Source organism: Rhodoferax saidenbachensis, from assembly GCF_031457975.1.
Taxonomy (GTDB): Bacteria; Pseudomonadota; Gammaproteobacteria; order Burkholderiales; family Burkholderiaceae_C; genus Allorhodoferax; species Allorhodoferax saidenbachensis_A.
This window is the reverse complement of record NZ_JAVDXO010000013.1, coordinates 57,672-113,863: the sequence shown is the minus strand read 5'-3', so window position 1 is coordinate 113,863 and position 56,192 is coordinate 57,672. Positions and strand designations below refer to the sequence as shown.

At 63.6% G+C, this 56,192-nt stretch carries 53 protein-coding genes and 1 tRNA gene (2 of these 54 cut by a window edge); 30 read left to right on the top strand and 24 right to left on the bottom strand.

Going from position 1 to position 56,192, the window contains the following annotated elements; translation table 11 throughout:
- The 18 genes from J2X15_RS20160 to J2X15_RS20075 all read left to right on the top strand — a co-directional run.
- On the top strand, window positions 1-190 hold the 3' end of the coding sequence (locus J2X15_RS20160; RefSeq protein WP_310346505.1) for a LysR family transcriptional regulator. It extends 758 nt beyond the left edge of the window; 190 of the gene's 948 nt are visible here — the last part of the coding sequence; its start codon lies off the left edge, out of view; it ends in the stop codon at window positions 188-190.
- A gap of 108 nt (window positions 191-298) precedes the next feature.
- The gene (locus J2X15_RS20155) at window positions 299-1,840 is read left to right on the top strand and encodes a methyl-accepting chemotaxis protein (protein WP_310346502.1); all 1,542 of its coding nucleotides are present in this window, start codon (window positions 299-301) and stop codon (window positions 1,838-1,840) included.
- 140 nt (window positions 1,841-1,980) lie between these two features.
- The gene (locus J2X15_RS20150) at window positions 1,981-3,609 is read left to right on the top strand and encodes an OFA family MFS transporter (RefSeq protein WP_310346499.1); all 1,629 of its coding nucleotides are present in this window, start codon (window positions 1,981-1,983) and stop codon (window positions 3,607-3,609) included.
- Window positions 3,610-3,633: 24 nt separating this feature from the next.
- A complete protein-coding gene (locus tag J2X15_RS20145; protein ID WP_310346496.1) occupies window positions 3,634-5,436 on the top strand; it encodes an NAD(P)H-dependent oxidoreductase subunit E in 1,803 nt (600 codons plus the stop codon).
- The gene (gene fdhF, locus J2X15_RS20140) at window positions 5,437-8,316 is read left to right on the top strand and encodes a formate dehydrogenase subunit alpha (protein ID WP_310346493.1); all 2,880 of its coding nucleotides are present in this window, start codon (window positions 5,437-5,439) and stop codon (window positions 8,314-8,316) included. It begins immediately after the preceding gene.
- 8 nt (window positions 8,317-8,324) lie between these two features.
- Window positions 8,325-9,185: a formate dehydrogenase accessory sulfurtransferase FdhD gene (locus J2X15_RS20135; RefSeq protein WP_310346490.1), complete on the top strand. Its 861-nt coding sequence runs from the start codon at window positions 8,325-8,327 to the stop codon at window positions 9,183-9,185.
- Window positions 9,182-9,919, top strand: a complete 738-nt coding sequence (locus J2X15_RS20130; RefSeq protein WP_310346488.1) for an ABC transporter permease — start codon at window positions 9,182-9,184, stop codon at window positions 9,917-9,919. The genes J2X15_RS20135 and J2X15_RS20130 overlap by 4 nt, the downstream gene beginning before the upstream one ends.
- A gap of 1 nt (window position 9,920) precedes the next feature.
- Window positions 9,921-10,628, top strand: coding sequence for an ATP-binding cassette domain-containing protein (locus J2X15_RS20125; protein ID WP_310346486.1), 708 nt, complete (start codon window positions 9,921-9,923; stop codon window positions 10,626-10,628).
- On the top strand, window positions 10,625-11,452 hold the full coding sequence (locus tag J2X15_RS20120) for an ABC transporter substrate-binding protein (RefSeq protein WP_310346482.1): 828 nt from the start codon (window positions 10,625-10,627) through the stop codon (window positions 11,450-11,452). Before J2X15_RS20125 ends, J2X15_RS20120 begins: the two co-directional genes overlap by 4 nt.
- Entirely contained in the window at window positions 11,439-12,128 is a 690-nt protein-coding gene (gene mobA, locus J2X15_RS20115) for a molybdenum cofactor guanylyltransferase MobA (protein ID WP_310346479.1), read from the top strand. Before J2X15_RS20120 ends, mobA begins: the two co-directional genes overlap by 14 nt.
- Complete coding sequence (gene moeA, locus J2X15_RS20110; protein ID WP_310346477.1) at window positions 12,125-13,393, top strand: molybdopterin molybdotransferase MoeA; 1,269 nt, start codon at window positions 12,125-12,127, stop codon at window positions 13,391-13,393. Before mobA ends, moeA begins: the two co-directional genes overlap by 4 nt.
- 77 nt (window positions 13,394-13,470) lie before the next feature.
- On the top strand, window positions 13,471-15,765 hold the full coding sequence (locus J2X15_RS20105) for an FdhF/YdeP family oxidoreductase (protein ID WP_310346475.1): 2,295 nt from the start codon (window positions 13,471-13,473) through the stop codon (window positions 15,763-15,765).
- Window positions 15,759-16,016, top strand: coding sequence for a hypothetical protein (locus J2X15_RS20100; protein WP_310346471.1), 258 nt, complete (start codon window positions 15,759-15,761; stop codon window positions 16,014-16,016). The genes J2X15_RS20105 and J2X15_RS20100 overlap by 7 nt, the downstream gene beginning before the upstream one ends.
- Window positions 16,006-16,815, top strand: a complete 810-nt coding sequence (fdhD, locus tag J2X15_RS20095; protein ID WP_310346469.1) for a formate dehydrogenase accessory sulfurtransferase FdhD — start codon at window positions 16,006-16,008, stop codon at window positions 16,813-16,815. Before J2X15_RS20100 ends, fdhD begins: the two co-directional genes overlap by 11 nt.
- A gap of 72 nt (window positions 16,816-16,887) precedes the next feature.
- Window positions 16,888-19,410 carry an ABC transporter permease gene (locus J2X15_RS20090; RefSeq protein WP_310346466.1) on the top strand — a complete coding sequence of 841 codons (2,523 nt, stop codon included), beginning with the start codon at window positions 16,888-16,890 and terminating at the stop codon, window positions 19,408-19,410.
- Window positions 19,411-19,522: 112 nt separating this feature from the next.
- A complete protein-coding gene (locus J2X15_RS20085) occupies window positions 19,523-19,864 on the top strand; it encodes a helix-turn-helix domain-containing protein (RefSeq protein WP_310346463.1) in 342 nt (113 codons plus the stop codon).
- A complete protein-coding gene (locus J2X15_RS20080) occupies window positions 19,864-21,174 on the top strand; it encodes a type II toxin-antitoxin system HipA family toxin (RefSeq protein WP_310346459.1) in 1,311 nt (436 codons plus the stop codon). The genes J2X15_RS20085 and J2X15_RS20080 overlap by 1 nt, the downstream gene beginning before the upstream one ends.
- Window positions 21,171-21,581: a group II truncated hemoglobin gene (locus J2X15_RS20075; RefSeq protein WP_310346455.1), complete on the top strand. Its 411-nt coding sequence runs from the start codon at window positions 21,171-21,173 to the stop codon at window positions 21,579-21,581. Before J2X15_RS20080 ends, J2X15_RS20075 begins: the two co-directional genes overlap by 4 nt.
- Before the next feature lie 7 nt (window positions 21,582-21,588).
- Here the strand turns inward: J2X15_RS20075 and J2X15_RS20070 are convergent, their stop codons facing one another.
- Genes J2X15_RS20070 through J2X15_RS20060 form a run of 3 tightly spaced genes read right to left on the bottom strand, consistent with a single transcriptional unit; the run spans window position 21,589 to window position 24,717 of the window.
- A complete protein-coding gene (locus J2X15_RS20070; protein ID WP_310346451.1) occupies window positions 21,589-22,233 on the bottom strand; it encodes a Smr/MutS family protein in 645 nt (214 codons plus the stop codon).
- Window positions 22,234-22,241: 8 nt separating this feature from the next.
- On the bottom strand, window positions 22,242-22,961 hold the full coding sequence (gene radC / locus J2X15_RS20065; protein WP_310346448.1) for a RadC family protein: 720 nt from the start codon (window positions 22,959-22,961) through the stop codon (window positions 22,242-22,244).
- Between the two features lie 13 nt (window positions 22,962-22,974).
- On the bottom strand, window positions 22,975-24,717 hold the full coding sequence (locus tag J2X15_RS20060; RefSeq protein ID WP_310346445.1) for an ankyrin repeat domain-containing protein: 1,743 nt from the start codon (window positions 24,715-24,717) through the stop codon (window positions 22,975-22,977).
- Between the two features lie 45 nt (window positions 24,718-24,762).
- Between J2X15_RS20060 and J2X15_RS20055 the strand changes: the two genes are divergently transcribed.
- The 4 genes from J2X15_RS20055 (at window position 24,763) to J2X15_RS20040 (ending at window position 27,707) form a co-directional block, all read left to right on the top strand.
- Window positions 24,763-25,227, top strand: coding sequence for an FKBP-type peptidyl-prolyl cis-trans isomerase (locus tag J2X15_RS20055; protein WP_310346442.1), 465 nt, complete (start codon window positions 24,763-24,765; stop codon window positions 25,225-25,227).
- Complete coding sequence (gene ispH / locus J2X15_RS20050) at window positions 25,224-26,174, top strand: 4-hydroxy-3-methylbut-2-enyl diphosphate reductase (RefSeq protein WP_310346440.1); 951 nt, start codon at window positions 25,224-25,226, stop codon at window positions 26,172-26,174. Before J2X15_RS20055 ends, ispH begins: the two co-directional genes overlap by 4 nt.
- 92 nt (window positions 26,175-26,266) lie before the next feature.
- The gene (gene serS / locus J2X15_RS20045; RefSeq protein WP_310346437.1) at window positions 26,267-27,577 is read left to right on the top strand and encodes a serine--tRNA ligase; all 1,311 of its coding nucleotides are present in this window, start codon (window positions 26,267-26,269) and stop codon (window positions 27,575-27,577) included.
- A 42-nt stretch (window positions 27,578-27,619) separates the two neighbouring features.
- Window positions 27,620-27,707, top strand: a tRNA-Ser gene (locus J2X15_RS20040).
- A gap of 48 nt (window positions 27,708-27,755) precedes the next feature.
- On the opposite strand, the gene J2X15_RS20035 is transcribed toward J2X15_RS20040, so the two are convergent.
- The 3 genes from J2X15_RS20035 to J2X15_RS20025 are packed head-to-tail and all read right to left on the bottom strand — an operon-like array spanning window position 27,756 to window position 30,365.
- Window positions 27,756-28,898, bottom strand: coding sequence for a GGDEF domain-containing protein (locus tag J2X15_RS20035; protein ID WP_310346433.1), 1,143 nt, complete (start codon window positions 28,896-28,898; stop codon window positions 27,756-27,758).
- Between the two features lie 52 nt (window positions 28,899-28,950).
- Window positions 28,951-29,946 carry an aldo/keto reductase gene (locus J2X15_RS20030; RefSeq protein WP_310346430.1) on the bottom strand — a complete coding sequence of 332 codons (996 nt, stop codon included), beginning with the start codon at window positions 29,944-29,946 and terminating at the stop codon, window positions 28,951-28,953.
- Window positions 29,947-29,981: 35 nt separating this feature from the next.
- On the bottom strand, window positions 29,982-30,365 hold the full coding sequence (locus J2X15_RS20025) for a MerR family transcriptional regulator (protein ID WP_310346427.1): 384 nt from the start codon (window positions 30,363-30,365) through the stop codon (window positions 29,982-29,984).
- Between the two features lie 146 nt (window positions 30,366-30,511).
- On the opposite strand from J2X15_RS20025, the gene J2X15_RS20020 reads away from it, so the two are divergent.
- Window positions 30,512-31,060, top strand: coding sequence for a hypothetical protein (locus tag J2X15_RS20020; protein WP_310346426.1), 549 nt, complete (start codon window positions 30,512-30,514; stop codon window positions 31,058-31,060).
- On the opposite strand, the gene J2X15_RS20015 is transcribed toward J2X15_RS20020, so the two are convergent.
- The 14 genes from J2X15_RS20015 to J2X15_RS19950 form a co-directional block, all read right to left on the bottom strand.
- The gene (locus J2X15_RS20015; RefSeq protein ID WP_310346423.1) at window positions 31,057-31,704 is read right to left on the bottom strand and encodes an FABP family protein; all 648 of its coding nucleotides are present in this window, start codon (window positions 31,702-31,704) and stop codon (window positions 31,057-31,059) included. The genes J2X15_RS20020 and J2X15_RS20015 overlap by 4 nt on opposite strands.
- A 19-nt stretch (window positions 31,705-31,723) precedes the next feature.
- The gene (locus J2X15_RS20010; protein WP_310346420.1) at window positions 31,724-33,262 is read right to left on the bottom strand and encodes a methyl-accepting chemotaxis protein; all 1,539 of its coding nucleotides are present in this window, start codon (window positions 33,260-33,262) and stop codon (window positions 31,724-31,726) included.
- 48 nt (window positions 33,263-33,310) lie between these two features.
- Window positions 33,311-33,781: a cache domain-containing protein gene (locus J2X15_RS20005; protein ID WP_310346417.1), complete on the bottom strand. Its 471-nt coding sequence runs from the start codon at window positions 33,779-33,781 to the stop codon at window positions 33,311-33,313.
- Between the two features lie 184 nt (window positions 33,782-33,965).
- Window positions 33,966-35,270, bottom strand: a complete 1,305-nt coding sequence (locus tag J2X15_RS20000) for a tryptophan--tRNA ligase (protein ID WP_310346414.1) — start codon at window positions 35,268-35,270, stop codon at window positions 33,966-33,968.
- A 37-nt stretch (window positions 35,271-35,307) separates the two neighbouring features.
- Window positions 35,308-35,976 (bottom strand): site-2 protease family protein, encoded by a 669-nt coding sequence (locus J2X15_RS19995; RefSeq protein ID WP_310346412.1) that lies wholly within the window; start codon window positions 35,974-35,976, stop codon window positions 35,308-35,310.
- A 41-nt stretch (window positions 35,977-36,017) separates the two neighbouring features.
- Entirely contained in the window at window positions 36,018-36,641 is a 624-nt protein-coding gene (locus J2X15_RS19990) for an L-threonylcarbamoyladenylate synthase (RefSeq protein ID WP_310346409.1), read from the bottom strand.
- 36 nt (window positions 36,642-36,677) lie between these two features.
- Window positions 36,678-37,532, bottom strand: coding sequence for a 3',5'-nucleoside bisphosphate phosphatase (locus tag J2X15_RS19985; RefSeq protein WP_310346407.1), 855 nt, complete (start codon window positions 37,530-37,532; stop codon window positions 36,678-36,680).
- A gap of 22 nt (window positions 37,533-37,554) precedes the next feature.
- Window positions 37,555-38,217 carry an RluA family pseudouridine synthase gene (locus J2X15_RS19980; RefSeq protein WP_310346404.1) on the bottom strand — a complete coding sequence of 221 codons (663 nt, stop codon included), beginning with the start codon at window positions 38,215-38,217 and terminating at the stop codon, window positions 37,555-37,557.
- The gene (locus tag J2X15_RS19975) at window positions 38,204-40,324 is read right to left on the bottom strand and encodes an ATP-binding protein (protein WP_310346525.1); all 2,121 of its coding nucleotides are present in this window, start codon (window positions 40,322-40,324) and stop codon (window positions 38,204-38,206) included. Before J2X15_RS19975 ends, J2X15_RS19980 begins: the two co-directional genes overlap by 14 nt.
- Before the next feature lie 84 nt (window positions 40,325-40,408).
- The gene (gene ushA / locus J2X15_RS19970) at window positions 40,409-42,046 is read right to left on the bottom strand and encodes a bifunctional UDP-sugar hydrolase/5'-nucleotidase UshA (RefSeq protein WP_310346402.1); all 1,638 of its coding nucleotides are present in this window, start codon (window positions 42,044-42,046) and stop codon (window positions 40,409-40,411) included.
- Window positions 42,047-42,056: 10 nt separating this feature from the next.
- Entirely contained in the window at window positions 42,057-43,352 is a 1,296-nt protein-coding gene (locus J2X15_RS19965; protein ID WP_310346397.1) for a c-type cytochrome, read from the bottom strand.
- Between the two features lie 3 nt (window positions 43,353-43,355).
- Entirely contained in the window at window positions 43,356-44,090 is a 735-nt protein-coding gene (locus J2X15_RS19960; protein WP_409034315.1) for a c-type cytochrome, read from the bottom strand.
- 26 nt (window positions 44,091-44,116) lie between these two features.
- Window positions 44,117-45,808 carry an AMP-binding protein gene (locus J2X15_RS19955; protein WP_310346394.1) on the bottom strand — a complete coding sequence of 564 codons (1,692 nt, stop codon included), beginning with the start codon at window positions 45,806-45,808 and terminating at the stop codon, window positions 44,117-44,119.
- Window positions 45,809-45,905: 97 nt separating this feature from the next.
- On the bottom strand, window positions 45,906-46,232 hold the full coding sequence (locus J2X15_RS19950) for a 2Fe-2S iron-sulfur cluster-binding protein (RefSeq protein WP_310346391.1): 327 nt from the start codon (window positions 46,230-46,232) through the stop codon (window positions 45,906-45,908).
- Between the two features lie 84 nt (window positions 46,233-46,316).
- On the opposite strand from J2X15_RS19950, the gene J2X15_RS19945 reads away from it, so the two are divergent.
- A complete protein-coding gene (locus J2X15_RS19945; RefSeq protein ID WP_310346389.1) occupies window positions 46,317-46,844 on the top strand; it encodes a GNAT family N-acetyltransferase in 528 nt (175 codons plus the stop codon).
- Here J2X15_RS19945 and J2X15_RS19940 read toward each other — a convergent pair.
- Window positions 46,825-47,958 (bottom strand): beta-ketoacyl-ACP synthase III, encoded by a 1,134-nt coding sequence (locus J2X15_RS19940; RefSeq protein WP_310346386.1) that lies wholly within the window; start codon window positions 47,956-47,958, stop codon window positions 46,825-46,827. The genes J2X15_RS19945 and J2X15_RS19940 overlap by 20 nt on opposite strands.
- A 158-nt stretch (window positions 47,959-48,116) precedes the next feature.
- On the opposite strand from J2X15_RS19940, the gene ahr reads away from it, so the two are divergent.
- Complete coding sequence (ahr, locus tag J2X15_RS19935; RefSeq protein ID WP_310346382.1) at window positions 48,117-49,133, top strand: NADPH-dependent aldehyde reductase Ahr; 1,017 nt, start codon at window positions 48,117-48,119, stop codon at window positions 49,131-49,133.
- Window positions 49,117-50,067, top strand: coding sequence for a DUF6910 family protein (locus J2X15_RS19930; RefSeq protein ID WP_310346379.1), 951 nt, complete (start codon window positions 49,117-49,119; stop codon window positions 50,065-50,067). Before ahr ends, J2X15_RS19930 begins: the two co-directional genes overlap by 17 nt.
- A 77-nt stretch (window positions 50,068-50,144) precedes the next feature.
- Here J2X15_RS19930 and J2X15_RS19925 read toward each other — a convergent pair whose 3' ends face one another.
- Window positions 50,145-50,615 (bottom strand): SRPBCC family protein, encoded by a 471-nt coding sequence (locus J2X15_RS19925; protein ID WP_310346376.1) that lies wholly within the window; start codon window positions 50,613-50,615, stop codon window positions 50,145-50,147.
- A gap of 93 nt (window positions 50,616-50,708) precedes the next feature.
- Entirely contained in the window at window positions 50,709-51,233 is a 525-nt protein-coding gene (locus J2X15_RS19920) for a 3'-5' exonuclease (RefSeq protein ID WP_310346372.1), read from the bottom strand.
- A 133-nt stretch (window positions 51,234-51,366) separates the two neighbouring features.
- Between J2X15_RS19920 and J2X15_RS19915 the strand changes: the two genes are divergently transcribed.
- The 3 genes from J2X15_RS19915 to J2X15_RS19905 are packed head-to-tail and all read left to right on the top strand — an operon-like array spanning window position 51,367 to window position 53,998.
- On the top strand, window positions 51,367-52,248 hold the full coding sequence (locus J2X15_RS19915) for a DUF808 domain-containing protein (RefSeq protein ID WP_310346369.1): 882 nt from the start codon (window positions 51,367-51,369) through the stop codon (window positions 52,246-52,248).
- Between the two features lie 18 nt (window positions 52,249-52,266).
- Window positions 52,267-53,190, top strand: coding sequence for a DMT family transporter (locus J2X15_RS19910; protein ID WP_310346366.1), 924 nt, complete (start codon window positions 52,267-52,269; stop codon window positions 53,188-53,190).
- Window positions 53,191-53,203: 13 nt separating this feature from the next.
- Window positions 53,204-53,998 carry an SDR family oxidoreductase gene (locus J2X15_RS19905; protein WP_310346364.1) on the top strand — a complete coding sequence of 265 codons (795 nt, stop codon included), beginning with the start codon at window positions 53,204-53,206 and terminating at the stop codon, window positions 53,996-53,998.
- Window positions 53,999-54,368: 370 nt separating this feature from the next.
- On the opposite strand, the gene J2X15_RS19900 is transcribed toward J2X15_RS19905, so the two are convergent.
- On the bottom strand, window positions 54,369-55,313 hold the full coding sequence (locus tag J2X15_RS19900) for a helix-turn-helix domain-containing protein (protein WP_310346361.1): 945 nt from the start codon (window positions 55,311-55,313) through the stop codon (window positions 54,369-54,371).
- A 173-nt stretch (window positions 55,314-55,486) separates the two neighbouring features.
- On the opposite strand from J2X15_RS19900, the gene J2X15_RS19895 reads away from it, so the two are divergent.
- Window positions 55,487-56,192 carry the 5' portion of an MFS transporter gene (locus J2X15_RS19895; protein ID WP_310346358.1) on the top strand. It continues 494 nt past the right edge of the window, so 706 of the gene's 1,200 nt are visible here — the first part of the coding sequence; its start codon is at window positions 55,487-55,489; its stop codon lies off the right edge, out of view.

Genomic DNA, 56,192 nt, shown 5'->3' with positions numbered 1-56,192 from the left:
TGCCGTGCGCGGCTATCGTGAGCTGGAAGCCTTGCCGCTGGTGAGCCCGCAGGTGCGCACACCCATTGGTTTCATGCGCCATGCACAGGTGCGTCTCTCCAGGGCGATGGAGGCTGCGCAGGTGTTGGCGCAAGATGGCGCCTGGTTACGCCATGCCGCGGCGCATAGCGGGCTTTTGGTGTCGTTTTAATTTGATTTGAAGCAATAAAACTGGTGTAAAAACGAGGCTCCGCATGCCGGGGGTTTGCAGGGGTGTTTCGTGTTCGGCGATGGCCCTGCAGTTTTGGATTGGACACCGATGTTTCCTTTTACCGGTCCCGCACGGCGGGTCAAAGTGGCTGCCCGCAAATTTGCCGCGGTGCTGCCCGATGCCTTCTCACTGGACGGCCGCCAGCGCGTGACAGTGCAGGATCGCCAGGTGGCCCTGTTACGCAATGGCCAGCGGCCCCTCAACCTTGACTTCGCATTGCCGGATGGCTTCAGCCAGTCCACCGGCTTGGTGGCCACCGTGTTTGCACGCGATGGCGATGACTTCATTCGCGTTACCACCTCGGTGCGCAAGCAAGACGGTGAGCGTGCCATAGGCACGCCACTGGACCGCTCCCAGCCAGCCTATGACGATGTGCTGCAAGGCCGCGCGCACCTGGGCTACGCCACCATTTTTGGTAAGCAGTACCTGACGCACTACGAGCCCGTCAAAGACGCTTCGGGTCGAATCATCGGCATCCTGTTTGTGGGGCTGGACATCACGGATTCGCCCGGCATGGGGTTGTCTGCTGCCATGGCATGGCGCATCTCAGTGGTGTATGGCCTGGTGCAAACCGTGCTCTTGGGGGTGACGGGACAACTGCGTAACCCCTCTGATTGGGTGATAGGCGGCGTCATGATGGCGCTGCTGTGGGCTTGCACTTACCTGCTGATGAACCACTTTGTTGCCCTGCCACTCCGTGCGGGTCGGGCCGCCTCGCAACGCGTGGCGTCGGGTGACCTGACCCGGCAGGTGCACGTGAGCTCCAGTGACGATGCTGGCCAGATTTTGTTAGCGATTAACAGTATCAACATTGGCCTGACCTTGTTGATGGGCAAGGTCCGTAGCTCTACCACCATCGTGGCTATGGGTACCAGCGAAATCGCTGATGGCAATATGGACTTGGCCAATCGCACGGAAAAGCAAGCGGGCGAAGTGAATGCCGCAGCCTCGGCGGTGCATGAATTAACTTCCACCGTTGCGCACACGGCTGACCAGGCCGCGCAGCTCAACAGCCTGGTCGCGTCTGTTTCCGGTGTCGCCAGCAACGGCGGCGATGTGGTGCAGCAGGTCGTTCGCACCATGGGGCAGATCTCTGCTAGCGCCAACAAAATCAACGACATCATTGGCCTCATCGAAGGCATCGCATTCCAGACCAATATTCTTGCTTTGAATGCTGCCGTGGAAGCAGCCCGTGCCGGTGAACAAGGCCGGGGCTTTGCCGTGGTGGCCTCTGAAGTGCGCAGCCTGGCGCAGCGCTCATCCGGCGCAGCCCGTGAGATCAAGGACCTGATCGGTGCCTCGGTCAATAGTGTGGCGGCGGGCAGCGATCTAGTGGATAAGACGCGTCAGGCTATGGAGCACATTACTGGCGCCATTTCTGAAGTTGTGAGTTATATCGATGGCATCGCCCAGGCCAGTCAGGAGCAGCGTGCTGGCATTGAGAGTGTCAACCGCAGCGTCTCCGCGATCGATCAGATGACGCAACAAAACGTTGCATTGGTAGAGAAAGCGGCCGCGGCGGCCCTGAAGATGCGTGACCAAGCCCACACCCTGGGTGCCGCCGTAGACAGTTTTAAAACCCACCGCTAAATGCCGCGATGCAGCATTTAGTTTTTGAATCAATGCATGTGATGAATCAATTGGATTCATCCGGCTTGACCTGTGACACTCGCGCCCGCCACGTTGGACGATGGTGAGCCAGTGTTTTCATCAATCGCAAAGGAGATTCAATGTCTGGATTACTCGATAAGGAACGGATCATTGCCGGCCCCGGCTTCAACCGTTGGTTGGTACCGCCGGCTGCACTGGCCATTCACCTGTGCATCGGGATGGCCTATGGCTTTTCGGTGTTCTGGCTGCCGCTGTCCAAGGCGCTTGGCATCAAGGAGGCTATCAAGTGCGGCCCTGACGTCGGCTTTTGGGGTCAGTTGTTCACCACCAGCTGTGACTGGCAAATCTCCACCCTGGGCTGGATGTACACCTTGTTTTTTGTGCTGCTGGGCTCCAGCGCTGCCACTTGGGGCGGTTGGCTAGAGCGCGCAGGGCCGCGCAAAGCCGGTGTGGTGTCCGCACTGTGCTGGTGCGGCGGCATGCTGATATCCGCCATCGGCATCAAGACCCACCAGTTTTGGTTGATGATTCTGGGATCCGGCGTTATCGGGGGCATTGGCCTGGGCTTGGGATACATCTCGCCCGTATCGACGCTGATCAAGTGGTTCCCGGACCGACGCGGCATGGCCACCGGCATGGCCATCATGGGCTTTGGTGGTGGTGCCATGATCGGCTCCCCATTGGCAGCCGACCTGATGAAGTACTTTGCCACTCCCACCGATGTGGGTGTGATGCAGACCTTTATGGTGATGGCGCTGGTGTACTTTGTGTTCATGATGGCCGGTGCCTTTGGCTACCGTGTGCCAGAAACCGGTTGGAAGCCCGCAGGCTGGACCCCACCGCCCGCGCAGGTGAACAACGCCATGATCACGCAGAAGCATGTGCACGTGAAAAAGGTCTGGGGCATTCCCCAGTTCTGGCTCATCTGGATGGTGCTGTGCATGAACGTGAGCGCTGGCATCGGCGTGATCGGTATGGCGTCTCCCATGTTGCAGGAAGTTTTTGGTGGCACCCTGATTGGTGTGCAGGCCAAGTTTGGCGAGCTGGACAAAACCCAGCTGGCCGCGATTGCCACGGTGGCCGCGGGCTTTACCGCGCTGCTCTCGCTGTTCAACATTGGTGGTCGCTTCTTCTGGGCCAGCCTGTCAGACAAGCTGGGTCGCAAGATCACCTACATCGTGTTCTTCGTGTTGGGTGGCCTGATGTACTTCAGCGTGCCCGGTAGCGCGGCGGCGGGCAGCATCGTGCTGTTTGTGGGTGCGTTTTGCGTGATCTTGAGCATGTATGGCGGCGGCTTTGCCACGGTGCCCGCCTACTTGGCCGACATCTTTGGCACCCAGATGGTGGGCGCCATCCACGGCCGCTTGCTGACTGCCTGGGCCACGGCCGGTGTGTTGGGCCCTGTGGTGGTGAACTACATGCGCGAGTACCAGCTGGGCTTGGGAATTCCGCGTGAACAGGTCTATAACCAGACCATGTACATCCTGGTGGGCATGCTGGTGGTGGGTCTGATCTGCAACCTGCTGGTGCGTCCGCTGGACAACAAGTGGTTCATGACCGACGCCGAACTGGCAGAAGAGAAAAAGCTGGCGCACGAGCGTGCGGCGGCATCGGAAGTCGGCGCCAGCTCCGGTGGCGCAGACACCATTCCTGCTGGGGTGGTTGTCTTTGCCTGGCTGGCCGTAGGTCTGCCTTTGGCATGGGGCGTGTACCGCACCCTGCAAAGCGTTGCCAAGTTCTTTGCCTAAATTGTTTGATTCCACAGGAACGCCATGACTGCACCCGTATCCGCACCGCATGTTCCCGTCGTGGCGCTTGCCACGGTGGACGATATGCGCGACCGCATCCGCCGCAAGAGCAAGCTCAAAGGCCGGCAGGCCGACGATGACGCGATTGCCGACGTGCGGGCGCTGGTGGGTACGGGGCCGCACCGGCGTGACCTGTTAATCGAACATTTGCACAAGCTCAACGACGCCTACCGCTGCCTGCACGACAGGCACCTGGTGGCCTTGGCCAAGGAGATGAACATCCCCATGGCTGAGGTCTACGAGGTGGCCACCTTCTACCACCACTTCGAGGTGGTGCGGGGCGACGAGACGGTGCCGCAGTTGACCGTGCGGGTCTGCGATGGACTGAGTTGCGAAATGGCTGGCGCCCAGGATTTGCTGGCGCGCCTGCCCACCTTGTTGGGCAACGCAGATGTGCGTGTGATACCTGCACCCTGCCTGGGTCGCTGCGAGCAGGCGCCGGTGGCCGTAGTGCATCAGAACCCGGTGCCCATGGCTACGGCCGAGGCCGTGGTTGCATTGGTCAATTCGGCTGCAGCCCGCCATCCATCTGCGCAAGAAGCTACACAATTTATAGCGTACGAGTTTTCGGAAAAGCCCGTGTCGCCACCTGCGCACGCTGTGCAGGTCGCACCCGACTATGCCGGCTACGACACCTACCGCGCCCATGGCGGCTATGCCTTGGCCGCAGCCTTGGTGAATGGCGAGCACGATGCCGAGAGCGTTATCCATGCCATGGAAAATTCGGGCCTGCGTGGCCTGGGCGGTGCGGGTTTCCCGGCCGGGCGCAAGTGGCGCATCGTGCGCGACCAGCCGGCCCCCAAACTCATGGCCGTGAACATCGACGAGGGCGAACCTGGCACCTTCAAAGACCGCACCTACCTGGAGCGCGACCCGCACCGTTTTTTGGAGGGCCTGCTGATTGCCGCGCAGGTGGTAGGCATTGAGACCTGCTACATCTACCTGCGGGACGAGTACCACGGCTGCCGTGCCATTCTGGAGGCCGAGTTGGCCAAGCTGCACGCCAACCCGCCATGCCCGCTGCCCCACATCGAATTGCGCCGTGGCGCTGGCGCCTACATCTGCGGCGAAGAGTCCGCGATGATCGAGAGCATCGAAGGCAAGCGCGGTGAGCCACGCATGCGTCCGCCCTACATCGCCCAGGTGGGGCTGTTTGGTCGGCCCACGCTGGAGCACAACTTTGAGACCCTCTACTGGGTACGTGACATTGTGGAAAAAGGCGCGGATTGGTTCAGCGGCTTTGGCCGTAATGGCCGTAAGGGCTTGCGCAGTTTCAGCGTCAGCGGTCGCGTCAAGTTCCCCGGCGTCAAGCTGGCGCCCGCCGGCATCACGCTGACCGAATTGATTGACGAGTACTGTGGCGGCATGCAAGACGGCCACACGCTGTATGCCTACTTGCCTGGTGGTGCGTCGGGCGGTATTTTTCCGGCCAGCCATGCCAACGTGCCGCTGGACTTTGACACACTGCAGCCGCACGGCGGCTTCATCGGTTCGGCAGCAGTCATCGTGCTGGGCCAGCATGACAAGGCGCGCGATGCGGCGCTGAACATGATGCGGTTTTTCGCCCATGAGAGCTGCGGCCAGTGCACGCCCTGCCGCGTCGGTACGGCCAAGGCCGCCAAGCTCATGGAAGCCCCGGTGTGGGACAACACGACACTGGAAGATTTGAACGTGGTGATGACCGACGCCTCCATCTGTGGTCTCGGCCAGGCCGCACCCAACCCGGTGCGCTGCGTGCAGAAATACTTTCCGCAGGAGATTGCATAAATGAACGCACCTGCCAAACCCATCGAAGTGATGCCCCAGGTGATTACCTTCCACCTCGACGGAAAGCCCGTCGAAGCTTTTGAGGGTGAGACCATTCTGAAGGCTGCCGAACGCAGCGGCGTCTGCATTCCCCACCTTTGCTACAAGGACGGCCTGCGTGCCGACGGCAATTGCCGCGCCTGCGTGGTCGAGATCAAGGGCGAGCGCACGCTGGCCCCCAGCTGCTGCCGCACCGCAACGGCTGGCATGGAGGTGCAAGCCACCAGCGAGCGCGCCGTCAAGAGCCAGAAGATGGTGCTGGAGATGCTGCTCTCCGACATGCCCGACACTGGCTACAAGTGGAACGAAAAAGACGAATCGCAGCAGCACGGCGAGTTGAGCGACTGGGCTACGCGCATGGAGGTGCAGGTGCGCCCCGAGCTCAAAGCCCTGCGGCGTGAACAGCCCAAGACTGACGTGTCGCACCCGGCCATGGCGGTGAATCTGGATGCCTGTATCCAGTGCAACCGCTGCGTACGCGCCTGCCGCGAAGAGCAGGTGAACGATGTGATTGGCTACGCCATGCGTGGCAGCCACAGCGAGATCGTGTTCGATTTGAACGACCCCATGGGCGATAGCACCTGCGTAGCCTGCGGCGAATGTGTGCAGGCCTGCCCGACCGGTGCGCTGATGCCCAAGACGCAAGTGGGCTCGCAAATCGTCGATAAAAAGGTGGACTCGGTCTGCCCCTTCTGCGGTGTGGGCTGCCTGCTGACCTACAACGTGAAGGACAACGTCATCGTCAGCGTGGATGGGCGTGATGGCCCGGCCAACCACAGCCGCCTGTGTGTGAAAGGGCGCTTTGGTTTCGACTACGCGGCCAATCCGCAGCGCCTGACCGTGCCACTGGTCCGCAAGGCCGGTGTGCCCAAGGACCCCGAGGCGCTGAACCACCTGAACAGGGACACGGCCGACTGGTCCGACGTGTTCCGCGAAGCCACGTGGGAAGAAGCTCTGGCCTTGTCCGCCGGTGGCCTGCAAAACCTGCGCGATACCTATGGCAAGAAAGCATTGGCCGGCTTTGGCTCGGCCAAGGGCAGCAACGAAGAGGCCTACCTGTTTCAGAAGCTGGTGCGCACCGGCTTTGGCAGCAACAACGTCGACCACTGCACCCGCCTGTGCCATGCCTCCAGCGTGGCCGCTTTGCTCGAAGGCGTGGGCTCGGGTGCGGTCAGCAACCAGGTCAACGACGTGGAGCACTCGGACCTGATCTTTGTGATCGGATCCAACCCGACATCCAACCATCCCGTAGCCGCGACGTGGATGAAGAACGCGGCCAAGAAGGGCGCCAAGATCGTGTTGGCCGACCCGCGCATCACCGACATTGGCAAACACGCCTGGCGCACGCTGCAGTTCAAGGCCGACACCGATGTGGCCATGCTCAACGCGCTGATCCATGTGGTGATTGAAGAGGGGCTGGCCGACCAGGACTTCATTGCCAAACGCGCCAGCAACTATGAGGCGTTGAAGGACAACGTCAAGGGCTACAGCCCCGAAGCCATGGAGCCGATCTGCGGCATTCCTGCGCAAACCCTGCGCGAGGTGGCCCGCGAGTTCGCCAAGGCCAAGGGCGCGATGATTTTGTGGGGCATGGGCATCAGCCAGCACGTGCACGGTACGGACAACGCGCGTTGCCTCATCGCCCTGGTCACCGTGACCGGCCAGATCGGCAAGCCCGGCTCCGGCCTGCACCCGCTGCGTGGCCAGAACAATGTGCAGGGCGCCAGTGATGCGGGTTTGATCCCCATGATGTACCCGAACTACCAGCGCGTGACCAACAAGGCCGCGCATGACTGGTTTGAGAACTTCTGGGGCATGCCGCTGGACAACCAGCCCGGCTACACCGTGGTCGAAATCATGCACAAGGCGCTGGTGGACGACAGCGACCCGCACAAGGTGCATGGCATGTACATCATGGGCGAGAACCCGGCCATGAGCGACCCCGACCTGAACCATGCGCGCCATGCGCTGGCGTCGATGAAGCACCTGGTGGTGCAAGACATCTTCATGACCGAGACCGCCTGGCTGGCCGATGTGGTGCTACCCGCCACGGCTTGGCCCGAGAAGGATGGCACGGTCAGTAACACCGACCGCATGGTGCAGCTCGGCAAAAAGGCGATTGATCCACCGGGGCAGGCCAAGCCCGACCTGTGGATCCTCCAGCAAATCGCCAAGCGCATGGGGCTGAACTGGAACTACCAGGGAGAGAGTGACGGCGTCGCCGCAGTCTATGAAGAAATGCGCCAGGCCATGCACGCGGCCATCTCCGGCATCACCTGGGAGCGCCTGCAGCGCGAATCCAGCGTGACCTACCCCTGCCTGAGCGCGGATGACCCCGGCTCGCCCACCGTCTTCATCGACAACTTTGCCACTGACGACGGTCGTGTGCACCTGGTGCCCGCCGACATCATTCCGGCGAACGAGCGGCCCGATGCAGAGTTCCCGTTTGTGCTGATCACCGGCCGCCAGCTGGAGCATTGGCACACCGGCAGCATGACGCGCCGAGCCACCGTGCTCGATGCCATTGAGCCTATGGCGACGGCCTCCATGTGTGGTGACGATCTGCAAGCTCTGGGTCTGCATCCGGGCGACGTGATCACGGTGGAGTCGCGCCGTGGAAAAGTCGCCATCCATGTGCGGCGGGACGACGGCACGCCCAAGGGCGCAGTGTTCATTCCATTCGCCTATTACGAGGCCGCCGCCAACCTGATGACCAATGCCGCGTTGGACCCGTTTGGCAAGATCCCCGAGTTCAAGTACTGCGCCGTGGCCATCCGCCGGGGCGGCGTGCCCGCCGCCGTGAGCGGCTATGGTGTCAACGCGGCACCAGCACCGGCGTAGTAAGCACCATGTCCCACGCCTTGCCCCGCCTTACCCAAGCCCGTGCGCCGCTGACGCACCGCATCGCGGTGACCAACGAGCACGGCGAGCAACAGGCGTTGGACATTCCGGCCGAGCGGCCCTTGACCGTCTATGTGGACAAGCGTGAGCTGGTGACGCTGATGACGCTGGGCGAGCGGCCCGAGTGGTTGGTGCTGGGCTACCTGCTGAACCAGCGCCTGGTGCCAGATGCCAGCGCGGTGGAATCGATCACCGTGGATTGGGAAGTGGGCGCTGCTGCGGTGAAAACCCACGCTGGCATTGTCGACATCGCCCAAAAGACCACCAAACGCGTGGTCACCACGGGCTGCGGCCAGGGCAGCCTGTTTGGTGAGGTGATGGAGCACATCGAAGGCGTGCAACTGCCCGCCACCACGGTGACCCGCTCGCAGGTTTACGCCATCGTCAACACCATCCGCCTGCAGGACAGCACCTACAAGTCGGCCGGTTCGGTGCACGGTTGTGCGCTGTTCCGCGGTGAGGAGCGGCTGCTGTTTGTGGAAGACGTAGGGCGGCACAACGCCATCGACGCCATTGCCGGCTGGATGGCGCTGCAGGCCTTGGGCGCCACACCGCTGGTGACAGAAGGCCTGGTGTTCTATACGACCGGGCGCCTGACCAGTGAGATGGTCATGAAGGCCGCGCAGATGGGCATTGCTGTCGTCATCTCGCGCAGCGGCATGACGCAGATGGGCCACGCGGTGGCGCAGAGCCTGGGCCTGTGTGCCATTGGCCGCGCGCTGAACAAACGCTTTTTATGCTTCAGCGCACCAGAGCGCCTGCAGCTCGACACCGTGGCCCTGCCCGCGACGGAAGAGGCACCCATTTGAGTTCTCTGGGGGACAGCGCGCACGCCGCCTGGCAGTTGGTGGTCTCGGCCGACCCCATGCTGCTGTCCATCGTGCTGCGCTCGCTGACGCTCAGCGCCAGTGCCACGGCCATCGCGTTTGTCCTTGGCACGGTGCTGGGCTCCTGGCTGGCGGTTGGCCGCTTTGCCGGGCGCACGGTGCTGTTGGCCGTGCTCAACACCTTGTTGTCCTTGCCGTCCGTGGTGGTGGGGCTGGTGGTGTACCTGCTGCTGTCGCGCTCCGGGCCGCTCGGTTACCTCGGCTGGTTGTATTCGTTCAAGGCCATGCTGCTGGCGCAGACCGTGCTGGTGCTGCCCATCGTGGTGGCCCTGGTGCGCCAGGTGGTGGAAGACGCGCACACCGCGCATGGCGAGCAACTGCGCTCGCTGGGCGCGGGGCCACGCCTGACCGGCCTGCTGCTGGCCTGGGATGAGCGCAGTGCCTTGCTCACCGTGGCACTGGCCGCCTTTGGCCGCGCCATTGCCGAGGTGGGCGCGGTGATGCTGGTGGGGGGCAACATCGATGGCTTCACCCGCGTCATGACCACCGCCATTGCGCTGGAAACCAGCAAGGGCGATTTGCCGTTGGCCATGGGCCTGGGCCTAGTGTTGCTGGCCGTGGTGCTGGTGTTGCAGATGCTGATTGCGGGCCTGCGCGTGTGGATGGGCGTCGCCCATGCCGTGCCGGTGGCGACCCGTTCGCAAGGGGCGCTCTGACATGGCGGTGCTTTACCAACTGGACGACGTGCAGGTGGTGCTGGCCTCCACGCGCGGCGCCCCCCCGGCGCTGGATGGCGTGACACTGCACATTGCTGCGGGTGAGCGCGTGGCCCTGGTCGGCTCCAACGGCAGCGGCAAGTCCACGCTGCTGCGCGTGTTGCACGGCTTGCTGGCGCCCAGCGCGGGCACGGCACAGCGCCAGGCAGGTTTGAAGCAGGCCATGCTGTTCCAGCGTCCGGTGTTGTTGCGCCTGTCGGTGCAAAACAACCTGGCACTGGCGCTGTGGTTGCACGGCATGGGCTGGCACGCGGCCCGCCATGCGGCGCTGGAGGCACTGGCCCATGCAGGCCTGCAAGGCGTGGCGGCGCGCAGTGGCCGCCAGCTGTCGGTGGGGCAAACCCAGCGTGTGGCGCTGGCACGCGCGCTGGCGTTGGCGCCCGAGGTGCTGTTGCTGGACGAACCCACTGCCAGCCTGGACCCACATTCCAAGCGTCTGGTAGAGGCCACCGTGCAGGCCTATGGCGGCACCACCGTGTTTGCCAGCCACAACCTGGGCCAGGTCAAGCGCCTGGCCACCCGCGTGCTCTACCTGGAGCAGGGTCGGGTGTTGGCCGACCTGCCCGTGACCGAATTTTTTGACCAAAACCGCCTGCAGGCCCACTCGGCGGCGGCGGCCCATTTTGTAAAAGGAGAGGCCATTTCATGAATAAATTTAAGAAAAATACACGTCTAGCCCCCGTGCGCATTGCGCTGGCAGCTATTGTTTTAGTAGCGTCGGGTCTGGCGTCGGCGCAGTCGCTGGTCATGGCGTCCACCACCTCCACCGAGCAGTCGGGCCTGTTTGCGCACCTGCTGCCGGCCTTCAAGGCGGCGACCGGGCTGGACGTGAAGGTGGTAGCCGTGGGTACCGGCCAGGCCATCGACATGGGCCGCCGGGGCGACGCCGACGTGCTGTTTGTGCACGACCAGGCGGCCGAAGAAAAACTGGTGCAGGAAGGTTTTGCCACCAAGCGCCTGCCGGTCATGTACAACGACTTTGTGCTGGTGGGGCCCGCCGCTGACCCGGCCCGCGTGCGCGGCAAGGACATCGTGTCGGCCTTCCAGAAGGCGGCAGCGGGGCCAGCGGCCTTTATCTCGCGCGGTGACCGCAGCGGCACCCACGCCGCCGAGCTGCGCTACTGGAAGCTCGCAGGCATGGACGCACCCAAGTTCGCCAACTACAAAGAGTGCGGCTGTGGCATGGGGCCCGCGCTCAACATGGCAGCCTCCACCGGAGCCTATGTGCTGACCGACCGCGGCACCTGGCTCAACTTCCGCAACCGCGCCGACCTGGCCGTGCTGGTGGAGGGCGACAAGCAGCTGTTCAACCAATATGGCGTGTTGCCGGTCAACCCGACCAAACACCCGCACGTGAACGCAGCCGGTGCCACCAAGTTTGTGGAGTGGGTCACCTCGCCGGCAGGCCAGGGTGTGATCGCCAGCTACAAAATCGGCGGTGAGCAGTTATTCTTCCCCAATGCCAATCCCTGAATCTTCTGCAAGCCCTGCCTTTGTGCTCGGTGACGTAACCGCCCTGGTGCTGGCGGGTGGACGCGGCCTGCGCATGGGCGGTGTGGACAAGGGCTTACAGCCCTTTCGCAGTCAGCCCATGGCCCAGCATGCGCTGCAACGCCTGGCCACCCAACAGGGTGGACCGCTGCACAGCGTACTGATCAATGCCAACCGCAATGCCGAGGACTATCTGGCCTTGGGCGAAGCGGCGTGGGGCGCTGGCCGGGTGCGTGTGTTTGCCGACCGTGTGCAAAACTTCTCCGGTCCACTCGCCGGTTTTCAGGCAGGGTTGGATCTGTGCACCAGTCCGCTGCTGCTGACCGTGCCGTGCGACAGCCCGCTGTTCCCGCTGGACCTGGCGCAGCGCCTGCTGGACGCGCTGAACATGGCCCGAGCCGACATCGCCGTGGTGCAGGCGCCGGAGGCAGGGCGCGACGGCCAGCTCAGCCTGCGCAGCCAGCCGGTGTTCTGCCTGATGAAGACGGGTCTGCTGGAAAGCCTCAACGATTTCCTGAACCAAGGTGGCCGCAAGGTCGACGCCTGGACTGCGCAGCACCGCGTGGTGCAAGTTCCTTTCAATTTGGTGGGAGACGCGCCCCACGCGTTTGCCAATGCCAACACGCTGGACGAACTGCGTCTGCTGGAAAACACATGACGACTTCTCTGGACGACATTGCCCGCTCCTTGCAAGGCTACGACCCGCAGGCCCTGAAGATGGACGACGCCAACGCCTTCATCGCCCGCTTGGTGGCGCCGGTGCAGGGCGTGGAGACACGCACGCTGCGCCAGTGTGCGGGCCGCGTGCTGGCGCAGGATGTGGTGTCGCCCATTTCGGTGCCCGCGCATGACAACTCCGCGATGGATGGTTTTGCCTTCAATGGCGCGCTGCTGCAGCCCGGCCAGCCGCTGGCTCTGCGCAATGTTGGCACCGCGTTGGCCGGCAAGGCTTGGGTGGGCACGGTGGCCGCAGGTGAATGCCTGAAGGTGATGACCGGTGCCATATTGCCGAGCGGGCTGGACACCGTGGTGCCGCAGGAATTCACCCGCCAGGAGGGCGATGTGGTGCACATCCCCGCCGACATCTTGAAAGCCGGTGACAACCGCCGCCTGCGCGGCGAAGACCTGCAGCAGGGTGGCGTAGCGCTATCAAAAGGAGAGCTGCTCACGCCCGCTGCACTGGGGCTAGCGGCCAGTTTGGGTCTGCAGAGTTTGCAGGTGGTACGGCGCTTGCGTGTGGCCTATTTGTCCACTGGTGACGAGGTGCTGTCGGTGGGCGAGCCGCTGCGCGAAGGCGCGGTATTTGATAGCAACCGCTACACCGTCACCAGCCTGTTGGACCGCCTGGGCTGCGAGGTGATCGAGCTGGGTGTGGTGCGTGACGAACCCGCCGCACTGGAGGCTGCGTTTCGCAGCGCCGCGGCGCAGGCCGATGTGATTTTGAGCAGTGGAGGGGTGAGCGTGGGGGAGGCCGATTTCACCAAGGGCATGATGGCCAAGCTGGGCGATGTGGCCTTCTGGCGCATTGCCATGCGCCCGGGGCGTCCGTTTGCCGTGGGGCGCATTGGTAATACGGTGTTGTTTGGCATGCCCGGCAACCCGGTGGCGGTGATGGTCACGTTTTTGACGTTGATACGTCCGGCGCTGTTGCAAATGATGGGTGCGCGGCCTCGGCCCTTGCCGCTCTTACAGGCGCATAGCGAGCAGCCACTGCGCAAGAAAGCCGGCCGCACCGAATACCAGCGCGGCATCGTCAGCAGCGGGCCTGATGGTCGCCTGCAGGTGCGCACCACGGGCAACCAGGGTTCGGGTGTGCTCAGCTCCATGGTGCAGGCCAACGGCCTGATCGTGCTGCACCACGCCCAAGGCCATGTGGCGGCGGGTGATGGGGTGGATGTGATGATGTTTGATGGGGTGATTTAAGCCCTTGGCGGGCGATGTGCAGACCCGGCCCACAAGGCTTGCGGCGCACAGACCGTGTGAATCAGGGAATACAAATAATGAGTGAACAGAAAATTGAGTTGTACGACGGCCCGGCTGGTGGCTGGGGCGCTTTGCGCAGCGTGGGCCAGGCCCTGTTGCGGCAGGATATTGCGATCAAAGGCGCCAAGACGCTGCTGTCGGCTAACCAGCCTGATGGCTTTGACTGCCCGGGCTGTGCCTGGCCGGACCGTAACCACGCCTCTACGTTTGAGTTTTGTGAGAACGGCGCCAAAGCCGTTGCCGCCGAGGCGACCGCCCGGCGGGTGACCCGCGAATTCTTCGCGCAGCACCGTGTGGCCGAGCTGGCCTTGCAGAGCGACTTTGCGCTGGAAGACCACGGCCGCCTCACCGAGCCCATGGTCTATGACGCCAGCACCGACCACTACCGCCCCATCAGCTGGGACGACGCGTTTGGCCTGATTGCCAGGCACCTCAACGCCTTGCCGGACCCGAACCAGGCGGCGTTCTACACCTCCGGGCGGGCCAGCAACGAAGCGGCATTTTTGTACCAGCTGTTTGTGCGCCAGTACGGCACCAACAACTTTCCCGACTGTTCCAACATGTGCCACGAGCCCAGCGGGACCGGCATGCGCGAGAGCATCGGCGTGGGCAAAGGCACGGTCACGCTGGACGACTTCACCCAAGCGGACGCGATCTTCATCTTCGGCCAGAACCCCGGCACCAACCACCCTCGCATGCTGGGCGAGTTGCGCCAGGCGGCCAAGCGTGGCGCGCGGATTGTGAGCATCAACCCCATGCGCGAACGCGGGCTGGAGCGCTTTGCCGACCCGCAGGACAAGCTGGAGATGGCCACCCTGCGCGACACCCCCATCAGCAGCCACTACTTTCAGTTGCGCATTGGCGGCGATTTTGCCTTCGTCAAAGGCATGATGAAAGCCTTGGTGGAGTGGGACGATCAGGGGCGCCCGGTGCTGGATCACGCCTTCATTGCCGAACACACCATGGGTTTTGACGCACTGCTGCAAGATCTGCGCGCCGAGTCTTGGGAGCTGCTAGAGCGGGAGTCCGGTCTGAGCGCGGAGCAGATACGCAGCGCCGCAGATGTCTATGCCAAGGCCGGCAGCACGATTGCTTGCTGGGGCATGGGCATCACCCAGCACCAGAACTCGGTGGCTACCATCCAGATGATCGTCAATCTGCTGCTGATGCGCGGCAACATCGGTCGGCCCGGTGCCGGCCCTTGCCCGGTGCGCGGGCACAGCAATGTGCAAGGCGACCGCACCATGGGCATCTGGGAGCTACCACCCCAGTCGCTGTTGCAAAGCCTGGAGCGGGTCTTCGGCTTCACACCTCCACAGAAGCCCGGACTGGACACGGTGAGCACCATACGCGCCATGTTGGATGGCAAGGTCAAGGTGTTCATTGCCTTGGGTGGCAATTTTGCCGCTGCCACGCCGGACACGGTCCAAACCTGGAAGGCCTTGCGCCAGTGCGACCTGACCGTGCATGTCACCACCAAGCTCAACCGCAGCCACATCGTGCACGGGCGGGATGCCCTGATCCTGCCGTGCCTGGGCCGCACCGAGATGGACATGCAGGTCGGTGGCCTGCAAGGCGTGACGGTGGAAGACTCCATGAGCATGGTGCACATCTCCATGGGCATCAACGCGCCGGCCGCGCCACAGCTGTTGTCCGAGCCCGCCATCGTGGCCCGCATGGCAGCCGCCACTTTGGGTGCACGCAGCAACACACCTTGGCGGTGGCTGGTGGAAGACTACCGCCGCATCCGCGACAAGATTGCCGAGGTGTTTGTCGACTTTGCAGACTTCAATGCCCGCGTGAGCGTGCCCGGTGGCTTCCGCTTGCGCAATACCGCCAGCGAGCGGGTGTGGGCCACGAAACCTGGCAAAGCGGTGTTCAAAACCCATGCGGTACCGGTTGATACCCCCTTGCACCTGGCCCGCCAGCGCAAGGGCGATGCCAAAGTGTTCGCCTTGATGACGACCCGCTCGCACGACCAGTACAACACCACCATTTATGGCAACGACGATCGCTACCGCGGTGTGTTCGGCCAGCGCCGCGTGGTGTTTGCCAATGAGCAGGACATCCGCGAACTCGGCATGAAGGCTGGCGATTGGATCGATTTTGTGACCGTGTGGGAAGACGGCGATGAGCGTCGCGCCGAAGGCTTCAAGCTGGTGGCCTACAACATCCCCCGCGGTTGCGTGGGGGCGTATTACCCCGAGACCAACCCCCTGGTGCCGCTGGAATCGGTGGCTATTGATGCGGGCACACCGACGTCCAAGTGCATCCCGGTGCTGATGCTGCCGCACAAGGCAGCGGCATGCTGACGGAGCTGCAGCAAACCTTGTTGTGGACGCTGTACCGTGCGGCCAAGCCGGTGTCCTTGCCATGGTTGGGCAAACAGCTGGGCTTGAGTGGCAGTGTGGTGATGCGTTCCCTGGCCGGGCTGGGGGAGGCGGCGGTGGCCGGCCAGGCCGGCCCTGGTTGGGTGCACGTGGAGATGGCTGATAGCCGCTGGACCGCCAGCCTGACGGAGGCCGGACGGGTGCTGTGTGCGGAGCAAGACCATGCGCCATGAAGACCGCACGCCAGCGCTGAGCACCTGCGCCGTAGACCGCTGGCCGCAAGACGGGCAAACCACCGACCTGCTTGCCGCGGAAGTGCCGGTGGCGCTGGAATTCAATGGCATTTCGCATGCCGTCATGCTGGCCACTCCACAGGATCTGGAGGCTTTTGCGCTGGGCTTTGCCTTGACCGAGGGCATTCTGGACACACCTGCCCAGTGCTATGGCATTGAGGTGGAGTTGGTGCACACCGATTCGGTGCAGGGGCTGACCGTGAGGTTGGAGATTGCGGCCGCCTGTTTCCAGCGCCTCAAGCTGCAGCGCCGCAGCCTGGCGGGTAACACCGGCTGCGGGTTGTGTGGTGTGGAGAGCTTGGCAGCATTGGGTCCCCCCTTGCTCGCTATGCCGCGCCAGCCTTGGCTGGCCGCGTTGACGGTCGATGCCTTGCTGCGCGCCTCCAACGCCTTGCCCGAGCGCCAGCTTTTGAACCAGGCGTGCGGCTCACTGCATGCTGCTGCTTGGGTCAGCCCGCAGGGTAAGTTGCTGGAGGTCATGGAAGACGTGGGTCGGCACAACGCGCTCGACAAACTGTTGGGCTACCGCGCCCGGCACAACACCTTGCAGGAGCCGGGCTTTGTGCTGATGACCAGCCGCGCCAGCCACGAACTGATCCGCAAATGTGTGCGCATGGGCGTGGGCGCCATGGCCGCCATCTCCGCCCCGACAGATTTTGCGGTGGACATGGCCACCCGCAGCGGCCTGCAGCTGTGGGGGTTGGTACGCGGGCAGCGGGCGGTGCGCTACACCGCATAGGCCTTTGCAAACACAGGGTCAGCAGTGACTCAGGAATAATGCTTCGGTGTTCCCTGGTCCTGGGAGGCCGGTTTGAAATTGTCTTTTTTTGCGCTGGGCTGGCGCACCCTGTGGCGCGATGTGCGCTCAGGCGATCTGCGTCTGGTCATCGTGGCCGTCACGCTGGCCGTGGCCGCACTCACCGCCGTGGGTTTTTTTGCGGACCGCTTGCAGGGCGGCCTGCAGCGCGATGCGCGCCAGCTGCTGGGCGGCGACGCCGTTATCTCCAGCGACAACCCGCCACCTCCTGCGTTTGAAGCACAGGCCCGCACGCTGGGGCTGCAGGTGGTCCATACATTGGGCTTTCCCACCATGGCGCGCGCCAGCGATGCCCAAGGCGGCGCAGCCAAGCTGGTGGCGCTCAAGGTGGTGGAAACCGGCTACCCGCTGCGCGGCGCCCTGCGCCTGAGCAACGCGCCCGATGCGCCCGACGCCCCCACCAAAGACACGCCCGCCAAGGGCCAGGCCTGGGTGGACGCGGCCCTGCTCGAAGCCATTGGCCTCAAGGTGGGCGACCCGCTGCTGCTGGGCGACAGCCAGTTCACCGTAGACAAGATCATCGTGATCGAACCCGACCGCGGTGGCGGCTTTATGAACTTTGCCCCGCGCGTGATGATCACGCGTGCCGACCTGCAGGCCACTGGCCTGGTGCAGCCCGCCAGCCGGCTGAACTACCGCATGGCCGTGGCCGGTGATGAGCCCGCGGTGCGCAAGTTTGTCACATGGGCCGATGCGCAGGTGAAGACCGGTGGCGTGCGCGGTGTGCGCGTGGAGTCGCTGCAGAGCGGCCGCCCCGAGATGAGCCAGACGCTGGACCGTGCCAACAAATTCCTGAGCCTGGTGGCGCTGCTGGCGGCCTTGCTGAGTGCGGTGGCCGTGGCGTTGGCCGCACGTGCCTTTGCGGCCAACCACCTGGATGACTGCGCCATGCTGCGCGTGCTGGGCCTGTCCCAGCGCACCATTGCCAGCGCCTATGCGTTTGAGTTCGCGCTGGTGGGCCTGTTTGCCAGCGCCTTGGGCGTGCTGATCGGGTTTGGCGTGCACTACCTGTTTGTAGCCCTGCTGGCCGGGCTGGTGGATGCGGCGCTGCCCGCGGCATCGCTGTGGCCGGTGGCGTTGGGGCTGGGTATGGGGCTCACGCTGCTGCTGGCCTTTGGCCTGCCGCCCGTGCTGCAGCTGGCCCAGGTACCCGCGCTGCGTGTGATCCGCCGCGATGTGGGCAACCTGCGGCCCGCATCCATTGGCGTGCTGGCCATTGGCGTGGTCGGCTTTGCCGCGCTGCTGCTCACCGTCAGTAGCGACCTGATGCTGGGCCTGATTGCCGTGGGCGGTTTTGCCGCCGCGGTGCTGGTGTTTGCGGGCCTGAGCTGGGTGGCCGTGAAGCTGTTGCGCCGCAGTGTGAACGAGGCCACCGCGCCACGCTGGCTGGTGCTGGCCACGCGCCAGGTGTCGGCCCGGCCGGCATACACCGTGGTGCAGGTGAGCGCGTTGTCCGTAGGTCTGCTGGCGCTGGTGCTGCTGGTCTTGTTGCGCACCGACCTCATCAGCAGCTGGCGCCGCGCCACGCCGCCCGATGCGCCCAACCGCTTTGTCATCAACGTGATGCCTGAGCAGTCTGACGCCTTCCAGAAGGCGCTGACCGACCAAGGCGTCACCAAGTTCGACTGGTACCCCATGATCCGTGGCCGCCTGGTGGCGGTGAATGGCAAAGACATTTCGCCCGATGACTTCACCGAAGACCGCGCCAAGCGCCTGGTGGACCGCGAGTTCAACCTCTCGCACAGCGCCAAGAACCCGCCGCACAACCTGATCGTGGGCGGGCGCTGGACCGAAGACGAAGAGGGCGCCGTGAGCGTGGAAGAGGGCATTGCCAAGACGCTGAACCTCAAGCTGGGCGACAGCCTGCGCTTTGACATTGGTGGCATGCAGAGCGAGTCCAAAATCACCTCGCTGCGCAAGGTGGACTGGGGCTCCATGCGCGCCAACTTCTTTGTGATGTACCCGGTGGCCGTGTTAAAGGACGTGCCCAGCACCTTCATGGGCGCCTTCAAAGCCCCCGACACCAAGGGCTTCGATAACGCGCTGGTGCACCAGTTTCCCAACGTGACCAATGTGGACATGACCAGCACCATCAACCAGGTGCAGCGCGTGCTGGACCAGGTGATACGCGCGGTGGAGTTTCTGTTCGGCTTCACGCTGGCCGCCGGCCTGGTGGTGCTGTTTGCCGCGGTGACCGCCACGCGCGAGGACCGCGCACGCGAGTTCGCCATCATGCGGGCCGTGGGCGCGGGCAGCAGCCTGCTGCGCCAGGTGCAACGCACCGAACTGGCGGGCGTGGGCCTGCTGGCGGGCTTCCTCGCCTCTATCGTGGCCGCTGCCGTGGGCTGGGCGCTGGCGCGTTTTGTGTTCGAGTTTGACTGGACGGTCTCGCTCTGGGTGCCGCTGCTGGGCGCACTGGCGGGCGCTGTACTGGCGCTGGCAGCAGGCTGGTGGGGCCTGCGCGATGTGCTGCGTCGCCCGGTGGTGGAGACGCTGCGCCGGGCCGCCACCAATTGACGTAGCCATTTTTGCTCCAAGCGAAGCAAAAATGGCTACGCTGTAGCTCTTGTATTTCATTGAAATGTGTGTAATATCAGTCACTAATTAGATTGAGACTGAAATTACGGACATGAAGTACGAAGAAAGGCCCCTTCTTGCGCCCCAGCATCTGGCAGAAGCCCAGGCGCTGGGCGCCAAGCTGGCCCGGCTTCGGCAGGCCCGCAAAATCCGCCAGGCCGATGCGGCTGTACGTGCCGGTTTGTCCCGTTCCACCGCGGTGTTGATCGAAAAGGGCGACGCCAGCCGCACGCTGGGCCAGATTTACCGCTACCTGGAGGCCATTGCCCCTGGGCTGTCGCTGCCCGCCTTGCTGCAAGAAAGCGACCCTTCGCTCAGCGCTCTGGCGCAGGCAGAGGCTACCCAGCGCGTGCGCCCCATGTCTGCCACTGAACTGCAGTCGCTGGACTTCTGATGCCGCAGCGCACGCTTTATGTATTCACGCACCTGACCGAAGGCTGGGCGCCCGCCGGGCGCTTGTCGCTCACCCAGGAGCGCGATGTGGTGGCCTCCAGTTTTGCCTACGGCACCCGCTACATCGATCGGCCCGAAGCCTTTGACATCGACCCTGTCAGCCTGAGCTTGGCCAACAAGGCGCGTGTGCGCGGTGCAGAGCTGTTCCCTATCAACCAGCTCACCCAGTTTGGCGGTATTCGCGATGCTGCGCCCGATGCCTGGGGCCGCCGCGTGATCGAAGCCCAGCGTCGCGTCCCCGCCAACAGCCTGACAGAGGCCGACTATTTGCTGGGCGCGGGCAGCGACCGCGTGGGCGCACTGGACGTGCGCGAGTCGCTGGACAGCCCGGTACACGCGGGCGCTGCGCCCATCCGCTCGCTGCCCTACATGCTGGAGGCCGCAGAGCGCATTGAGCAAGGCCTGCCCATACCCGCCGCCTTGGCCGATGTATTTGGTGCTGGCCCCAGCGCGGGTGGTGCGCGGCCCAAGGCCTCGGTGCGCGACGAGGCGGGCGTGCTTTGGCTGGCCAAGTTTGCCGCAGTGGGCGACACCCTGGACATGGCCTGGGCCGAGAGCTGCACCCTGCAACTTGCCGGTCGCTGTGGCTTGGCGGTGCCCGAAGTCAAGGTCGTGGACATCGGCGGCAAGTCCGTGTTGTTGGTGCGCCGGTTTGACCGCACCACGGCAGTCACTGGCATAGAACAACGCCTGCCCTTTGTTAGCGGCCTGACGCTGGTGGCATGTGATGAATTTGAATCGCGCACCAAAGGCTACGGCCATTTGGCCCAGGCTATTCGCGAGCATGTGCACCCCAGTCTGATACGCGCCAACTGCGAAGAGCTGTTTGGCCGGATGGTGTTCAACATCTTTGTCAGCAACGATGACGACCACCTGCGCAACCACGGCTTTTTGCGCAATGCCCAACTACCTGGCTGGTCGATCAGCCCGCTGTACGACGTGGTGCCGCGCCCCAGCGTGGCGTTTGAGCGCCAGTTGCATTTGCAGGTGGGCCAGCAGGGCAAGCTGGCCACGCTGGACAACGCCATGTCCGCTTACAGCGCATTTGTTCCGCAGCGCACCACGGCGGTGGCTATCATCCGCCGCATCTGGGGCGAGCTGCGCCAATGGCGCATCACCTTTGAAGAACTCGGCGCCGCCCATCCTGGCATAGGCCGCCTGCTGGACCAACTGGCTCCCGCCATGCGTGATCTGGACGACATTGCCTCGTCCGCACTACAAGCTGAAATACGAAAGTCGATTGCGCTATGACAGAAGAAACATCCGAAGCCCCCACCGGTATCACCCCCTTTGAATGGATAGGCGGTGAGGCCGTCGTCCGCAGCTTGGTGGACCGCTTTTATGACCTGATGGACCTAGAGCCTGGCTACGCAGCGCTGCGGGCCGCGCATGGCAGCAGCCTGGACAAGGCGCGGGACCACCTGTTCTGGTTTCTGTGTGGCTGGCTCGGTGGCCCCGACTATTTTGTGGAGCGCTTTGGCCACCCGCGGCTGCGGGCGCGGCACATGCCGTTCAAGATCGGCATTCTGGAGCGCGACCAGTGGCTGGCCTGCATGGACCAGGCCATGGGCGATACGGGCGTGCCCACCGAATTGCGCGAGCGGCTCAAGACCTCGTTTTTTCAAACGGCGGATTGGATGCGCAACGTAGGCGCTTGAGGGGCGCTCAGGCGCGGTTCAGTGGCTGCAGCAGTACGACCAGCGCCCCTGCGCCACCTTGGGCAGGCTGAGCCTGCACAAAGGCCACCACCTCGCTCTTTTGCACCAGCCACTTGTGCACCTTGTCCTTGAGCACCGGTGCTTTGCCGGGCGAGCCCAGGCCCTTGCCGTGCACCACGCGCACGCAGCGTATGCCCTGCTTGTGCGATTCGCGGATAAACGCGCCCAGTGCCTCGCGCGCCTCGTCGCTGCGCAGGCCGTGCAGGTCAATCTGCTTCTGGATGCTCCATTTGCCCTTGCGCAGCTTCTGTGTCACGTCGGGGCCCACACCGGGGCGACGAAAACTCAGGTTGTCATCGGTGTCCAGTAGCGTGGTGATGTCCACCTCGTCGCTGAGAGCTTCTTGCAGAGCGGCCGCTTCGTCCAGAAGTTGCTGCTTGGGGATGGGCTTGGGCGGCGCGGGTGCCAGCGCGGCACGCTGGGGCGGCGCCATGGGCTGCACCTTGCCAATGGCGGCCTGGAACAAGTTGCTGGCCGCAGCCTTGCGCTTGACCTCGGCCGCTTTTTGCAGCGCCAAGGCGGCTTCCCGCGCCGCTTGCGCTTCGATAGCTTTCTTGACCAGCTTGAGGTCGGACAGGGCGTTGATCTTCATGGCGGCCCCTAGAGTAAACCGGCCTCGGCCATGGACAGTGCCTGGCCGGGCCCGACGATGATGTGGTCCAGCACGCGCACATCCACCAGTGCCAGCGCGGCCTTCAGCGTTTGCGTGAGCGCCTCGTCCGCCCGGCTGGGCTGCACGGTGCCGCTGGGGTGGTTGTGCGCCAGCACCACGGCGGCGGCGCTGTGGTGCAGCGCGCGGATGACGACTTCGCGTGGGTAGACCGAGGTTTGCGTGAGCGTGCCGCGGAACAGTTCGTCCATGGCCAGCAGCTTGTTCTGTGTATCTAAAAACAATACAGCGAAGACTTCATGGCCTTTGGCTGCCAGGTGCAGTTGCAGGTAGTGCTTGACGGCCTGTGGGTCCGAGAACACCTCGCGCTCCTGCAGGCGCTGGGCCATGGCACGGCGCGCCAGCTCCAGCACCGCCACAATCTCGGCGCGCTTGGCAGGGCCCAGGCCCTTGACGCGTTTGAGATCGTCCGCGGTGGCGTTCAGCAGGCCAGCTATGCCTCCAAACCCGCCCTGGTCCGCGTCCGCATTGCGCGGGGTGCTATGGTTTTTGAGTTGCAGCAACTCGTCGGCCATCTGCAACACGCCCTTGCCTGCGATGCCCGTGCGCAGCAGGATAGCCAATAGCTCCGCATCGCCGAGCGCGCCAGGGCCGCGGGCCAGCAGCTTTTCACGCGGGCGGGCGTCGAGGGGAAGGTCTTTGATGGGCATGGCTTTTGTTCAGTCACTTTTGCAGTTTTACGCTCACAAAGCGCGGCCCGATCAGGCGCAGGCCGTCGATGCCGCCCAGGTTCAGCCCGGCGCTGAGCACCAGGTACAGCGTCTTCCCCTGGAATTGCTCCAGCGGCAGCGCAGTGCCCTTGTCTACCGACACATCGAACACGCGGCGGGACTCGCGCACGTATTCGTTGCTGCCGGCGCGCAGCTCATGGAAATCCTTGCGGCTGGCGCTGTCGGTTTGCAGGGTGAAGAGCACACCGGGGCACAGGTCGTCGGCCTTGGCGGTGGCGGGGCAGGGCTGGCCCACCAGCAGGTCGTACGAATCCTCGGAGGGCGGCTCGGCCAGCGCCCCCGATGAAAACGGATGGAACAGCGGGTTGCGTTTGTCACCCCGGCGCACTTCGTCCGACCATGCCTTCTCGAAGGAGGCACCCACGTTCACGGCGGTGGACTCGCCGGGCTTGAGTTCCAGCACCAGCTTGAACGGCGTTGCCTTGATCGTCAGCGCAGCGCCGTCTTTCAGCGGGAAGCGCTGCTTGCCCTGCTCCAGAAAGGCGTTGTAGCGGTATTCGGGCGAGGACTGGGCCGCGCTCACCATGGTCTGCTCGGCCCAAGCGATGAAGTCTTTGTCCTCGGTGGCCAAGGCGGCGGTGTACAGGTGGGTCGGCACGCCGGGGGTGGCGTTGCCGCGGTCGGCAAAAGGCAGCACGCTGGCGCCGCGCATGATCAGCCAGTTCACCATGTCCTTGCGGTGGTTTACCGCGGCCTGGTAGATCGGGGTGTGCGGCACCTGGGGCACGCCGTCGGGCGAGGCTCCGGCCTTCACCAGCGCTTCGGCACTGCCCAGGCGGCCCTGGCCCACGGCAGTGGCCAGCGGCGTGTCGTTCGCTGCCATGTGGCGGCTGTCCACCGTGTCAGGCTTGGCACCGCGGTCCAGCAGCCACTGGGTCCAGTCCTGTGCTTTTTTCTCGTCTGGCATGCCCTGTGCCAGATGCAGGGCGCAGCCCAGCAGGCTGCATTGGTTGATGTCGGCGCCATGGTCCAGCAGAGCGGCGACCAGCTCGCGCCGCTCGGTGAGGATGGCGCGTGCCAGCGGGGTGAGGAAGTTGCCGTACTCCACATTGGGTGACACATCGGGTGCAATGGCGGCCACGGCCTGCGGCGTCAGGGCCCGCCAGTAGGCCGCACGGGCGCGCTCGGCGGGATCGGAAAGCAGCACGTCAGGCGCGGGGAGCAGGCCCTTGGCCACCCAGTCGCGGGCGTCTTTTTCAAAGTCGGCACCCGTGCGCAGCGGCGCGGCGCGGCTCACGCGCACCAGTTCCACCACCAGCCAGCCCGGCGTGCCGCGGTTGGTGAAAGGGATGAGCTGGCTTTTCTCGCCCGGCACATACAGGTTGACCAGGGCCAGGCGAATCACCTTGGGCACGGCGATGAGGTTGTTGGCGGTGACGGTAGGGCTGCGCACGCCGCTGACCCTGGCCATGCGGGCGCGGGTGATGTCGGTGTAGAACACCCACTTGAATTCGTAGGCATTGAGCCCCGCCGTGTGCTGGGCGGTGTCCCACAGGGCCTGCCACTGGGTTTCGTTCCAGACCGGGGCGGGCAACGCTGTAGCAGGGGCAGGAGGAAGGGTGGCTGGGGGATTTGCTGCGGGGCCGGTTTGGGCATGGGCCAGGCCTGCATTCAGCCCCCCACACAAGGCCGATACGAGCGCCAGCGTCCCCACCAGGGGGCGGACAAAGGTCATGGTGGTCAAGCTTTCTACAATAGAGGGCAGTTTATCGGGACTTTTATGACCACCACGACCCCCCGCGTCCAAGCGGGCTCTTTCCTCACCTTGCACTACCGCCTGGGCGGCCCGGCTGGGGACATCATCAACACCTTCACCGGCAAGCCTGCCACGCTGAGCCTGGGCACGGGCGAGCTGTCCCCCGCGGTGGAAGCCTGCCTGATGGACATGGAAGAGGGCGCGCGCGCCACGTTTGAGCTGCCCGCGGGTGCGGCCTTTGGCGAGCGCAACCCTGACATGCAGCAGTGGCTGGCGCGCAAGGTGCTGACCCAAATGGGCGACCCGCTGGAGACCTACAACGTGGGCGATGTGGTCCAGTTCCCCACCCCCGACGGCCAAGGCCAGTTTGCCGGTGTGGTGTTGCAACTGCGTGGCGAGGGGGCTGAACGCGCGGTGTTGTTTGACTTCAACCATCCGCTGGCGGGCCAGCCGGTGAGCTTTGAAGTGCAACTCATCGGAGTCCTATGACCACCACTGTTTTGCCTCAGGAAATTTTGCTGGCCGAACCGCGCGGCTTTTGCGCCGGTGTGGACCGCGCCATCGAGATCGTGGAAAAGGCGCTGGCCAAGTTTGGTCGCCCCATCTACGTGCGCCACGAGATCGTGCACAACACCTATGTGGTGAACGACCTCAAGGAACGCGGCGCCATCTTCATCGAAGAGCTGGACGACGTGCCACCGGGTGCCACGCTGGTGTTCTCGGCCCACGGCGTGAGCCAGGCGATCCAGAAGGAGGCCGCACGCCGTGGCTTCCAGATCTTTGACGCCACCTGCCCGCTGGTGACCAAGGTGCACGTGGAAGTGGCCAAGCTGCACAAAGAGGGCTATGAGTTCATCATGATCGGCCACAAGGGCCACCCCGAGGTGGAAGGCACCATGGGGCAGCTGGATAGTGGCATTCACCTGGTGGAAGACGTGGCCGATGTGGCCAAGGTGCAGCCCAGCCAGACCGCCAAGCTGGCCGTGGTGACCCAGACCACGCTGAGCGTGGACGATGCCTCCGAGATTTCGGCCGCCGTGAAGGCGCGTTTTCCAAACGTGCGCGAGCCCAAGCAGCAGGACATTTGCTACGCCACCCAGAACCGCCAGGACGCGGTGAAGGTGATGAGCCCGCAGGTGGACATCGTGATCGTGGTGGGCAGCCCCACAAGCTCCAACAGCAATCGCCTGCGTGAAGTGGCCAAGAAGCTGGGCACCGAGAGCTACATGGTGGACAACGCCGAAGAGCTGAAGGCTGAATGGTTTGAAGGCCGATCCCGCGTGGGCCTGACCGCCGGCGCCAGCGCCCCCGAGATTCTGGTGAAGGCCGTCATCGACCGCATCAAGGCGCTGGGCGCCGTGTCGGTGCGCAAGATGGATGGCATTGAGGAAACCGTGAAGTTCCCGCTGCCCAAGGGACTGAAGCTGGAAGAATGAAACGCAAGCAAACTGCTATGGTTTTGGTAGCTGCTTGCGCAATAAAATAGAGGGCTAGCGCCCGATTTGACTTAGAGAAATACGAGAACGCCATGTTAGACATCACCCTGCTGCGCAAAGACCTGGATTCGGTCGTTGCCCGCCTGCAAACCCGCAAGAGCCCCCAAGCCTTCCTGAATGTGGATGCATTCACCGCGCTGGAAGCTGAGCGCAAGACCATTCAGATGCGCACCGAGGAAATGCAGGCCAAGCGCAACACGGTCAGCAAGCAGATCGGCATGCTCAAGGGCAAGGGCCAGCACGCCGAGGCGGATGCCGCCATGGCCGAAGTGGCGGGCCTGAAGGCCGAGCTGGAAGCCTCCGCCACCCGTCTGGATGCCATCCAGGCCGAGATGGAAAAAATGCTGTTGGCCGTGCCCAACCTGCCGCATGAGAGCGTGCCCGTGGGCGAAGACGAACATGGCAATGTGGTGGTGCGCACCTGGGGTACGCCCAAGACCTACGATTTCGAGATCAAGGACCATGTGGACCTGGGCGCACCATTGGGGCTGGACTTTGAAATGGGCGTCAAGCTCACAGGTTCGCGCTTCACCGTGATGAAGGGACCGATTGCCCGCCTGCACCGCGCGCTCGCTCAGTTCATGCTGGATGTGCAGACTGAAGAACACGGCTACACCGAGTGCTATACGCCTTATATCGTCAATGGCGACAGCCTGCGTGGGACGGGCCAACTGCCCAAGTTCGAGGAAGATTTGTTTGCCGCCAAAAAAGGCGGCCAGGACGGTGGTGACGACAACACCGCGCTCTACCTGATCCCCACCAGCGAAGTGCCCCTGACCAACTTTGTGCGCGATGTGGTGTCGGCCGAGTCCGATCTACCGATCAAGCTGACCGCGCATACCCCGTGCTTCCGTTCCGAGGCCGGCAGCGCCGGGCGCGACACGCGCGGCCTGATCCGCCAGCACCAGTTCGACAAGGTGGAAATGGTGCAGATCGTGCACCCCGAAAAGAGCTACGAGGCCCTGGAAGCCATGACCGGCCACGCCGAAGCCATCCTGCAAAAGCTGGGCCTGCCTTACCGCGTGATGAGCCTGTGCACCGGCGACATGGGTTTTGGCGCCACCAAGACCTATGACCTGGAAGTCTGGCTGCCCGCGCAAAACACCTTCCGCGAAATCAGCTCCGTCTCCAACTGCGAAGCCTTCCAGGCCCGCCGCCTGCAGGCCCGCTTCAAGAACGCCCAAGGCAAGAACGAACTGGTCCACACCCTGAACGGCTCCGGTTTGGCCGTGGGCCGCGCGCTGGTGGCGGTGCTGGAGAATTACCAGAACGCCGACGGCAGCATCACTGTGCCAGAAGTGCTGCGTCCGTACTTGGGCGGCAAAGAGGTGCTCAAGGCCTGATAGAATCGCTGCTTCGTTTCGACCGACACGAACACAGATTCAGGAGAAGTGGCAGAGTGGTCGAATGTACCTGACTCGAAATCAGGCGTGTCGTAAGGCACCGAGGGTTCGAATCCCTCCTTCTCCTCCAAAAATGGAAAACCCCGTACTGTTTTACAGTGCGGGGTTTTTTTCTGGGTCAACCAATGACGACTTGGTTGCGGCCTTTGGATTTGGCTCTGTACAGGGCTGCATCGGCACGGGCCATCAGGGTGTCTACGGTATCGCTGCTGGCGGCGTTGGCGGTGACGCCGATGCTGACCGTACACGCGATTTTTGTGGAGTCTGGTGGGTTGGCGCAGGCGGCGCGAATCCGCTCGGCCACCACCAATGCGTCATCCAGCGGAGTCTCGGGCAGCAACACGACGAACTCTTCTCCGCCAAAACGTCCCAGTAAGTCTTTGCTGCGCAGAAGTGCGCGCACGGTTTTGACAAAGTCCACCAGAACTGCGTCTCCGGCTTGGTGCCCATACGTGTCATTCACGCGTTTGAAATGGTCCAAATCCATCATCAACAAGGCCAAAGGCTTTTCGTTGCGCTGGCTGCGTGCGAGTTCGTGGTCGCAGGCCTCGTCGATGTAGCGGCGCGTCAATGCGTTGGTCAGGGAGTCGCGGGTGGCCAGATATTCCAACTCCACACGGAGGCTGTCGCCGGCCATCAGGACCGTGCTGATGGACAGCAGCAGGATGGAGAAGGAGAAACTGACAATAAAAATAATGTGTTGTGGGGTGGGGTCCAGAACGTCGCTGCCCATGGGGAACACAAAGGTGGTGATCAGCCGGGCCACTTGAATCAGGGTGATGAATGCCAGTGTGCCGATAGCCAGCATCCGGGCAAACGTGAGGGTGCCTTGCCGGTAGATGAGCCATGCGTGCAGGCCAAACAAGATGCCAAAGACTACGGTAACCATGCGCAGGCGCATGGGGTAGTTGGGGCTTCCCCAGGTAAACCACATGGTCACAAGAACCACGCCGCCGATGAACGCCAGCCATGGACGTGGACGGGGTCGTACTCCAAAAAAGCTTTGCGATCCTGAGTAGAGGCGGTACACACCCCAGCAGAGCAAGAAGTTGGGTACCGCCGTGGTGAATAGCTCTGGCAATTTGCCACGGGAGGCTGCAAACGCGCCACCCACGACGACGAAGAGCAGGGCCTTGGACCATTGACCCAAGCCCCGAATGGATGGCGGGTAGCTGCGCTTGAGCGCATACAACACCAGTGCCATCAGGCCACTCATGGTGCTGATGAGCACGAGTGTTGTGCGAGGGTCAATGGTGTCCATGGGTATGCGAACCATTGTAGGGGTCAGGTGGCGTGCCCCTAAGGCCTGTTTGTCACACGTTGACCGACGCGATGAACGACTCTGGGTAGCGCAGCCCGGCGGCGGCATCGGGTGTGAAGACCGCGTTCAACTCCGCCAGTTCTGCTGCGCTCAGCACCAGGTCCAGCGCTGCGATATTCACGTCCAGGTAAGTTCGGCGCTTGGTACCGGGAATAGGGATGATGTCGTCACCCTGCGCCAGCACCCAGGCCAGTGCCAGCTGGGCGGCCGATGTGCCCTTGGCTTGCGCCATCTGTTTGACCTTTTCCACCAATTCCAGGTTGCGCTTGAAGTTCTCGCCCTGGAAACGGGGAGAGAAACGGCTGCGGTAATCGTCCGCGGGAAGGTCTTCGGGCTTGGCAAACGCGCCCGTCAGAAAGCCCCGCCCCAGCGGTGAATAGGCCACCAGGCTCACGCCGTTGCGGCGGCAGGCCGCCAGTGTGCCGGTCACCTCCGGGTCGCGCGTCCACAGCGAGTATTCGCTTTGCAGTGCGGCAATGGGGTGCACCTTGCAGGCCCGGTCGATCGTGGCGGCCGAGGCTTCGGACAGACCCAGGTAGCGCACCTTGCCGCTCTTGACCAACTCGGCCATGGCCCCCACGGTGTCTTCAATCGGCACCGTCTTGTCCACACGGTGCTGGTAGTACAAGTCGATCTGCTCGATCCCCAAGCGCTTCAGGCTGGCGTCGCAGCTGCTTTTCACATACTCGGGCCTGCCGCTCACGCCACGCACCGCCTCATTGGTCGGGTCGCGCAGGATACCGAATTTGGTGGCGATGAACACATCCGCCCGCCGCCCGGCAATGGCCTTGCCGATCAGCACTTCGTTGGTGTGTGGGCCATACACATCCGCGGTGTCCAGAAAGTTCAGACCCTGGTCCAGGGCGTGGTGCAGCGTGGCGATGGATTCGGCATCGTCGCGGCCAGCATAGAACTCGCTCATGCCCATGCAGCCCAGGCCGATGGCCGATAGGGTGGGGCCGTTGTGGCCAAGTACGCGTGTTTTCATGAAGTCCTCCTGTGTGTCATTGAAAATGATGGATCTCAGGCCCGTTTGGCCGGTGTCTGTAGCGCCTGGTAGGCGCAGATTTTTTTGCGAATGATCTGCAGCGTTTCGCCCAGCACGCGCTGGTCTTCCTCCAGGCGCAGGGCGTGTTGTTCCAGCATGGCCTGGCGTTCGGCCACGTTGTCAGGCGCCTGGCCTTCTCGCAGCAGCTGGGCGTAGCGTTGCATGTCGCGCATGGACATACCGGTGGAGCGCAGGCGCACCAGAAACTCCAGCCAGCGCATATCGTCGTCGTTGTAGCGGCGTGCGCCGCTGCTGCGGCCAATGGGCGCAATCAGCCCAATCTGCTCGTAGTAGCGCAGCGTGTGTGCGGACAGGCCGGAGGCCTTGGAGGCTGCGGCAATGCTCAGAAATGTGTTCATGCCGCAACTGTAAAACTTCGAGTGCACTCGAAGTCAAGGGCTGGAAAAACAGGGATTTGCGCTGGCTTGCGCTGGTTTCACGGCTTTGCCCTCCATGGAACAATGGCGGCATGCAGCGCAGACACCTTTTTGGGCTAGGAATCTCCATGGCGTGGGGTGCGGGCGCCTGGGCGGCTTTGCCCCAGCGCGACCTGACCGTGGAGCTGCGCCAGGTGGAAGAAGGGCGTGAGGATGGCACCAGTTACCGCGCTGGGCCTGGTGCCAGCGCCCCGCTGGTGCCGCAAAAGATCCAGGTGCGCAATGGCGAAAAAGGCACACTGCGCACCAACCAGCTGGTGCCTATGCAATGGGTGTCGTCGGTGCAGGCGCCGTCGCGCAACAGCGGTGCGGGGGTCTCCCAGTCGCTGCACTGGCTGGACGTGGGCCAGACCCTGACCGTGACGCCGCGCTGGCCCGGTGGCAAAAAAGAGGCCACGGTAGAGCTGGACATGGTGCAGACCGAGGCGGTGACCGACACCAACGCCGACATGCCGCGCCAGTCGCGCAAGCAAATCACCACCACTGTGACCACGCCATTGGGCGAGTGGGTCACGATTGCAGCCAGTGGCAACGCCGCGCCCAAACAGGGCAGCTACAGCAGCGAGGGCAGCACCGGTGCCCGCTGGCTGCTGCAAATCCGCGTGCTGGCGCCCTAGGCGGCCTGTGTGGCCTGCTGCGCCAGTGGGTTGGGCGTGGGTTCGGCCACCTTGTGCAAGGTGTTGCGGTCGGTGTGGTGGAAGGGCTCGTCGCGGCCCAGAATCTGCAGCACCGTGTCTTCGTCATAGCTCCAGGTGCCATCGGCATGGATGCTCACCTTGATGCGGAACTCGGTCGTCTTGAAGGCATGGTGCAGAAACGGTGCAGAGCAGATGCCGAAGGTTTCCAGGCCCTGGGTGGCCACCAGTTCAAACTCAGTCGCGTCTGCCGCGGCCTGGCCCGATGCCATGGCGATCTGGCCGCGCGGAATGGTCAGCGTGTGGATGACGGTGCCCGTGGCCGGCTCCCACAGCCAGTAGCCTACCTGGTCGTGGTAGGTCTTGACCTGGTCGGGCTTGGTGATGTGGGTGTGGTAACGCAGGCCGTACAGCAGCTGAGGGCCATTGGTTTGGGGGTCTATGGGTTGGAGCTCGACGCGCTCGTAAAACGCCTGTTTGCGCGGACCGTCGGCCTTGGGCTTCACGTCCAGGCCGCGCATGCCCTCCCAGATGCCTGCCATGCCGCGCAGCGGGCCCAGGTTGGCCAGGGTGTTGACGTCCTGGGGGAATGGTTCGGTGTAAATGTCGGCGGAATATTCGCTCATGTCGGATGGAAAAAAGCAATCAGGCTTGCGCCAGTTTGAAGGTGGAGACGACTTGGGCCAGGCGCAGCGCTTGTTCGCGCAGGCTTTCGGCGGCGGCGGCGGATTGCTCCACCAAGGCAGCATTTTGCTGTGTCATTTGGTCCAGCTCAGACACCGCGGTGTTGACCTCTCCAATGTCACTGCTTTGCTGGTTGGAGGCCGCAGAGATCGCACTGATGATGTCCGACACGCGCTGCACCGAACCCACAATTTCCGTCATGGTTTGGCCCGCATTGGCCACCAGCACCGAGCCCGATTCCACCTTGGACACCGACGCATCGATCAGGCCCTTGATTTCCTTGGCGGCAGCGGCTGATCGGCCTGCCAGGCTGCGCACTTCAGACGCCACCACTGCAAAGCCACGGCCCTGTTCGCCCGCACGTGCGGCCTCTACCGCGGCGTTCAGCGCCAGGATGTTGGTTTGAAAGGCAATGCCGTCGATGACGCTGATGATGTCCGCGATCTTGCGCGAACTGATGTTGATCTCTTCCATGGTGGAGACCACCTGGGACACCACCACACCGCCACGTGCCGCCACTTCGGCCGCGCTGGTGGCGAACTGGTTGGCCTGCTGCGCAGATTCGGCCGATTGACGCACGGTGCCCGTGAGCTGTCCGGTGGAGGCCGAGGCGCGCTGCAGGTTGCTGGCGGTTTGCTCGGTGCGGGTGCTCAGGTCCTGGTTGCCGGTGGCAATTTCGGCGCTGGACAGGCGGATGGACTCGGACGACTGCAGCACCGTGGCAATAGACCGGTTGAGTTGCTGCGTCATGGCCTCTAGCGCATGCATCAGGTCGCCCACCTCATCGCTGCGTTGCGTGCTGGCGTCTACCGACAAATTGCCTTGCGCCACTTCATTCGCGACCGAGGCTGCACGCGCAAGTTCGTTCACGAGTTTTTTCTGCATCAGCCACGACACCCAAACCGCCAGCCCGGCAGACAGCAAGGCCAGGCCTGCCAGCACCAGACTGATGGTGCGCCCCTGGCTTTGGGACTGGGCAATGGTGCCGTCCGAGGTGGTTTCGATTTGGGCAGTCACCGCGCCCGATGCCTTCACCAATTCCTTGAACGTGGCATCGGCACGGCCCATGGCGGCGATGCCGGTATTGGGGTCAATGGCGGCGAAGTTGAGGGCCGCATCGGCCTGCTTGGCATAGGTGTCTACCAATTTGAGCACCGCGTCTACGCTGGTGCGCAGTGCGGGTTCGGTGTTGGTGCCTGCTACGGTTTCCACCACCCGTTTTACACCGGCGAGCTGGGTGGCAAAGTCGGCGCGCAGGCTTTTGATCTTGGCGTCGTCCAGCGATGCCACCAGCGCAACCGTGCGGTACACATTGGCATGCACCTCTGCCATTTGCTGGTGGGCGCTGGCGATGGTTTTGAAATCCTCCAGGCTGGCGCGGGAGGCGCTCAAGCCTTGCTCGGCCTGCCGACCCAGGAAGAACACATTGGTCTGGCCGAATAGCAAGACTACCGTCGCGGTGAGCAGCGGTGCCGCCAGCAATTTCAAACCCAGTTTCATGGTGTCTCCCTGCAGCCACCCTGGTGCGTAGGGCGCGCGTTATTTGCGTTATTTGTAAATGCCCGCACACACCGCCATGTCGTCCAGCTTCTCGCAGTACATGCTCTTGGGCTCGATCTTCTTGGTGGTGGGGTTGGTGAACTTGTAGTCTTGCCAGAACGTCCCCTTGCTCTTGGCCAACTCCACGCGCTCTTTCACAAAGGGCTTGCCGTCAATGTCCAGCATGTCGATCAGGTTGGCCCCCACCTGCTTGGCGTTGGCGCCATGGGCGCGCACCGTGCCGTCCAGACCATAGACCACGAGGTACAGGTCACGGTCCACCCACTTGGGGTCTTTGGCGGTCACTTCGTTGTAGACCTTGGTCTTGTCGGCGCCCGCAGCCTTCAGGGCCACAACGCCCTTTTTCACCATGGCCGTGGCTTCTTCGGCCGTAGCTTTGGCCTGCGCGTGTGCGGCCAAGGGCAGGCACAGGGCCGCCAGCGAAATCGTCAAGGTGCACAGGGAAAGGGAGGGCTTCATGGTGAATCCTGGGGAGTTGTTGGGGGATAGCCCAACTTATACTGCAGCCGCTGGGGGCAAGCAACAAGAGCTTGCCCCTATTTAGATAAAAAACCGCCCTTAGCCCTCGTGGATTGGGCGCGAGCAGCTATCAAAACGATAGTAACTCGCCCATACTCTCTTTCCATTACTCCCTTGAGGGGGGCTACTTTTTCGCGACTGCGTCGGCCAGGGCCTGCAGAGCGGCAGTGACCGCGGCCAGGGCGTTGGCATCCAGCGGCTCCAGCTGGCTGGCCAGCGCGGCGACGGCGGCAGCCCCTTGCGCTTGCAACTGGCCAATGGCCTGGCCCGCCACCTTGGGCGACTCAAAGCCCTTGCTTTGCAGCAGCACGGCACCTGCCGTGTCCACCAGCTTGAAGTAGAACTGCCCGTCTTTCTCGCGGTACTGCTTGAACGACGCCAGGGCCACCTTGGCGGCCTTGCCGGTGTTGGTGTGCACCACGGTGCCCAGGCCGCGCAGGCCCACAGCGCTGCGCAGCTGTGCCATGAAGGGCGTGGCAATCGCACGCGCTTTTTGTGCACCAGCCAACAGCAGGGCTTCCACCTTTTCAGGGTGGGCCATGTAGTCTTCGTAGGCAGCGCGCATGGGGGCAATTTCGCGGTCGATGCGTTCGAACAGCAGGGTCTTCGCATCACCCCAGGCAATGCCTTTCGCGTATGCCTTGCGCAGGGCTTGCGTCTCTTCGTCGGAGGCAAAGGCCTGGTAAATCTGGAACAGGGCCGAGCCTTCGGTCTCCTTGGGTTCGCCAGGCGCGCGCGAGTCGGTCTTGATGCCAGCAATCAGTTTCTTGAGCTGCTCGCGGCTGCTGAACAGCGGGATGGTGTTGTCGTAGCTCTTGCTCATCTTGCGACCGTCCAGGCCAGGCAGCGTGGCGACGGACTCTTCAATCTCGGCCTGCGGCGGCACAAAGTGCTCGCCGTAGCGGTGGTTGAAGCTGGCGGCCATGTCGCGCGCCATTTCGATGTGCTGGATCTGGTCGCGTCCCACGGGCACCTTGTGCGCGTTGAACATCAAGATGTCTGCGCCCATGAGCACCGGGTACATGAACAGGCCCGCGTTGACGTCAGCATCCGGGTCCACACCAGCCGCAGTGTTCTTGTCCACCGAGGCCTTGTAGGCGTGGGCGCGGTTGAGCACGCCCTTGCCGGTCACGCAGGTCAGGAACCAGGTGAGTTCGGGGATTTCGGGGATGTCTGACTGGCGGTAGAAGGTGACGTGGTCGGGGTTCAGGCCCGCGGCCAGCCAGCTCGCAGCAATCTCCAGCGTGGAGCGCTGGATGCGCGCAGGTTCGTCAATCTTGATGAGCGCATGGTAGTCGGCCAGAAAGTAGAAGCTTTCCACGCCCGGCGTCAGGCTGGCGCGCACAGACGGGCGGATGGAGCCCACGTAGTTGCCCAGGTGGGGTGTGCCGGAGGTGGTGATGCCGGTGAGGAAGCGAACAGTGCTCATGGAAACAGACAATCAGAAAATGCCAAAGAAGAGATGCTCAATGCACCAGGGCCGACAGCGGGCTCAGCAACAGGTCCAGCAGGCCAAAGGTCAGTGCCATCACCGGTTGCATCCACAGCGTGCTGATCACGCCCGCCACAACCAGTGCCATCACCACAAAGAAGCCCCAAGGTTCAATGCGTGAGACCAGCAGGGCCTGCTTGAGGGGTAGCAGGCCCACCAAAATGCGGCCGCCATCCAGCGGGGGCAGTGGGAACAGGTTGAAGGCAAACATCACAACGTTCACCAGCACACCGCCCTGGCACATCTTCAGAAAGAAGGGTTCTGTCACACCTGCGCCTTGCAGCAGGTACAGGCCAATGCCCCATGCCAGCGCCATGGCAAGGTTGGCGCCAGGCCCCGCCAGAGCTACCCACACCATGTCGCGCTTGGGGTTGCGCAGGTTGCCAAAGCGCACCGGCACCGGCTTGGCGTAACCAAACAAAAACGTACCCGAGGTGGCGAAGTACAGCAAGAGCGGCATCAGGATGGTGCCCACGGGATCGATGTGCTTAGCCGGATTCAGCGTGATGCGGCCCAGGGACCAGGCGGTTTTGTCGCCAAAGTAAAGGGCGGCGTAGCCATGGGCCGCTTCATGGACCGTGATGGCAAACAGCACGGGCAGCGCGTAAATGGCAACGGTTTGAATCAGTTGTGCAAAGTCCACAGGGCAATTGTCTCAGAGTGAAATGGGGGCAAAGGGTGGATCTAGAGTCCGATGGCGGCGAGATCACCGCCACCTTGGCGGATCACCTCGGGTGTCTCGCCAGTCAGGTCGATCACCGTGGTGGGTTCTGCGGCGCAGGCACCGGCATCGATGACGGCGGCGATCTGGTGCTCGTAGCGGTCGCGGATGTCCTGCGCATCGTTCAGGGGTTCCGTCTCACCGTTTGCTATCAAAGTCGTAGCTAGAAGCGCAGAGCCGTGGAGGGCTAGCAGCTCCTGCAGCGTCTTGTGCTCGGGCACGCGCAGGCCAATCGTCTTACGTGAGGGGTGGCTCACGCGGCGCGGCACTTCCTTGCTGGCTTCCAGAATGAAGGTATAGGCGCCCGGCGTGGCGGCCTTGAGCAGGCGGTACTGGGTGTTGTCCACACGGGCATAGCTGGCCAGCTCGCTGAGGTCGCGGCACAGCAGGGTCAGGTGGTGCTTGTCGTCCACCCCGCGGATGCTGCGCAGCTTGTCGGCCGCGGCCTTGTCATCCAGGTGGCAGACCAGCGCGTAGCTGGAGTCGGTAGGCACGGCCAGAATGCCGCCTTTTTCAAGTAGGCCTACTGCCTGCTTGAGCAGGCGGGGTTGGGGGTTGTCGGGGTGAACTTCGAAATACTGCGCCATGGCACGGCAAACGCTTGCGCGCTCGTTCTCTTGTTTTTATTGGATGCGGGAGCTCAGCAACTCCCATACGGGGGTGAGACCACTGGGCAACGCGGGCAGGGTGCCCAGCTCGGTGTGGCTTTCATCGGGGCTGTGGAAGTCGCTGCCGCGCGAGGCGGCCAGGCCAAATTCCTTGGCCGTCTCGGCGTAGATCTGGTACTCCGGCACCGAGTGGCTGCCGGTTACCACTTCCACGCCTTGGCCGCCGTAGCCCTTGAATTCGGTGAACAGCGCAAACTCTTCGTTGGGCGTGAACTTGTAGCGTGCCGGGTGGGCAATCACGGCCATGCCGCCGGCCCCAGTAATCCAGGTGACGGCGTCCTTCAGCGTAGCCCAGCGGTGTGGCACAAAACCGGGCTTGCCCTCAGTCAGGTACTTGCGGAAGACCTCGTTGGTCTCCCGGCATACGCCGCTTTCCACCAGAAAGCGGGCGAAGTGGGTGCGCGAAATCAGCTCGGGGTTGCCAACAAACTTCAGCGCGCCTTCGTAGGCACCCTGGATGCCGACCTTGGCCAGGCCGTCTGACATTTCCATGGCGCGCTCTTTGCGGCCGCCCCGGGTCTGGCGCAGACCCTGGCGCAGGGTCTCGTTGTCGGCGTCAAAACCCAGACCGACGATATGGACGGTCTGGTTCAAAAAGGTGATGGAGATTTCCACGCCCGTCAGGTACTGCATGCCCTCGGCATGGGCCGCATCGCGGGCGCGCTGCAGGCCACCCACCTCGTCGTGGTCGGTCAGTGCCCACAGTTCCACACCATTGCCCCTGGCGCGCGCAGCCAACGCTTCGGGCGTCAGGGTGCCATCGGACACCACAGAGTGGCAATGGAGGTCGGCGTTGAGTTGGGTAGTCACCGGACCATTTTAGGCCCAGGCACTAAAACGCTGGCGCGACGGTGTATTCGCGGACCTCACCCGTCACCGGGTGCGGAAAACTCAGCAGGCCGGAGTGCAGCAACAGCCGGTCCGCCTGGGCCTGTACCTCGGGCGGCGCGTACAGCGTGTCGCCCACCATGGGGTGGCCGATGGCCTGCATGTGCACGCGCAACTGGTGGGTGCGCCCGGTGACCGGCTCCAGCTCCACGCGCGAGGTGTTGGCGGCGGTGTTTAGCGCGGTGCAGCGCCAGCGTGTAAGGGCGCTTTGCCCCTCGGCGTGGTTGATGGTGCGTTTGGGCCGGTTGGGCCAGTCCACCAGCATGGGCAGGTCAATCTCGTGCCATTGCGCGTCCATGGCCAGCAGGCCGGTCACCACGGCCGTGTAGCGCTTATCCACGCGGCGTTGTTCAAACGCCAGGTTCAGCACGCGCTGGGCTGGCAGCCCACGCGCCAGCACCACCAGGCCCGAGGTGTCGCGGTCCAGTCGGTGCACGATGAGGGCGTCGGGATATCGCGCCTGCACGCGTTTGCTCAGGCAGTCCGCCTTCTCGGGGCCGCGCCCTGGTACGGTCAGCAGCCCCGATGGCTTATTGAGCACTACGATGGCATCGTCGGCGTAAACCACCTCCAGCGGCAAGGTGGCGAAATCTTCAATGGGGAGCATCGTTTTGCGAGATAAGCCGCTGTACGGTTTCGCACAGCTCGTTGACGTCATTGGGTTTGTAGATCAGGGCGTTTGCCCCTTCCTGCAGGGCACGCTGTTCGATTTCGGGCGTCACATAGCCCGATGCCAGCGCCACCGGCAGGTCCGGGCGTATCGCCTTGGCATGGCGCAGCAGGTCCACTCCGCTGTAGCCCGGCATGTTGTAGTCGGTCACCAGCAGGTCAAAGGCCTCGGGCTGCGCCTGCAGCGCGGCCTGGGCCTCATGCGGGTCGGTGAAGGTGGTGACTGCAAAGCCCTTGCGCGTCAGCACGCGCGCAACCAGAAACACCAGGGCCTGGTCATCGTCCACATACATCACATGGCGTCCCCGGCCGCGCACCTCTTGCACCACTTCCGGTTCGGCCGCGGCCACCGGTAGTTGCGAGGTGGCGGGAAAGTACAGCGTGAACACGCTGCCCTGGCCCAGGGTACTTTGCACGTCAATGGCGCCCTGGTGGGTCTGCATGATGCCGTGCACCACCGACAGGCCCAGGCCCGTTCCCTGGCCCACCTGGCGGGTGGTGAAAAAGGGTTCAAAAATACGCTGCATGGTCTCTTGCGACATACCACCGCCCGTGTCTCGCACGCGCAGCGTGACATAGCGGCCCGGCGCCAGCCCGAAGCGGTCGCTGAACGGCAGGTTGATGTCGGTGCTGCTGAGTTCAATGGTCACCGAGCCCTTGTTTTGCCCAATGGCCAGCAGCGCGTTGGTGCACAGGTTCAACAGCGCCTGCTCCACCTGCGTGGCATCGGCCAACACCGAATCGCACTGCTCCGGCACCTCCATGCGCAACTCCACTGCTGGGGGTAACGCCACCTTCACCAGACGTGCGGTTTCCTGTACCACTTCGGCCAGCTGGATGGGGGTACGCTTGGGCGGCTCGTTGCGGCTGAAGGTCAGAATCTGGCGCACCAGGTCGCGGGCGCGGCGCCCGGCCTTGTCGATCTCGTACAGGCTAGTTAGGGACGGGGAGTCGGCGGGCGTGTCCTGCTTGGCCAAATCCACATTGCCCAAAATGGCACTGAGAATGTTGTTGAAATCGTGCGCAATGCCGCCCGCCATGGTGCCCATGGCTTGCATTTTTTGGGACTCGCGCAGTTGGGTTTCCAGCGCGGTGCGCTGCGCTTCGGCCATTTTCTTAGCGGTCAGGTCGCGCGCAAAAATGGTGGTGACCGCCCCATGGGCGCTTTGCTCGCCGCGCCGGTCCGCCGGGTCGGTGTCGGGCAGGCGCAGCGGCGCACGCGTGCGTAGACGGCGTTCTAGCGACACACTGATCTCCACATAAATCTGCTTGCCCAGCAGGGTGGTCGCAGTGAACTCGCCGAGCATGGCCTGCGCTGGCACATTGCCCGCGCTCAAGGCCAGCTCCACATCGGGCAAGAAATGCCCCAGTTGAGCGCCAAAGGCCTGGTCGGCCGGGCATTCAAACAGCGCAGTGGCGGCGGGGTTGAAGACGGTGATGCACTGTTTTTCGTCGATGCACAGAATCGCATCCAACGACGAGTTGATGATGGCGGCCATGCGGTTTTCGCTGAGCAGCAGATCTTCATTGCGCTGGCGCAGCACGGCGGCGCTCTCTTGCAGCGCGTGGCGCTGCGTCAGCAGCGGTCCCTGATCAATCACCGCGCAAATAAAGTGCGCCAGTTCGTCCAGCGGGTTCTCGATGCGTGCAATGTGCAGGTCACCCGTGAAGCTACCGCGCGAGCCGGCCAAAAACGCCACCTCGTTGACCTCGCTGGTGCCTTCCTGTTTGGCGCTGGAAAACGCCACCGCCACTTCGTCCGCATGCTCGGCATCCACAAAGGGCAGTAGGAAGTTGAGTGGTGCGTCACTTTCCAGTGGCTGGAACAGCCGCAGCGCCATGGCATTGCTGGCCAGCACCAGGCCTTCTTCGTCCACCACCATGAGCGCCAGCGGCACGTTGGAGAACAGCGTGGCAAAACGCTCGGAGGCACCTTCGGCTTCCTGTTGGGAGTAGCGCAGCGCCTTGTTCTGGATTTCCAGCTCGGCCTGGTACTTGCGCAGGTCCTCGATCATTTGCGACGGCGCATAGCCGTCGATGATCATGTGTTGCTTGGTGCGCCCCTCGCGCTCGGGCAAACCCGTGCGCGCAGTCAGGCGGATTTTTTTGCGGCGGGACAGTGCGGCCATTTACTGGCGCACAACGCTGTTGCCGGGCGCAAAGCGCTGCGCCTGCAAGGGGCTGTTCGCCGCAATGTAGGCGCGCAGCACCTCGGCATCCACAAAGCCGGTGTCCACATAGGTGGGGTGGGTGATCAGCTTGGGATAGCCATCGCCGCCCACAGCCTGGAAGTTGTTCACGACCAGGCGGTAGGTTTTGGTGGCGTCCACGGCCGCGCCGCGGATGCGCGCACTGCTGACGACGCCCCCGTTGATGACCAGCTCCACCCCCGCAAACTGCGGGAAGGCGCCGGCACCGGCCGACATCTTGGCCACGGCGTTCAGGTAGGCCAGCACCTCGGTGCCCGTGAAATCCACCGTGGCAATGGTGTTGCCGAAGGGCTGGACCTTGAGCACATCCTTGTAGGTCAGCGTGCCCGCAGGCAGCGAGTCGCGCACGCCACCCGCGTTGACCACCGCAAAGTCGGCCCGCGTACGGTCCATCATCGACAGGCCCACCAAGACGCCCATGGCGGCGGGCTGGGCGCGGATGATGCTGCGGTCTCCCTCAATGCGGGCATCGCTGCTGCCCACCGCCACGCCTAGTTTTTCCTGGCCCACGTTCTGGTAGGGCGTCAGCAGCTGCAGCATGGTGGGGTCTTCGGCAATCTCGCTGGTGTAGAAGGCCTTGGTCGATTTGCCTTCTGCGTCCTTCACCGTCTTCTTCAAATTGATGGGGATGAGTGCGTAGCGCACCAACTTGAACTCGCCGTTGCGGTATTCAAAGTCGGCACGGCCCACGTACTTGCCCCACTCGTGGGCTTGCACGATCCAGGTGCCGTTTTGCCGGTCGGGGGCGCAGGGCGTGCCGGGCACATAGGCCTCGTCGCGCACGTTCTCAGCCTTCATGCACACCGGGTTTTGCGAGTGCCCACCCACCACCAGGTCAATGCCCTTGACGGCGCGCGCCATCTCTACATCCCCCTCAGCCTGGGTGCCGTGCTGGCCGTTCACATAGTGGCCCATGTGCGTGGCGGCAATCACGACATCGGCCTTGGCGCGCAGCTCGGGCACGACCTGGTTGGCCTCGGCAATCACGCTGCGAAATTCCACGCCCTTCACGTTGTCGGGGTGCACCATCTTGTAGGTGTCTTCCGTAGTCAACCCCATCACACCCACGCGCACACCGCCCAAGTTGAAGATCTTGTAGGGCGTAAACATGCGCTGACCGTTGTCATAAATGTTGGCCGACAGCATGGGGAAGGTGGCCAGGTCGCGCTGCATCTTCAGCACCGCACGCGGCTTGTCAAATTCATGGTTGCCCACGGCCATGGCATCAAAGCGCAGCAGGTTCATGCCGCGGAAGTCGGGCACGGCGTCCTGCAGGTCGGACTCGGGTACACCGGTGTTGATGTCGCCCCCGCTGAGCAGTAGCACATGGCCGCCTTTGGCCGCTACTTCGGCACGCACCTGGTCCACCACCGTCTTCTGGGCAGAAAGGCCGTATTCGCCATCGTTGTTTTTCCAGAACCGGCCATGGTGGTCGTTGGTGTGCAGGATGGTGATGGCGTAGGTGGTGTCCTTGGCCGGCGTGACACCGCCCAAGGGAGCACAGCCCGCTAGGGCCAGCGCGATCAAGAGGGTGGGGGTGGAGCGGAATGAAATCATGACGACACCTCTAGCGGGGTTGCACATTGCGTATCTTGTTTATATCAAATTCACTCACTGGCGCAGCTGCATTGCCCCAGCTGCTGCGCACAAAAGTGAGCACGGAGGCGATGTCGGTATCGGACAGGGTGAGCATGAACGGGGGCATGCCATGGGGCTGAGGGTTCTGCGCGGTGGCGGGCGCAAACCCCCCATGCAGCACGGTCAGCACCAGGTTGTTGGTGTTGGCCATTTGCACCGCGCGGTTGCTTGCCAGCGCGGGGTAGGCGCCCGCTTTTCCTTCGCCCTGTTTGCCATGGCACTGTGAACATTGCTTATCGTAAATGCGCGCACCAACGGTGGACATCAGTGAGCTGCTAGGCGCGGCCGCTGGTGCGGTTGGGGTGCTGGCGGGCATCGGCCCCAGCGACGCCAGGTAGGTGGCCATGGCCACCGCATCGTCAGGCAACAAATACTGGGTGCTATGGCGCACTACCTCCGCCATGGGGCCATTCACCACGGCATGGCGGTTGATACCCGCAGTGAGCAGCGCCGCCGTGTCTTCACGTGACCAACCGGATACGGACGCTTCTTCGGCGGATGTCAGCGAGGGCGCGTACCACAGCTCACCAGGCAGCGTAGCACCCGCCAACGATTTGCGTGGCTCCACTGAACCCCAGGCGTTGCGCGCGCCGTGGCATTCACTGCAGTGCGCCAACCCTTGAACCAAGTAGGCGCCACGTGCCATTTCGGGCGCAACGGAGGCCGCCGCAGGTACCACGGTATCCGCTGGCGTGAAATACAGCGTGCGCCACACCCAGAGTGCGGCCTGGGTACGGTAGGGCCAGCCTAGCGTGTGCGGTGTATTCGCGTTGGCTGCGGTTGGCAAGGACTGCAAGTAGGCCCACAGTGCATCAGCATCCTCCCGTGTGACATGGGTATAGCTGGTGTACGGAAAGGCGGGGTACAGCAGGCGCCCGTCTTTCGACTGGCCATGGTGCAGGGCCTGCCAGAAATCGTCTGCGCTCCAGCGACCCAGGCCCGCGTTGGGGTCCGGTGTGAGGTTGCTGGAGTACACGGTGCCAAACGGTGTGGAAATGCCCTTGCCGCCGGCGTAGGGTTGGCCACCGGTCGCGGTGTGGCACAGCGCGCAATTGCCTAGGCGCGCCAAGTAGGCGCCGCGTGCAATCTGGGTGGCGGTAGCCGGAGCGTCAGGCGAGCGAGGCGCAGATTGCGCACTGTTGCGCGGTACAGACCACCAGACGGCCAGAGCCCCCAGGGCCAATGCCAGTGCCAGCGTCCACGCAACTTTGACAGGTGTTTTCATGGGTCAGGGTGTTGGGCTGCAGGTCGGCAGGGTAGGGCCGCTGGCTGCAGCGGCTGGCCGCGCCGTAGCGGGTTTTGCCGGCACGGGCACGGCCTGCGCCGCCAGCCATTGGGTGACGGCGTTCACATCGGTGGAGCTGAGTTTGCGGGCCACCTCGGCCATGCAATCGGGCGCGCGGGCTTTGCGCTGGCCGGTTTGCCAGCCGCCCAGTTGGGCATTCAGGTAGTCACGCGGCAAGCCCAGCAATCCGGGCGTGGCGGGCAAAACCCCCGTCAGCGCGGTTCCATGGCATTGCACACAGGCCGGAATGCCCAGGGCGCGGTCGCCTTGCAGTACCAATGACTTACCACGCTGCAGCACCGCTGCAGGTGCCGTGGCGGCGGCGGGGGGCGGGTAGGGCACATCCAGGCTGGCAAAGTAGTCGGCCATGTCGTGCAGGTACTCGGGCGAGAGCGGGGCGATCAGGCCGTTCATCAGCGCATAGTGGCGACGACCCTCGGCAAAGTTCATCAACTGGTTGAACAGGTAGCCCGCAGGCTTGCCCGCCAGCCGCGGGTAGTAGCCATCGGGGCCGGCTTTGCCTTGGTCGCCGTGACAGGCGGTGCAGGCTTGGGTGCGCTCGGCCATGGGGTGCTTGTCCTGCGCCTGGCCTGGCAGCGGGGCCAGACTGGTCAGCAGGGCCAGGGCAACTGAAAGAGAGAAACGGGGGGGTGTGAAGCGGCGTATCCAGGCGGGCATGCCGCAAGCTTACCCCAGGGGCGTATCTACTGCGGGTCCACCCACACCACCGGTTTGCCCTTGGCCAGCCAAGCATCGAACTGCGGGCCATACACGACCTCAATGCGCGGGCGCTTGACCTTCAGCGTGGGCGTGACAAAGCCGTTCTCGGGTGTCCAGGCGGTGGTGACCACGGCCAGGCAGTCCAGCTTTTCGTGCGGGGACAGCTTGGCGTTGGTGGTTTTCAGGTGCAGTTGCAGCGACTCGGTGAGGGTCTGCCGGCCCTCGGTGGTCTGGCTGCGGGCGGCGGCGTCTTGCGACAGCATCACCACGGCCAGCGGCTGGGGGTAATTGGCACCGGTCACGGCACAGGCTTCGATGTCGGGGTGCAGCACCAGCAGGTCTTCCAGTGGGGCTGGGGCGATGTACTTGCCCTTGCTGGTTTTGAACATGTCCTTGACGCGACCGGTGATGCTCAAAAAGCCCTGCGCGTCGATCTGGCCCTTGTCGCCGGTGCGCAGCCAGCCATCGGCCGTGAAGGCGGCGGCGGTCTGCGCTTCTTCACGGTAGTAGCCCGTCATCAAGGCTGGGCAGCGCATCTGGATTTCGCCAGTCTCGGCGTCAATGCGGCTTTCCACACCCGCGTAAGGCAGGCCCACCGATCCCGTCTGGTGCGAGCCCGGCAGGGTGGAGTGCGACACGCCGCTGTTTTCGGTCATGCCGTAGACCTCGATCAGGTCCAGCCCCAGGTTGCGGTACCACTGCAACACATCGGCGGGCATGGGGGCGGCACCTCCGGCGGCCAGGCGGCATTGGTCCAGTCCCAGGCCCTTGAGAATCTTTTTGCGCACCAGGCCGCCGATGAGCGGTATGCGCAGCAGCTTTTGTAACTTGGCCGCCGGCATCTTGCTGTGCACCCCCTGCTGGAACTTGACCCACAACCGTGGCACCGAGAAGAAGATGGTGGGCCGGGCGCGTTGCAGGTCCTGCAGGAACGTGTCCAGCGACTCGGCAAAAAAGATGTGCCCGCCGTAGCGCAGCGAGGCCTGCTCCACCAGCATGCGTTCGGCCACATGGGCCAGCGGCAGGTAGGAGATGTAGCGGTCGTTGCTGTCCATGCGCACGCGGGCGGTAGCGCTGGACAGGCCCCAGGCCATGGTGTTGAAGGTGTGCACCACGCCCTTGGGTTGGCCAGTGGTGCCCGAGGTGTAGATGATGGTGCTGACCTGCTCACCCGGTGCCGTGGGATGCCCGGCCAATGGGGCGTTGGCCTTGACCAGATCGGCCCACTGCAATGCAGGTACCGTGGGAGCCAGGGGCAGGGCAATCAGTGGCATCTCGGCGGGCACGCCGGTGCGCAGGTTGTCGGTGTCGTCCAGCTTGCCGATGAACAGCGCTTTGGCCTCGCTGTGCGCCAGGATGTAGGCCAGTGATTCGCCGTTGAAGGTGGGGTAGATGGGTACGGACACATGGCCCGCCATCACGATGGCTAGATCCGCCAGGATCCAGTGCGCGCTGTTTTTGCCAATGATGGCCACGCGGCTGCCCTGGGGCCAGCCCTGGGCCTGCAACCAGGTTGCCATGCAGCGCACTTGCCACGCTGCTTCGGACCAAGTGATGTCTTGCACCACGCCGCCGCCGGTCGGCTGCGAGAGGTAAATCTGGTTGCCACGTTCCTTCTCCCAGCGGTACAGGCATTGCAACGGCAGATCGCTGGGCGATACGGTGATCGTGGTCATGAAGGCTCCCTATGGTGAATTGCCCATTCTTGGGGCGCCCTGGATGCGGGGCAATGGTGTTCACCCTAGGTAACGTGGTGCGGCGGCCTTGGTGTTTTTACGGTGTTGGCACCGGCCAGGCCATGGGCTGCTCCACTACCAAATCGCTGCGGGCCTGGGCGACGCAGGGCAGAAACCAGCCCTCCGCCTTTTCCTCCGCGCTCACGCCGGGCCAGTCGATTTGGTAGGCCACGGTGCCCTCCGCCAAGCGGCACAGGCAGGTGCGGCAGGTGCCATTGCGGCACGAGCTGACCAGCTCCACGCCTGCAGCCAAACCGGCTTGCAATACGCTGCTGCCAGCGGATGCTACAAACGTCCAGCCATCGGGTTCGATACGAACCTGGAACACTTCCGGCGCTGGGGATGGAGGGGGGAAATCGGGCATCAAAACGCGGTGGAGGGAGGGTTTCTACGAATGCTGCGACAATCACGCTCTTTTTTTCAATTTTGCGTGAGTTTGCGTTTAGACATGTCCGATACGACTACTTTCAAGGTTCGCCCCGCCACACTGCGCGATGCCAAAGCCATCGCCGAGCTCCACAACTCCACCGTGCGCGAAGCTTTTAAGAGCATGCTGGCCGACACCCCGGTGCCCGCCGTTCCCCTGGAAAAGCGCCAGGCTTACTGGCGTGAGGCCATCGAATACGCCGAGCCGCAGGTGCAAGTGGCCCTGGACGACGACAAGATCGTCGGCTTTGTGGGTTTCGACCGTTCGCGTGACAAGGGTACACCCCCCACCATGGGCGAGATCTGGGCTATCTACGTGGTTTCCAGCCACTGGGACAAGGGCGTGGGTCTGGCCCTGTGGGATGCGGCCCGCGAAGGCCTGCAAGACGAAGGCTGCACCCACGTGAGCGTGTGGCTGCCGATTGCCAACGAGCGCGCCATGCGCTTCCATGAGCTTGCCGGCTTCAAGCGTGAAATGTCCAGCGCCAAAACGGTGCCTATTGGCACCGTGAAGATCGAAGAAATCCGCCTCAAGCGCCCGCTGAACTGAGGCGTTTGACCACTACGCTGCCGATCGAGTAACCGGCACCAAACGAGCAGATCACCCCCACCTCACCCGCCGCAATGTCGGCGTGGTGGCGGTGGAAGGCGATGATGGAACCAGCCGACGCCGTGTTGGCAAATTCGTCCAGGATCACCGGCGCATCGTCCAGCGTGGCTTCGCGGCCTAATAGCTTCTTGGCAATCAGCTGGTTCATGCCCAGGTTGGCCTGGTGCAGCCAGAAACGGCGCACGTTTTGTGGCGTCATCCCCAAGCTCTCCAAGTGTTGCTCCATGTGCTCCGCGGCCATGGGGCACACCTCTTTGAACACCTTGCGGCCTTCCTGGCGGAACAGCTGGTCGCGGTCTTCGGGGTTGCGGTCTTCGGCGCGCCACATGAAGCCGTGGTTGTTGCGGATGTTGTTGCTGAAGGTGCTCAAGAGTTTGGTGCCCAGCACTTCAAAGGCACCGGCGGGTGCCAGGTCCAGCCGCTCCACCAGAATGGCTGTGCACACATCACCAAAGATGAAGTGGCAGTCCCGGTCTATCCAGGCCTGGTGGGCCGAGGTGATTTCGGGGTTCACCACCAGCACCGCACGCGCGCTGCCGCAGCGTACCGCGTTCACTGCCTGCTCCAGTGCAAACGTGGCCGACGAACACGCCACATTCATGTCAAAGCCGTAGCCCTGCACACCTAGCGCGGTCTGGATTTCCACTGCCATGGCGGGGTAGGGGCGCTGCATATTGGCAGCGGCGCAGATCACGCCATCCACATCGGCTGCGGTCTTGCCCGCAGCCTGCAGCGCGTCCTGGCAGGCCTTCACGGCAATCTCAGCCATTAGTGAGATCTCGGTGTCAGGGCGCGGCGTGAAGTGCGGGCGCATGCGCGTGGGGTCCAGCACGCCGGTCTTTTCCATCACGTAGCGGCGCTGAATGCCCGAGGCCTTTTCGATGAACTCCGCGCTGGAGTCTGTCAGCGCCGTGTGCGTGCCGGCCGCAATCGCGTCGGCGTGTGCTTCGTTCTGCAGTGCGGCGTAGGCGTTGTAGGCGGCTACCAACTCGGCGTTGGTAATCACGTTGGGTGGGGTGAACAGGCCTGTACTGCTGATGGCGACACGGTGCATGGTGAATTTCTGGTTCGTTTGGGCGCAGCGGCTGCCAGCGCCGGGGCGCATTATCCGCTGAAGCCCTGACAGTCCCGGGCGTTACAGCGGGCCTGTGCATGCAGGGTGCTTCGCGCTACGCTGTGACTATCTTTGCCCCGCATATTCAGGAGACACGCATGACCCACTTTCGCGGCTGGGCCGCCCACAGCAAGACCGCCCCGCTGGAACGGCTGGACTTTGACCCCGGCCCGCTGGATGCCGAGGACGTGGAAATTGCCGTGGAGTACTGCGGCGTCTGCCACTCCGACCTGGCCATGGTGGACAGCGAGTGGTTTCCCACCAGCTACCCCGTGGTGCCGGGACATGAGGTGGTGGGCACCATCGTGGCCGTGGGGTCGAACGCCAAGGGCCGCAGTGTGGGCCAGCGCGTGGGTCTGGGCTGGCACAGCAAGAGCTGTCTGCACTGCAATTTTTGCGTGGGCGGTGAGCAAAACCTGTGTGGCAAGCGCCAGCCCACCATCATCGGCCGCCATGGTGGCTTTGCAGACAAGGTGCGCGCGCACTGGAGCTGGGCCTTGCCCATTCCAGAAGCGCTGGACCCGGCCGCAGCAGGTCCACTCATGTGCGGCGGTGGCACCGCGTTTTTGCCTTTTGTGATCCACGACATCAAACCTACGGACAAAGTAGGAGTGGTCGGCATTGGTGGTCTAGGCCACCTCGCCGTCAAGTTCGCCAAGGCCTGGGGTTGCGATGTCACCGCCTTCACCTCCAGCCCGTCCAAGCGTGAGGAAGCGCTGGCGCTGGGCGCGCACCGCACCGTGTCCAGTGTGGATGTGAAAGAGCTCAAGGCCTATGCGGGCCAGCTGGACTTTTTGCTGGTGACCGTGGGCGCAAGCTTGGAGTGGGATGCGCTCATCGGCACACTGGCGCCCAAGGGCCGTCTGCACATGGTGGGCGTGGTCACCGAGGCCATGAAGGTCCGCACCAGCGGCCTGCTGTCGTGGCAGCGCAGCATCTCCGCATCGCCCACACCATCGCCCGCCACGTTGGGCAAGATGATGGAGTTTTGCGCCCGCCACGGCATTGCGCCGCAGGTGGAGCACTTCCCCATGTCCAAGGTCAACGATGCGCTGGACCACCTGCGCAGCGGCAAGGCACGCTACCGCGTGGTGCTGGATGCCGACTTCGTCTGACGCACCCCTGTTGTTGCAAACGCTGCGACTGGACCCCGCGGCACACCCGCGCGGGCAGCCGCACCTCAGCGCGGCCAGCGGGCTGGTGCGTGTGGGGCAGCGCCTGTATGTGGTGGCGGATGATGAACTGCACCTGGGGGTGTTTGAAGACATTGCCGCGACTGGTGGCAAGCCCGTCAACGGTACGCTGCTGCGCCTGCTGGAGGGCGAACTGCCGCAGGACAAGGGCAAGCGCAAAAAGGCCAAACCGGATTTCGAAAGTCTGGCGCTGTTGCCACCGCTGCCGGGCTGTCCAGCGGGTGCCTTGCTGGCGCTGGGCTCTGGCTCCAAGCCGCAACGCCACGCGGCCGTGCTTCTGGCGTTGGATGCACACGGTGTGCCCAATGGCCGCAGTGCGCTGGTGGATCTGGAGGCGCTGTACGTGCCGCTGCACAAAGAGTTTGCCGATCTGAACATCGAGGGTGCATGGGTGGCCAGCGGCGAACTGTTGCTGCTGCAGCGTGGCAACAAAGGCAACGCGCGCAACGCCTGTATTCGCTACGACTGGAACCAGGTGGCCCCTTGGCTCAGCGGCCAGCGCGCCGAGCCACCAGCGGCAAAGAGCGTGCAGACCATTGCGCTGGGCGAGGTGGATGGCGTGCCACTAGGCCTGACCGATGGCGCGGCCCTGCCGGGCGGGGAATGGGTGTTCAGCGCGGTGGCTGAGGATACGGATGACAGCGTGCAAGACGGGGCCTGCGTAGCCTCTGCGGTGGGCATCGTGGGACCTGATGGGCTGGTGCGCAGGATGCAGCGCCTGCACGGGGCGCCCAAGGTGGAAGGCATTGTGGTGCAAGCCGAGGGGGACGATTGGGTCCTGACGCTGGTGACGGACCCGGACGACCCGCAGGTAGCGGCGCGGGTGTTGCAGTTACGCATAAAAAAGAGCCGCTAGCCCCCGTCAAACGTGCGCTAGCAGCTCCTTATTTCATAGCGCATCACTGCGCCAGGTAGTAATCCGAAGAAGGGGCCTTACGCCTCCCCGCCAAAGCGCTTGGTGAGGTTGTCGATGTACTGCTCCACCATCTTCTCGAACTCGGCCTCGGTCACTGGGCCTACCACCATCTTCATGAGGCCGGGCAGGGGCAGGGTCAGTTCGCCCTGAATCTCCAGCTCCAGCTTGGTGGATTTTTTGTTGTCGGTGATCTTCCAGCTGCCGGATACCAGCGCGTTGCCTTCTCCCTTTACGGGGGTCCACACCACGGTGCCCTTGGCCTTGTTGGATACGTATTTGGACGCATAGACGGTCTGCAGGCTGATGGAGGCAATGCCGATCTTTTCCATCTCCCAGCGGTAGGCGCCGCCGCCCAGGTCCACCAGTTTGTCGACCTTGGGGAAGTGGCTGGCGGAGGTGGGGACGTCCGAGAGGACGTCGAAGACCTCGGCGGCCTTGGCCTTCACTTCAAATTCGTAGCCCAGGTTGATCTCTACGGTAACGGCCATGGTGTGTGTCTCCTTGTTGTAAATGGTGGTCGGCGCATGTTACTGCGCTTGGCCGGGGCCGGTCTGGAGCCGGCTGCCTAGAAAGTGTGGACGTCAGTGCGGGCCGCGCAGGCGCTGCAGGGTCAGCTGCAGCAGCCGGGCATCCGAGCTGGCGCGGTGGCGCTGGGTGCCACGTTCGCTGGCAATCTGGGCCTTCACCTGGTGCCACTGGTCGGCCTCTTGATCGGTCAGCAGGCTGCGCAGGTTTTCCAGCTTGAAGTGGGGGCTCATCTCGGCCGCCTCAAACAAGGCGGACAACCAGGTGTAGTCATTGGCCCAGCCATCGGAGTACACGGTTTGGCCAGCCAACTGGGCATTCAGGCGCTGGGCCACTTCGCGAGCGGGTAGGCCGCGGGCCTGCAGCAGGTCGCGTGTGATGCGGTGCAGCGCGGCGGCGCCTTCGTCCCAGTGGGTCCAGTCGGGTTCGGGTTGTACCAGGGTGCAGTAAGCATGGCCGTCGGGCAGCACGTAGCCCACTTCGATGGGGTAGCTGCTGCGACCCAGGCCTGAGGCCTCGATGTCCAGCACCGTGGGGCTGGGCATCAGCGGGTCGTGGGGCACCGGGGGAGTCTGTGTCATGGGGAGTGTGGCGGCGCCTTGGTCATGGCCATTGTCCAGCAAGCTTTGCGCCAGTGCTGTACGGGTAAGCACTAAGGGGCATACGCCAAACGGGTGACAATGGGCGCCTCTTTCACTTCCTACCCCACACACCATGGCCAGCAGCCTTCTTGCCCTGATCGACGACATCGCCACTGTGCTGGATGACGTAGCCGTGCTCACCAAAGTTGCGGCCAAAAAGACCGCCGGCGTGCTGGGCGACGACTTGGCGCTGAACGCCCAGCAAGTGGCCGGTGTGAGCGCCGACCGCGAGCTGCCCGTGGTGTGGGCCGTGTGCAAGGGCTCGCTGGTGAACAAGGCGATCCTGGTGCCAGCCGCGCTGGCCATCAGCATCGTGGCGCCCTGGCTGGTCACGCCGCTGCTGATGGTGGGTGGCGCATTCCTGTGCTTTGAAGGCTTTGAGAAACTGGCACACAAATTTCTGCACCGCGCCGAAGACGACCAGGCCCACGAAGAAGCCCTGATGCAGGCCCTGACCGACCCCAGCGTGGACCTGATGGCGCTGGAGAAGGACAAGGTGAAGGGTGCCATTCGCACTGACTTCATCCTCTCGGCCGAGATCATCGCCATCACCCTGGGCACGGTGCAAAACAGTGTGTGGACCACCCAGCTCACGGTGCTGGCCGGTGTGGCGCTGCTGATGACGGTGGGCGTGTATGGCGTGGTGGCGGGCATCGTGAAAATCGACGACGCGGGGTTGTACCTGAGCCGACAATCCGGTTGCGGCACGCAGGTCCTGGGCCGTGGCCTGTTGCGGGCGGCGCCCATTCTGATGAAATTCTTGTCGGTGGCCGGTACTGCGGCCATGTTCCTGGTGGGCGGCGGCATTCTGGTGCACGGCCTGCCGTTTTTGCACCACCTGCTCGAAGGCCTGCCGCTGTCCTTCCTGGGTGAGGCGGCAGTGGGTGTGGTTGCCGGTGCGCTGGTGCTGCTGGGTGTGATCGGCGTGAAGCGTGTGATGAAGATTTTTAAATAGAAAGTGCCTCTGGCCCCCATGAACAGTGCGCAAGCAGCTCCCAAATCCATAGCAACCGGTTTGTTTCTGGCCATCGCGGGAGCGATTGCCTTCAGTGGCAAGGCCATCATCGTCAAGCTGGCCTACCGCCACGGCGTCGATGCGGTGACGCTGATCATGCTGCGCATGCTGTTTGCGCTGCCGTTCTTTCTGGCCATTGTTTGGTGGACTGGGCGCAAGGCGCGCCTGTCTGGCGTGGCCCTGCCGCGCCTGACCCCGCACGACAAATGGGGCATTCTGGGCCTGGGCATCACGGGCTACTACCTGGCCAGTTTTCTGGACTTTGCGGGGCTGGCCTACATCTCGGCCTCGTTGGAGCGGCTGATCCTGTACCTCAACCCCACGCTGGTGCTGTTGCTCGGCCTGGTGCTGTATGGCAAACGCATCAGCGGCGCGCAGGCGTTGGGCATGGCCATCAGCTACGCCGGTGTGCTGCTGGTGTTTGGCCACGAGGTGAACCTGGCCGGTGGCGATGTGGCCCTGGGTGCGCTGCTGGTGTTTGGCAGTGCTATCAGTTACGCCATCTACCTGGCCTACAGCGGCGAGCTGGTGCAGCGCTTGGGCTCGCTGCGGCTGGTGGGGCTGGCCACCAGTGTGGCCTGTGTGCTGTGCATTGCGCAGTTTGTGGTGCTGCGCCCGCTCAACACCGCGTTTGCCGTGGCACCGGAGGTGCTGTGGCTGTCGGTGCTGAATGCGACGCTGTGCACCGTGGTGCCGGTGCTGATGGTGATGATGGCGATCGAGCGCATTGGCGCCGGCCTGGCTGCGCAGGTGGGCATGGTGGGGCCCATGTCTACCATCATCATGGGCGTACTGCTGCTGGGCGAACCGATGAACGTGTGGGTCGCGGGGGGCACCGTGCTGGTGTTGTCCGGGGTGTATGTGGTGAGCCGTAAACGCTGAACAGGAGGCTGCAATGGACTTGGGAATCAAAGGCAAATGGGCGCTGGTGTGTGGCGCCAGCAAGGGGCTGGGCCTGGGCTGCGCACAGGCATTGGTGGCCGAGGGTGTGAACGTGCTGCTGGTGGCGCGGGGTGCCGAGGCACTGGAGCGAAGTGCTATGAATTTGGAAGCTGCCTACGCAATATCCACGGGGGCTGAGGTGCTGTTTTGTGCCCAAGACATCACGACAGCAGCAGGTCGCGCCGCCGTCTTCGCCATCCGCAAAGACTTCGATATTGTGGTGACCAACGCGGGTGGCCCGCCCACGGGCGACTTCCGCGACTGGGACCGCGAGGCCTGGATCAAGGCCGTGGACGCCAACATGCTCACCCCCATCGAACTCATCAAGGCCACGGTGGACGGCATGGCCGCGCGTGGCTTTGGACGCATCGTCAACATCACGTCGAGCTCGGTCAAATCACCCATCGACATCCTGGGCCTGTCCAATGGTGCACGCAGCGGCCTGACCGGCTTTGTGGCCGGCGTGGCACGCAGCAGCCTGGCGGCGCAGGGCGTGACGATCAACAACCTCTTGCCCGGCAAGTTCGACACCGACCGCATTGCCACCACGGTGCAGGCTGCGGCGGCCAAGACGGGCAAGTCGGTGGACGAGATTCGCGCGGCGCAGCAGGCGCAGATTCCCATGGGGCGCTATGGCACACCGGAGGAGTTTGGGCAGGTGTGCGCCTTCTTGTGCAGTCAGCAGGCGGCGTACATGACGGGGCAGAACGTGTTGCTGGATGGGGGGGCTTATCCGGGGACCTATTAGGTTTTAAACACCCACTCCCCCAGCCCCTCGCCCCGTCGGCGAGGGGAGCTTTAACAGCCATATTTGGTGGCTGTGCACCGGCTACGGAATTAATCAAGAGAAGTTGCCACCATTGTTTCACTCGACGGCCAATGCCAACGGTTGTGGGACTTCGAACGCGTAGGCTCGGAACCACTGGCGGGCGCAGCCGCCAGCGTTGAACAACCCATCTCCTCGAGGTCACCCCCAACGCAGGCGCAGGCTGTGGATTGCCAATACAGCTCTAAAGCCCCGCCAGTAGCCGCGCAGCCGGCGCGACACAACAAGATATGGCTGTTAAAGGCTCCCCTCGCCGACGGGGCGAGGGGCTGGGGGAGTGGGTGTTAAAAAATCAAGACACCCCAGCCTGCGCCTGCGTACGAAACACCTTGGGCGTCACCCCAAACTGCTGCTTGAAGCTGCGGATGAAATAGCTGGCACTCGCAAAGCCTGAACACCAGGCAATCTCTTTCACCGCCGAATCGTTCTCTGCCAACAGCCGCGCAGCCCGCGCCAGACGTTGCCGCAGGATGACCTGCCACAGATGCTCCCCCGTGCTGCGGCTGTAGAGGTGCGACAGGTAGTCTGCCGTGCAACCCAACTCCTCGGCCAGGCTGGCTACGGTCAGTTCCACCTCGCCCAGGCGGTTTTGTACCGAGACACGCAGGCGGCCCAGCAGGGCTGGTTCGCTGGACACGGTTTTCTCGGGCGCATCTAGCAGGCGTGACACGGCCGACAGCGCCGTGAGCACCAGCGCGCGCTGTTGCAACGCCCACAGGCCATGGGCATCTTGCGCGGGTGGTTTGGTGGCGTCGTTCAGCCAGGCCTCGATGCGTGCCGCGTCCACATGCGGGTAGACCTCCAGGTACAGGTTGGCGGGGCGGCCGGGTTTGGCCTCGTTGGCCAGGTGGCAGGACACGCTTTGGTGGTCCGCGTAGATCACCAGGTTGGAAAACGGCTGGTCGTCGCCACCGGCCACCCACTCGTCGTGCAGCAGTTTGGGCGGCATGACGAGTGCCTCACCCGCTTGCAGTGTGACCTGGCCGTGCGGGAATCGGAATTCGGTGTGGCCCTGCACCTGCAAAAACAGCTCGGCATTCAGGTGCAGGTGGCCGGCCCCACGTGTGGTCCAGCCCAGCTGCGGTGGTGGCGAGACCAGGCGCAGGCTGCCGCTGGCGGCGCGGGCGATGAAGTCGCCCAGGTCTTGGCGCATGCGCTGGGCGTGTGCAGGGGCGGCGGGGTCATTGGGCGAGATGGCCGCCACGCTGCAGCAGTCGGGTTGTTGAGAGGTAGTCAAGAATTTTGCTACTTTTGACATATTGCTGGTATGGATTGGCGTTGCCGGCTCGCGGGGGTTGCCCTTACGCTACAGCAATGGTGAAAGCCGTATTTTGCTGTTTTCTCCCATTCCCTGCCCATTTCCATGCCACACAAGATAAATCTGATTATTTCCTCCGTCCGGAGGCCTGCATGAGCGCCGCCATCCACGGAACCCCAGCTCAAATCCGCCAGGCCACCTGGGCCACCCGTTCGCTGTTTGCTGCGCTGGGCGTGGTGGCCGGTGCCTGGGGCGTGCACATTCCCTCGGTCAAAGAGCTGTATGGGCTGACCGAAGGCTCGCTGTCCTTGGTGTTGGTAGCGGCCGCCCTGGGGACCGTGGGCATGCTGTTCGTCGCAGGCCGCGTCATTGGCCGCTTGGGCCCGCGCAATGCCGTGGCCCTGGCTGGCATGGCTATGGGATTGATGCTGGCGCTGGTGCTGCACTGGCCCGGCTATATGCCGTTGCTTCTGGCCACGGTGGTGTTTGGTTCCACCATGAGCATTTACGATGTCGGCATCAATACCGAAGGCTCGGCGCTGGAGGCTGCGGGAGGCCGTCCCATCATGGGCGGACTGCACGGCATGTTCAGCGTGGGCGCCATGTCCGGTGCAGCGCTGACCGCGCTGCTGCTGCGCCTGGAGGTGCCAGCGGCCTGGCAGCTGGGCGGTGTGGGTCTGGGTGTCAGTGTGTGGATGGCGCTGGCCTCGCGCTGGATGCTGCCCACTGCACCGCAGACGAAGGAGTCGGCCGAGACGCCGCAGTTCGCGTGGCCACGCGGCGCACTGCTGATCATGGGCTTGCTAATTTTTGCGGGCGCCAGCGCCGAAGGTGTGATGCAGGACTGGGGCGTGCTCT

Coding starts and splice junctions, on each gene's coding strand:
- J2X15_RS19915 (WP_310346369.1), top strand. CDS start 51,367: ATGGCCAGCAGCCTTCTTGCCCTGATCGACGACATCGCCACTGTGCTG.
- fdhF (WP_310346493.1), top strand. CDS start 5,437: ATGAACGCACCTGCCAAACCCATCGAAGTGATGCCCCAGGTGATTACC.
- J2X15_RS19950 (WP_310346391.1), bottom strand. CDS start 46,232: ATGCCCGATTTCCCCCCTCCATCCCCAGCGCCGGAAGTGTTCCAGGTT.
- J2X15_RS20100 (WP_310346471.1), top strand. CDS start 15,759: ATGCTGACGGAGCTGCAGCAAACCTTGTTGTGGACGCTGTACCGTGCG.
- J2X15_RS19905 (WP_310346364.1), top strand. CDS start 53,204: ATGGACTTGGGAATCAAAGGCAAATGGGCGCTGGTGTGTGGCGCCAGC.
- J2X15_RS19990 (WP_310346409.1), bottom strand. CDS start 36,641: ATGGCGCAGTATTTCGAAGTTCACCCCGACAACCCCCAACCCCGCCTG.
- mobA (WP_310346479.1), top strand. CDS start 11,439: ATGCCAATCCCTGAATCTTCTGCAAGCCCTGCCTTTGTGCTCGGTGAC.
- J2X15_RS20025 (WP_310346427.1), bottom strand. CDS start 30,365: ATGAACACATTTCTGAGCATTGCCGCAGCCTCCAAGGCCTCCGGCCTG.
- radC (WP_310346448.1), bottom strand. CDS start 22,961: ATGCCCATCAAAGACCTTCCCCTCGACGCCCGCCCGCGTGAAAAGCTG.
- J2X15_RS20080 (WP_310346459.1), top strand. CDS start 19,864: ATGCCGCAGCGCACGCTTTATGTATTCACGCACCTGACCGAAGGCTGG.
- J2X15_RS20135 (WP_310346490.1), top strand. CDS start 8,325: ATGTCCCACGCCTTGCCCCGCCTTACCCAAGCCCGTGCGCCGCTGACG.
- J2X15_RS20060 (WP_310346445.1), bottom strand. CDS start 24,717: ATGACCTTTGTCCGCCCCCTGGTGGGGACGCTGGCGCTCGTATCGGCC.
- J2X15_RS19980 (WP_310346404.1), bottom strand. CDS start 38,217: ATGCTCCCCATTGAAGATTTCGCCACCTTGCCGCTGGAGGTGGTTTAC.
- J2X15_RS20105 (WP_310346475.1), top strand. CDS start 13,471: ATGAGTGAACAGAAAATTGAGTTGTACGACGGCCCGGCTGGTGGCTGG.
- ispH (WP_310346440.1), top strand. CDS start 25,224: ATGACCACCACTGTTTTGCCTCAGGAAATTTTGCTGGCCGAACCGCGC.
- moeA (WP_310346477.1), top strand. CDS start 12,125: ATGACGACTTCTCTGGACGACATTGCCCGCTCCTTGCAAGGCTACGAC.
- J2X15_RS20070 (WP_310346451.1), bottom strand. CDS start 22,233: ATGAAGATCAACGCCCTGTCCGACCTCAAGCTGGTCAAGAAAGCTATC.
- J2X15_RS20150 (WP_310346499.1), top strand. CDS start 1,981: ATGTCTGGATTACTCGATAAGGAACGGATCATTGCCGGCCCCGGCTTC.
- J2X15_RS20120 (WP_310346482.1), top strand. CDS start 10,625: ATGAATAAATTTAAGAAAAATACACGTCTAGCCCCCGTGCGCATTGCG.
- J2X15_RS19910 (WP_310346366.1), top strand. CDS start 52,267: ATGAACAGTGCGCAAGCAGCTCCCAAATCCATAGCAACCGGTTTGTTT.
- J2X15_RS20030 (WP_310346430.1), bottom strand. CDS start 29,946: ATGAAAACACGCGTACTTGGCCACAACGGCCCCACCCTATCGGCCATC.
- J2X15_RS19945 (WP_310346389.1), top strand. CDS start 46,317: ATGTCCGATACGACTACTTTCAAGGTTCGCCCCGCCACACTGCGCGAT.
- J2X15_RS20000 (WP_310346414.1), bottom strand. CDS start 35,270: ATGAGCACTGTTCGCTTCCTCACCGGCATCACCACCTCCGGCACACCC.
- J2X15_RS20010 (WP_310346420.1), bottom strand. CDS start 33,262: ATGAAACTGGGTTTGAAATTGCTGGCGGCACCGCTGCTCACCGCGACG.
- ahr (WP_310346382.1), top strand. CDS start 48,117: ATGACCCACTTTCGCGGCTGGGCCGCCCACAGCAAGACCGCCCCGCTG.
- J2X15_RS20145 (WP_310346496.1), top strand. CDS start 3,634: ATGACTGCACCCGTATCCGCACCGCATGTTCCCGTCGTGGCGCTTGCC.
- J2X15_RS20075 (WP_310346455.1), top strand. CDS start 21,171: ATGACAGAAGAAACATCCGAAGCCCCCACCGGTATCACCCCCTTTGAA.
- J2X15_RS20155 (WP_310346502.1), top strand. CDS start 299: ATGTTTCCTTTTACCGGTCCCGCACGGCGGGTCAAAGTGGCTGCCCGC.
- J2X15_RS20035 (WP_310346433.1), bottom strand. CDS start 28,898: ATGGACACCATTGACCCTCGCACAACACTCGTGCTCATCAGCACCATG.
- J2X15_RS19965 (WP_310346397.1), bottom strand. CDS start 43,352: ATGAAAACACCTGTCAAAGTTGCGTGGACGCTGGCACTGGCATTGGCC.
- J2X15_RS20125 (WP_310346486.1), top strand. CDS start 9,921: ATGGCGGTGCTTTACCAACTGGACGACGTGCAGGTGGTGCTGGCCTCC.
- J2X15_RS19930 (WP_310346379.1), top strand. CDS start 49,117: ATGCCGACTTCGTCTGACGCACCCCTGTTGTTGCAAACGCTGCGACTG.
- J2X15_RS20085 (WP_310346463.1), top strand. CDS start 19,523: ATGAAGTACGAAGAAAGGCCCCTTCTTGCGCCCCAGCATCTGGCAGAA.
- J2X15_RS20015 (WP_310346423.1), bottom strand. CDS start 31,704: ATGAGCGAATATTCCGCCGACATTTACACCGAACCATTCCCCCAGGAC.
- J2X15_RS19925 (WP_310346376.1), bottom strand. CDS start 50,615: ATGGCCGTTACCGTAGAGATCAACCTGGGCTACGAATTTGAAGTGAAG.
- J2X15_RS19960 (WP_409034315.1), bottom strand. CDS start 44,090: ATGCCCGCCTGGATACGCCGCTTCACACCCCCCCGTTTCTCTCTTTCA.
- J2X15_RS20055 (WP_310346442.1), top strand. CDS start 24,763: ATGACCACCACGACCCCCCGCGTCCAAGCGGGCTCTTTCCTCACCTTG.
- J2X15_RS20020 (WP_310346426.1), top strand. CDS start 30,512: ATGGCGTGGGGTGCGGGCGCCTGGGCGGCTTTGCCCCAGCGCGACCTG.
- ushA (WP_310346402.1), bottom strand. CDS start 42,046: ATGATTTCATTCCGCTCCACCCCCACCCTCTTGATCGCGCTGGCCCTA.
- J2X15_RS19920 (WP_310346372.1), bottom strand. CDS start 51,233: ATGACACAGACTCCCCCGGTGCCCCACGACCCGCTGATGCCCAGCCCC.
- J2X15_RS19940 (WP_310346386.1), bottom strand. CDS start 47,958: ATGCACCGTGTCGCCATCAGCAGTACAGGCCTGTTCACCCCACCCAAC.
- J2X15_RS19975 (WP_310346525.1), bottom strand. CDS start 40,324: ATGATCATCGACGGCTATGCGCCGTCGCAAATGATCGAGGACCTGCGC.
- serS (WP_310346437.1), top strand. CDS start 26,267: ATGTTAGACATCACCCTGCTGCGCAAAGACCTGGATTCGGTCGTTGCC.
- J2X15_RS20005 (WP_310346417.1), bottom strand. CDS start 33,781: ATGAAGCCCTCCCTTTCCCTGTGCACCTTGACGATTTCGCTGGCGGCC.
- J2X15_RS19955 (WP_310346394.1), bottom strand. CDS start 45,808: ATGACCACGATCACCGTATCGCCCAGCGATCTGCCGTTGCAATGCCTG.
- fdhD (WP_310346469.1), top strand. CDS start 16,006: ATGCGCCATGAAGACCGCACGCCAGCGCTGAGCACCTGCGCCGTAGAC.